We start from the raw sequence: 57,671 nt of genomic DNA, 5'->3' as shown, positions 1-57,671 counted from the left end.
TGCCGTCAAAGTCTTTAAAGGACAAGTCACCTCCGATGGTTATCCACAAGATGAATTAAATGCGTGTTTAAAAACAGGCGCGCACTCCAATTTAGTAGCATCATTAGCACAAGTGAGTGAACCCAATTATCTCGCATTAATAATGGCATTAATTCCAGCCCACTATCATAACCTTGGGTTACCGCCGACCTTGATTACTTGCACTCGTGACACATTCCCTGCTGAATTTACACTGTCAATTGCAGCAATAGCGACAATTGTTGAACAAATGACAGCGGTAATTAGCCATATGCAAACACGAGGTGTCGCTCATGGTGATATTTATGCACATAACGTATTGGTTGACGACAATGCTAATATTTTAGTGGGTGATTTTGGGGCGGCATCTATTTATGATGATTTAACCCTTGAGCAGCAACAAAAAATTACCGCTATTGAGTGGCGAGCGATCGGCTATTTTATTGAAGATTTATTGTCTATTTGTCACAGTCAAGATCAACAAACAGCGCAATATCAACAACTACACACTCAAGCTCAACATTATATTACCGCTTAATTATCATCATTATTCTCTTTAATACCCTTACTCAATTTATCAATGTCACATAAGACACATAAATTGAGTAAGTTAAACGCCCAATCCCCCATACATCAATGTAAACATAAGTTATTATAATTCAAATGGTTACTGTGTGATTATCTTCTTACAAGCCATTATAATACGCATTTACTCATATCATCTCGCTTGACTATCATGAACATAACAGCTTAAATTTAACATTATAATAACACGAACAATTATGGTCCATTATCAATCGGAGTGCTTATGACTCAACTGCAAACACCTGCTGATATGATCATTAAATGGGCCAACGAACGTCCTGACGATGTTTATCTAAAGCAAATTATCAATCGTCAATTTGTTAATTACACTTATGCAAGTGTTGCGGATAAAGCTCAACGTTTAGTTACCGCATTTCAACAACTCGGTATTCAACCCGGTGAGCGTATTGCGCTGATTTCTAAAAATTGTGCCGAATGGTTTATCTGTGATTTAGCCATGATGTTAGGCGGTTATGTTAGTGTGCCCATCTTTCCCACTGCGGGGGCTGATACCATTGCTCATTGTGTTGATCATAGTGATGCAGCATTAATCATTATCGGAAAACTAGATAGCCCAACAGCCGTCAATGATGTCATAACCAGCCATGCTACAATTCCTACGATTGCCTTGTCTTATCCCGGCACACCAACATGTCAATATCAATTCGACGACCTTATTGAGCAATACTCACCGACAACTGCATGTAGAACGCATCATGATACTGACTTAATGTCGATTGTTTATACTTCAGGTACATCAGGCATGCCTAAGGGCGCAATGTTAACTTATGGCGCTTTTGTCTGGTCATCACAAAAAATTATTGAGCATATTGGCTTAAAAAGTAATGACCGGTTATTTTCTTATTTACCATTAGCCCATATTACTGAACGCGTTTATATCTTTGGATCTTCGATTATGTCAGGGTTACAGGTCGCCTTTCCTGAATCTCTCGATACCTTTATTGATGATGTAAAAATGCATCGTCCGACTATTTTTGTTTCTGTACCCCGTTTATGGACCCTATTCCAACAACGGATCCAAGATAAACTGCCACAAGCTAAATTAAATATTCTACTTAAAATCCCATTCATCTCGACATTAATTAAACGTAAATTAGCGCAAGGATTAGGACTCGATCAAGCACGCGTCCTTGGCTGTGGATCCGCTCCTGTATCAGCGGGATTATTATCTTGGTATGAAAGTATTGGGCTTAATATTACCGAAGCATGGGGAATGACCGAATCATTTGCCTATAGCACCCTCAATCATCCTTATCGCAGTGACAAAATAGGTACTGTCGGTAATGCAGGTCCCGGTATTGAGTTAAAAATTGCGGCAGATAAAGAAATTTTAGTACGCAGTAAAGGCTTATTTAGTGGCTATTATAATAATCCACAAGCAACCCAAGAAAGCTTTGATAATGACGGCTGGTTATATACCGGTGATATTGGCAGCTTAGATAATGACGGTTATTTAACGATTCAAGGCCGTAAAAAAGATACCTTCAAAACTGCCAAAGGCAAATTTGTATCACCAGTACCTATTGAAAAACGTTTAATGGATCTGGGTCATTTTGAGATGGTCTGTTTAATTGGTTCAGGAATGACCGCACCTATATTGTTAGCCGTTGCTCATAACTATGCTCAATTCGATCAGTCTCGGTATGAAAAAAAACTTCAAACTATCATTAAAAAAATAAATACCGAACTTGAATCACATCAAAAAATCAAGGGCGTACTGATGATCAAAGAACCATGGAGCATTGAAAATGGTATTTTAACACCAACGTTAAAAATAAAACGTCATGTTTTAGAGCAGCACTATGCAACAATTGATGATACTTGGAATAATAATCATATAATAAAATGGCAATAATCATTATATTTTCAGCTCATTTCTTATTGTATAAGAATAAGATAAATTTAAAAATGAGAAAAAATTAATATAAAGCAATCGAATAATGCAATTATATATTAACTATAAGCTGATATCTCAATATATATTAAGAATAGTGCAATAAAATATTAATAGTGTCCGCTTATATTTACACTCTGATTTTATAAGCAATATTTCACCATGTTGAATTAAATATTAATAGTTCTAAGATGATTTCTTCTTCTCTATTATTTATATTTTCATTAAAAAGGATTATTTCTCATGGCTAAAGGTGATATCAAAACATGTAAAGGCAAACGTCGTATTCATTCTCACGGCAATGCTCGTTTAACAACTGAAGGTAACAGAAAACATCATAGCGCTTAATGCTATTACTATAAATGATACTAATTCAACTTATTGATTTTCTTAAATTAGTATCATTTATCACCGATTCCCATACGTTACAGCCCCCTTCATATTTTGCTATTATTAAAATATAAGAACAGTTCAATATAACCTTTCGTACAAATATTATATTTAGATATATAACAGCTAAACCAAAAAATTTATCAATAATATTTATTCAAAAAATCCTCACATTTCTGACGAGGATTCGTTATGTTGTGAAGTGGACGAAATTTTCCATTTCGAAAATTAGTCGCTCCTCTGCACAACAGACCGCAATCATAGAAAAATACTACAAATGGTTGATTGTAATTTAAATAAGCCAGATGCAAAAAATCCCCGTCATTTCTGACGAGGATTCGTTGTGTTGGCGGAGTGGACGGGATTCGAACCCGCGACCCCCGGCGTGACAGGCCGGTATTCTAACCAACTGAACTACCACTCCAATTCTGTATGAAACTCGATTACATCAAATTTCTAGAATGTGGTGGAGAGATAGGGATTTGAACCCTAGATACGCTATAAACATATGCTGGTTTTCAAGACCAGTGCTTTCAACCGCTCAGCCATCTCTCCAATGCCGCGCATAATAGCGAGGTTAGCTGATGCTGTAAAGCAAAAATTTAAGGAAAAAGATCAACAGCTTATTTTTTGTACTACTATGCTGATTTATGATTTATTTGAGTATAAAAAAGGCCGACAAACTGTCGACCCTTGAGAATTACAAATAATTTTACTTTTTTGTATTTTATTGCAACTAAATTTAATTACTTAGTTAATGAATCTTCTAAACGCGCTTTCCAGATTGCCATCGCTAAAGCAGGTTTACGTAAAACTTCTGGCGTTGGGATCCAACCGTGTTTAATTTTAGCAAATACATCAAAACGTTCAGCCGTCCCCGCCATTGCTTCCGCAACCACTTTACCCGCAATATTCGTTAGTCCGACGCCGTGTCCGGTATAACCATGAGCAACATAGATATCATTGCCTAGATGATCGATTTGCGGCATATAAGAACGAGTAACTGCAAATAATCCGCCCCAATGGTATTCCATCTTCACGTCAGCAAGTTGTGGGAACACGGTGATCATGCGCTGGCGTAGACGCTCACTTGAATCGCTGTATTCACCATTGAATGGGTGATTAACACCACCAAACAGAATACGACCATCCGGTGTTGGGCGGTAATAATCAAGGCTATTATTTAAATCTGACATTGCCATCATATTACTGATAGGTTGACGATCGCCTAATTGCTCAGTAACACCAATGTAAGATACAACAGGCAGCACAACGCTCTGTGCTTTACGATGTAATCCCTCAAGGTACGCATTACACGCTAATAGCACTTGCTTTGCTTTAACCTGACCTTTAGGCGTATGGATAATATGCGGGTTGCCTTTATCCAATTTTACCGCTGGGGTATTTTCAAAAATAGTCGCCCCTAAACCTAATGCTGCTTTTGCTAAACCTAAGGTGTAATTCAACGGGTGCATATGAGCACTGTTTGAATCATACAGACCACCTAAATAGCGTTCAGTATGCGCAACTTGTTGAACTTTATCTTTGTCCCACCAGCTAGCACTTGGGTAATCATAACGACTTTGTTTTAAGTCATACCAAGATTTTAGTTCTGTTTCTTGGCTTTTCTTCAACGCAAGTTCGATATAACCTTGTTGAAAATCACAATCAATATTAAATTGCTCGATTCGATCACGAGCAATATCAACCGCTTCACAAGAGAGATCCCACAGTTGTTTGCCCCACTCAGGTCCGTATGTTTCATCAACTTCACGTAACCCTAGGCAAAAACCCACTAAACACTGGCCACCATTACGCCCAGATCCTCCCCATGCCAAACGTTGTGATTCAAGCACCACAACAGAAAATCCTTTTTGACGTAATTCAATCGCGGCATTTAGCCCCGTCATACCACCACCAATAATACAAACATCAGCTTCAATGGCTTGATCTAGTAGCGGTTGTTCAGGTAACGCATTAACGGTTGCTTGGTAGTAACTATCGATATATTGACTGTTGATTGACATTCCAATTGCCCACAAAAAAATACAGGTTAAAAATCGCGCGGATAATGTCACGAGTCTTATGGCTTCACAAGCACTTTATTACTGTGACTCAGCTCATAATTTAGCTTAATTGTTTTTGACACCAACAAACTTCTGTCTAATATCCGCGCTCAGATCTGACTTACCTGGTCAATTAGGAATTAATAACATGAAGAAAATATTCAAAGGGGTGACCACACTAGCATTCGCACTTTCAGCATTTAATGTTTCGGCAGCAAATGATGTGCTTAACGTTTACAACTGGGCGGAATATATGCCAACAGATGTAATCAAAGCCTTTGAGAAAGAATATGATGTCACCGTCAATTACTCTACGTTTGATAATAATGAATCGATGTACACCAAGCTTAAGCTACTTGATAGTAAAGGCTATGATGTTGCATTTGCATCGACGTATTTTATTGACAAAATGGCACGTGAAGGCATGCTTGCAAAGATAGACAAAAGCAAAATGCATCACTTAAATGACGTTTATTCTGGTCTAATGAAACAACCATTTGATCCTAATAATGATTACTCTTTACCTTATGTATGGGGTGTCACGGGGATCAGCTACAATGCAGAAGTGATCACGTCTGATCAGGTAACAAGCTGGAAAGATCTATGGAACACGAATTTCAAACAACAAGTGATGTTACTTGATGATGTTCGAGATGTGTTCGGTATGGCATTGCGCGCTCAAGGTCATAGCATCAATAGCACCAATGAAGTCGAAATTAAGCAGGCTTACGAAAGCTTACTCAAGCTACGTCAAAATGTTGTCGTTTATAATTCTGATGCACCACATGTTCCTTATGTCACCGGGGAAGCGATGGTGGGCATGCAATGGAACGGTAATGCTTTTATGGCAAAAAAAGAGATGCCAGAGCTTAAGTTTGTCTATCCGAAAGAAGGTGCTATTTTATGGATGGATAATTTTATCGTCCCTAAAGGTAGCGAACATAAAGATCTCGCATTTAAATTTATCGATTTCTTTATGCGACCAGAAAACCAAGCTAAAATTATCGAAGAATTGGGTTTCCCTGCACCTAACAAACAAGCAAAACAATTTTTACCGACTGAATTACAGAATGATTCAATGATTTTCCCAACTGACGCACAAGTCGAGAATGGTGAATTTACGGATGATGTCGGTGACGCTGTGAATATTTACCAAAGATATTGGCAGATGCTAAAAAGCTAACCACAAAAAAGGCTACAGTTAATCATTAACTGTAGCCTCTCTAGTTTTATAACAAACTCAAAAAATCAGTTCATCACTAAACCAGCAGCATTCAACTGTGGTAATAAATCGGTTACTGTAAGTGGTGTATTCCAATCAATATTAATTAATATTGTGCCCATTTTACGACATGCTTGTGGTAATACCGCATCATGAAAGGCATTAATATCACTGATATAACCGAGGTCTAATCCCATCTCTTCTGCTCGTCCACGTTGACGCATACGACCATAAGCTACTTCAGGATCTGTCTTTAAATAAATACAATAGTCAATGGTTGGATATTGATTGATTTGGCCGATTAAATGCTGATAGCACGCCATATGTTTAGCTATATCTTCAGCTGTACTATTGTAATTAGCAATACAAGCGTGGGTAAAGACTAAATCACTTAACAAAGAACGCTCAATAATATAGACACCTTGAGGATCTAAATTATTCAAGAGTTCAGCGCGTTGGGCAGTAATGTAACATTGAAAATTACTACGTGCATCGACGTTAAAAGGGTCGCTAGTAAATTCACCCAATAGATGTTGAAATTCAGGATCAGAATCTACTGGCTCTAAAATAGCAGTTGCATTTAAGGCTATTGCTAATTGAGGGAGTAATGTCGATTTACCGGCACCAATATTACCTTCTACACATATAATTTTAGGCTTATCCAAGAACTTTTCCCTCTGAGGACTTATAGACAGAGAACCACACAGTGATGCTCTTAACATTTGCTGATGCAATAAACCCGACATTCTGAAACTAATCGCCACAAAAAACCATGCTTTATGTGTTGTTTGATTATTTAAAAAGCAAAATACAGCACTTTAATTATTACATTGTATTGAAAACAATTATTATTATCATATTATACCATCATAAATAACAATAAAAAACATTAAAAACAATTAGTTACATTACAAGCAACGCTTAATTTAAAATGGAAAAATCCGAAGGTAAAACATTAGCATCGTGATAACATTCCCGATCTATTTACTGATAGGAATGACATGATGTCGTTTGAAGCTGCTATCACATTCTTTATTGCTATTTTTATTTTTGCAATTACTCCCGGTCCTGGTGTATTTGCAATTCTTGCCAAAGCGATGGTTGAAGGTCCTAAAAAATGTATCATGATGGCATTAGGCATGGTGGCAAGTGATCTGCTCTATTTACAATTAGCTTGCTTTGGCTTAGCCACCATCGCTGCCAATTGGTCAGACGTATTTTTAATTATTCGTTATATGGGTGCTGGATATTTAATTTATCTGGGTTACAAGATGATCACCGCTTTTACCCACAATCAACCCATTTCTAATCAACAAAAATCACAACAAACGCCACTCACCAGTTTTAGCCATGGTTTTTTGATTTCCGCGTCTAACCCTAAAGTCATTTTATTTTATGTGTCTTTTTTACCGACATTTATTGATTTAACCCGCTTACATGGCAGTGATCTTATTCTTATTTCTGTCTTATCTTCCATCGCATTAATGACGGCAATTATGCTAGTGGCTTGTGGTGCATCACGCTTAGCTAACGTTATTAAGACGCCAATAGCACAGCAACGGTTAAATAAGACAGCAGGTGGCATTATGATTGCAGCAGGGGCGTATTTAGCAGTAAATAAGTAACTTATCATTCTCGAGGAACCAACCGCGTCATTCTCTACAACAAGGTGACGAACAACCACCCGTCATTCCCTACAGTGAGGTTACGAACGAGATAGGGAATCTACTTCCCACGTGTCGTAAAGTGACTGTTTTCGTTGAGTTTTAACGTATGTTCACTGCCGTCTTTAATGCTCAAACACGTGATGAATAGATCACGGATAGTTCGTACCTCTCTTCCGAGATGACGGATAATAACCCACAATCATTTAGCATAGAACAGATGCAAAAAATCCCCGTCATTTCTGACGAGGATTCGTTGTGTTGGCGGAGTGGACGGGATTCGAACCCGCGACCCCCGGCGTGACAGGCCGGTATTCTAACCAACTGAACTACCACTCCAATTCTGTATGAAACTCGATTACATCAAATTTCTAGAATGTGGTGGAGAGATAGGGATTTGAACCCTAGATACGCTATAAACATATGCTGGTTTTCAAGACCAGTGCTTTCAACCGCTCAGCCATCTCTCCAATACCGAGAATAATACCCATCATCATGGCATCTGTAAAGTCTTTTTTTACAAAAACAATATTATTAACAGCATTGATATCAATATTCACTCAAAACCATTAAAAAAACATCTTTATGATTATAAAACTAGCACTTTCATATCATTACTTATTTATAAAAATGATTTATGCAAAATGAACAATCGTTTGAATTAACTTGGTTGCTAATTTTGCTGTTTGATTTTCATAATCATATTCAGGATTTAGTTCAGCAATATCGACAATTTTCACTTTGCCACTCGCCATAATATGTTTAATCGCCCATTCAACCATCGATAAGCTCACTCCATGCATCCGTGTCATATTGGCACCCGGCGCTATCGATGATGAAAACACATCAAGATCAATACTCAATTGAATACAATCAACACTCTCAATAAAACTATCTAATTGCTCTTGAACATGTTTCTTATTTCGCGTGGTCATTTGATTATCAAGTAACCACTGGCAACCTAAATCTTCTGCAAGTTTAAACATTGCTTGTGAATTAGCATGATCACAAATACCGAGACCAAGAAAATCAAAACTGCGTTGTTGTTCTTTGCTATAACACCATGCAGCATGAAACGCAGAGCCTGCTCGTAACGATAATGAGGGTCTTAGCTCAAAATGAGCATCAAAATTAATCACACCCACTCGTTGTGGTATCAACTGTGGTTGCTGATCTTCAGTGATAATAACTGCCGCAGGAATGTCTTCAGTACTAAAGTCAGATAATGCTTGGTAACTAGCAATGGAGATCTCATGCCCTCCACCAAGAACAACAGGGAAATGACCCTCACGCAAACTACGCAATAGCAATTGATGTTGTCTCTGGCTAACAGCAACAAAACTATGATCATTATTTGTTTGTTCAATATCACCAGCATCATAGAAAGGTAATTTCGTTTGAGCATGTGTGTACGGTAATATGCGTCGAATACTAGCAGGACCTTCTTTAGCCCCTTGTAAACCACGTCCCCAATCAAGACTAAGATCAGAAATCACACCAACAAGCATAATTCCAGGTTGATGTTGCTGAATATAAGGGCTGATGAGCGTATGTTTACGATGACATAACATCGGTTTTTGTGGCTCATTTTTAAATAACTTTTTTAATTGATCAACTAACATACGCCTATCTTCCCTATCTATTACAAACAACATGACTAGTGCTGTGGTGGTAATGCTCTTGCGGCTTGTAATACACTCATTACAATTTTATTTTTACGGCTATTTATACGCTCAGCTGGCGCCATAACACTAACCGCTCCGACAACCTTATTACCTACAAAAACTGGCGCACTGACGCCAGAAACACCGGCATCAATTTCTGAAGTACTAATTGCAAAGCCATCTTGCTTAATTAGATCCAATTCAGCAATCCAAGTATCAATCTGTGTTTGTTCGGTAATCTCATAATGTTCTAAAATCGTTAATTGGCGCGCCAAGGGTAAATAAGCCAAGATAACTTTAGCTGAAGCACCACGAATCAATGGCTGACTTTGACCTTTTTCATAACTACAACGCAGTGCATAAGGGCTATCAATACTGTCAACACATAAGGCATTAAACCCAACCGCGACCATATAAGCTGACATCTCACCCGTTTGCTGCTGTAACCGTTTTAAGATCGGTCTTACACCATCAGGTAATGGTGAATTCATTTCAAAATTACGTTGAAGTTGCAGTGCTGCAGGACCGGCACTATAGGTATTACACCCATGATTTTCTTCAATTAAATTCCAATCTCGAAGTAAGGCCAAATAACGATATAAGCTACTTATTGGCATTCCCATTTCGGTACTGAGTTGTTGTGCTTGTAGCGGTACATTTGATGCTGCAATATGAACGAGCACTTGCAACAATTTTTCATTAGCACTGAGTGAATGAGTCACAGGTCAGTTATCTCTAATTTGTGTGATGATTATTTGTACCCAATTATAGCGCGAACAACAAGTGCTATTCTTGTATTATGAGAAAATATAGGATTTATTTGCTTTAATTTATTACCTTACGAGAAATTAATCCATCTTCGAAGTCTTTAGCTCCAAAAATAGACGTCATGGCTATTATTTTTTAGGTTGGTTTATTATTTCAACGTAAAAATAAAAAAATCAACTTTAGCCTGCATAAATACAGATCTAACTAGCCAGAATAAGGGGGTACTGGTAAAATATTTGCATAATTGACCGTTTAAAACAGTAAAAGAGAGTGATTCCTCATGGGAAGAAAGTTCGAAGTACGTAAGTTGTCTATGGCAAAAACCCAAGGCGCTAAGATCAAGGTTTACTCTAAGTACGGTAAAGAAATCTACGTTTGTGCTAAGAATGGTAGTTCCGATCCGGATAGCAACCTAGCACTTCGTCGTCTTATTGAAAAAGCAAAAAAAGATCAAGTACCAAGCCACGTTATCGAAAAAGCGATAGATAAAGCAAACGGCGGCGGCGGTGAAGATTACTCAACTGCACGTTACGAAGGTTTTGGCCCAGGCAACTGCATGGTTATCGTTGACTGTCTAACAGACAACAACAACCGTACTTTTATGGACATTCGTCAAGCATTTGTTAAAAACAATTCAAAAATCGGTAGCCCAGGCACCGTTGGTCACATATTTGAGCACCAAGCAGTATTTGAGTTCAAAGGTACCGACGAAGAAATGGTTCTTGAAAATCTAATGATGGAAGACGTTGACGTTACTGACATCACTTGTGAAAACGGCGAGATCACCGTTTACGCTCCGCACACTGAATTCTTTAAAGTGAAAAATGCTCTTGCTGCAACAATGGCTGACGTTACCATTGATTCAGAAGAAATTGCTTTCGTTCCACAGACAAAGACTGAATTGTCTGGTGACGATATTGCAATGTTTGAAAAATTCCTTGATGCACTAAACGATTGTGATGACGTACAAAACGTTTACCACAACGCTGAAATGGCTGACTAATTTTAGTCTTTCATTTTTTCACAAAAAGGTCACTTCGGTGACCTTTTTGTTTATTTCGCTATTCATCTTATTTATTTCAATACCTCGCTGCTTTTACTTCCATAATGATTCCTACCACTTTGCTATTATTTTTCATCCATATTATTTATTAATTACTTCTTAGATATAATATTGATAAAAGAACAACGATGTATGCTTGTAAGTCTCATTATTTAAGCCTATAACTAATTAAGATATTAATTTACATCCAATTAATATGACTTATTTAAATAAGGGTTTAAAGGTAAATATGAATATTTTAATCGTATTAACATCTCATCAAAGTTTAGGTACAACCACCGAAAAAACAGGCTTATGGTTAGATGAGTTTACTGTCCCTTTTTATGCATTTAAAGATAATAATGACACGGTTACCCTCGCTTCACCACTAGGCGGACAAGTACCCATTGATCCAAAAAGTGATACAGCAGAGATGCAAACAGAATCGGTTATTCGATTTAAAAATGATCAAGATGCAGTCACACAATTAGCGAATACATTACTGTTATCAACCATCAACCCAGCCGATTACGATGCCGTGTTTTATCCTGGCGGACATGGGCCACTATGGGATTTATCTCAGAATGCAGCCTCACAAAATATTATTGAATGGTGTTATCAACATAACAAACCCACTGGTCTTGTTTGTCATGGACCAGCAGCATTAAAAGCACCTAAAAACACGGATGGCAGCCCACTTATCGCAGGCAAAAATGTCACAGGTTTTAGTAATAGTGAAGAAGACGCGGTTGGATTAACTGCTGTGGTTCCTTTTTTACTGGAAGATATGTTAACTGACCAAGGTGCGCATTACACTCAAGGACCTGATTGGCAGAGCTATATTGTGGTCGATGATAATCTAATCACGGGTCAAAACCCAGCATCAGCACAAGCGGTTGCGACAGAGATAATTCGTCAATTAAAAGCACATTAATTCATGCACCTTCATTGTGATCTGTCTTTGATAAATTTATTATCAGATGGTTATTTAAAAGGTTTCCGCTGAATATATAAAAGCCTAGTTATTTAACTTAACTAGGCTTACTATTTTCTATCCATATTACAGTTATAGTATTATTCATCATCAATCCCTACGCCTTCATCTGAGCAATCATTACGCACACTTCACGTACATTACCAGCAATCAGATCCCAGTCATGATTGGTAATTGTGTTGGTTGGTGCAATCCATGTTCCGCCACAAGCTATTACTTGTGGAATCGCTAAATACTCCCCCAAATTAAGCGGCGTCACTCCTCCCGTTAGCATTAACTGAACCTGACTATAAGGCGCAACTAATGCTTTAAGCATATTGACACCACCAGAAGCTTCAGCTGGAAAAAATTTCAAGGCATTTACACCTAATTCTAATGCTTGTTCAACTAAACTAGGATTATTCACCCCAGGGATTATTTTAATATTATTAGTAAGGCAATATTTAACTATAGTAGGGTTAAATCCAGGGCTAATAACAAAATCAGCACCCGCAGCCATAGCGGCATCCACTTGCTCAATAGTTAGGACAGTCCCAGCACATAACACAATATAAGGATAAGCGGCACGAATTAAGCGAATAGACTCCACCGCAGCAGCGGTACGAAAGGTGATTTCAACAGCAGGTAAACCATTATCAACTAATATTTTAGCCAGAGGTACAGCATCTATTGCATGTTCAATTTGAATTACAGGCATGACTCGCAATGCACGCAAACGATCAATCCATTCATTTGTCATCATAATTACTACTCATTAAATCCGTTAAGTATTAGGTACATTGCAAAGGAATATAGCTGACGCCTAAACGGTACAAACGATCAGCAATAATTTCAGCGAGCATACCTAGCTCTGATAATCCTGTTTTAACATGAGTAACGCTATTCTATAATTATGGCCGATAATTAAAATCAACCGTAATTTTACAATCTGATGTTTTCAATTATTCAAGCACTTCTACGTGCTTCATTTTGCCACGTTCAGGTAAGATAGCCAAAAATATTCCTGAGAGATAGATCAAATCATCGAATAATAATGAAAGCTAACGTAAGTGTTTTTGTTTAATAACGTAGGGCTTTAAAATAAGGAGACTGTTACTGAGTATATAAAATACAACCCAGCAACAGTTATAAAAAAGGTTTATATCTATATAAATAAGCGAATAAATAGCGTTAAAACGTACCACCAGTATGCCAAAAGATACCCATCACCATTGCCATATCCATTAAAAAACCCAAACTGTTGCCGACCCAAATTGGCGGATTTTTATGAACGAAACCATATACGGCCCATAATGCCGCTAATAAGGCATAGAGCACCCAAGTAGTGAGAGACAATCCTAAAGCGTGTTCGCTATGAGAGAAAAATAGTTTATATAATTGCGGCAGCGTCGCTAATGGACCAATAACCCCCATTAATAACATAAAAGGTTCAAATGCTGTGGCTAAGTGTTTAAAACGAGTTGTCATTCATCATCCTTATGTTCTATTCGTGCTCTAATTAATAATATTAAAAATATATAAAAAAATCAATACATTACACATTTACAACAAATGGTGAACAATATATACATTTCAGTCATTGACTTACTACACAATCACACTATTCTAGATTGTAAGTAGACAACGAAATATATTGAAAAAATTAGCCACTACGGAAGGTGTTATATGGATTTACTGCGCAGTTTATATTTATTACTAGAGTCAATATTTGAATAATAAAGCAACTATTTCCCAACCACTAAGTCGTAAATAAATCATTGAGTTACGACTTTTTATTACGTGTCTCTTCTACTCTCTTAAAAATCGTCTAATCACTGCATATAATGGCTGACAGTGCTAATTTACGGCAAATAGGATCGTAAATCCTAAGGCTACCTGTAACCAAGCAGCAAGTGGATCCTCTATTTTGCGCATAAATTTTCTCGCCGCTCTCAAAGTACAACTTATTGAGTACGATGTTAATAATCTCTGGGCCACCAAAGAAACAACGATAGCTAAATTATAATCTATTGAAATAACATCATGCCATGTCAGATACAAAAAAAGATGATAAGCGGGGAAACTTATCATCTAGCTATACCAATTAAATAATTAAGCGCGGAATAAAACCATAAACAAGTGTTCCAATAACGATGGTCGTTTAGTTACTATTATTACTATTGATAATTTTCACACTCTTACGGGTTACTAATGTTGGCTCAATTTGAATAACTTGCGTATCACTTGCTTGATGATCTAAACGGGTTAATAACGTTTCAACCGCAGCTTGTCCTAAGTGATACTTTGGCTGGTGAATAGTTGTCAATGCTGGTGATATAAATTTAGCAATATGAATATCATCATAGCCAATTATCGACAAATCATCAGGAATACACATACCGCACTCATTAGCTGCATTAATAACGCCCATTGCCATCATGTCATTGGAAACAAAAATAGCACTGGGTAACACGCCATGTTGCTTCATTTCCATAAAAGCATCATAGCCACCTTCGCATTCAAAATCAGACTCAATGATCCAATCAGCATTAAAGGTTAAGCCCGCTTCATTCATCGCACGTTTATAGCCTTCATAACGCATTTGAGCTTGATGTCGAATCAGTGGTCCGGTTATGCAACCAATATCAACATGACCCGATTCAATCAAATATTGGGTTGCCATATAGCCGCCCCGCAAAGAATTATCTTGAATCTTATCACTGGTAAATAACATCGGCCCCCAATCCATGACGACAACGGGAATATCAGGATATTGTTCAAAGACATCAATACGTTCACCTTCTAATGATGAACACATTAAGATCAAACCATCAACGCGCTTGTGTAATAAGGTATTGATAGATTCGCGCATCCGCTGGTGATCACCTTCGGTATTACACAAAATAAGGCTATACCCATTTTGATAACAACTACGCTCGACACCTTTAACAACCTCACCAAAAAAAGGATTAGTCGATGTCGTCACTAACATACCAAAGGTTTTAGTACGATTAACCTTAAAACTACGTGCTAATACTGAAGGCCCGTTATAATGGAGTTCTTTAACAGCACTATTTACTCGTTCTGAAATCTCGTCACTAACAAAGCGAGTCTTATTAATAACATGGCTTACTGTTGATGTAGAAACCTTTGCTAATTTTGCGATATCTTTCATCGTTGCCATGTTATTTTTCCTTTATTGAGCCATTACGTTAGCTATTGTTGCTGAGCCAGAAAATCTTCAACTTCTTTACGGGTTGGAATCGACGTTTGAGCACCAAAGCGAGTCACTGAAATAGCCGCAGCAGCATGAGCAAATTTAATCGCTGATTCTAAAACTAAACCGTCTAACAAACCAGTCACGAATGCACCGTTAAACGTATCGCCCGCCGCCGTTGTATCAGTTGCTTCCACACGGAAACCAGCAATAATCTCACCACGTCCCTCTTGGCTTAACCATACGCCTTTGGCACCAAGGGTGATCATTACTGTTTGAATCCCTTTTGCATGCAGAATATTTGCCGCTTGTTGCGCACTCTCGGCATCAGTAACCGTTACCCCAGTCAGCACTTCAGCTTCAGTCTCATTTGGTGTGATCATATCCACACACGCTAATAATTCATCAGACAATACGCGCGCAGGAGCAGGGTTTAAGATCACAATGGTATTCGCATCTTTGCCAACTTGCGCTGCTTTTTCAATACCACACAATGGTGTTTCCAATTGCATTAATAAATAATCAGCTTGACGAATACGCTCTAAATCAGGCTCAATCGCAGCAGCAGTTAACTTGGCGTTAGCTTCTGCAGAAAGACAAATACTATTCTCACCGCTATCTGACACTTGAATCATTGCAATGCCAGTTGGACAATTAGGTTGCATTTTCACCGCAGTGATATCAATACCGTCCATTCTGAAATTTTCACGAATATTGATCCCAAATGAATCATCTCCTACACAAGCGATAAAGCCGATATCTGCATTTAAACGTGCAGCAGCCACCGCTTGGTTAGCACCTTTTCCCCCTGGAATAACTTGATAATTACGACCATGAAGCGTCTCGCCTGGACGTGGGAAAGAAGGGACTTGCAGAACATGGTCAGCGTTAACACTACCTAATACCACTAACTTATTCATAGGATTTTCCTCGGCTCTTAATGAGCCTTTCTAATAGAACATAACAAAAATGGATGATTTTAATTTTTAGCTGAATTAACCGTTAAAATAAAAAATCAAAAGCATCCATTTTACTCTCTCCTACCATCACTAAATAACATTCAGGAGAGAGTAAATACACATTATAACGCTTGGCAAATACCCGTACGTACGCTAAAGCAGCGTTCTTCATTCGGTTGAAGATAAATCAAAGAACCCTTCTCTTTAGCCGCTAAAAAGCCTTCAGGTCGACAGGTTGCAGGTAATGCAAATGCCGCAACTTGTTGATCACCACTGCATAATAACCATCGTGTCGCACAACTAAACTCATGGGTATCAAACTCGGTTTGCAGGTATTTATCAGCATCGATCTGCATCTTAAATACGGCTTTGTCGGCATACCGCGCTATGTCATCCATACAATACACCACTTCTGGATCATGCATTTCAGGTTTATCTAATATAGAAATAGGTGCTGATGTTTTCAAACTTTCATTGTATGCCAACCACTGCGGTGTCGGTTGTACGTGTGCAGGTACAGTTTCACGTAACATTAAGGCACTATCTGGAATATTCTGCGTCATCACTGCATTTTCAACATACGTCGCGTTGATGTGACACATATACTGCAACGGCATATTCACAGTGGCAAGATTTTTCACCACCATTTTAATATCAAATAAGCTAGCATCTTTATCTAACTGTACCGAAGGCATTGCTAAATAATGATCGCCAAAGCCCATTACATATTCATAAGAGCCTTTGATAACAACACGATCATCATTAATTTCTAACCATGCAGCATCCATTGTTGCACAAGGCATTTCACCATGTAATACATGATCATCTTGTGGCGATGGGCATCCCATACGGATCATGCCCGCATGAAAAGCAAAGCACCCATAGGTTTCAACTACTGTTTTGGCAAATTTGGGCTCAGAGAACATATTTTTCATGCATAAATCAGTATTTAAAAACTGTGCATCCCAAATCATCTGTCCCATAAAAGGCAATACCACTAAATGCCCTTTTGCATTCTTAATTTCAATCGCATGTACACCTGAATGATACAGGAAGCTGTGAATTTCAAAATGTTCAGACTGAGCGATTAAGGTTCTTTGTTTGGTGAAATTTTCTTTATATAACGGTAAGGTAAACATATTCAATTCCTCGCAAAAACTGACCACCCATGTTTGAGTGGTCATAATAGAACATTACGCTTTAGCAGCTACAAAGTTGAATTGTTGCTTGTATTTCTTTTCATTCATAAAGTAGACAAACACGACGGCGAAACATAACGCACTAACAATGAATGAAGATTGTAAGCCAATATTATCGGCAAGTAGACCTTGAATCACTGGAATCGCTGCGCCACCGATAATAGACATCACCACAAAACCACCTGCAGTTTCTGTGTAACGTGTATCAACAGATTGCAAAGTAGAAGCGAAAATCGTTGCCCAACATGGTGCAAATAAGGCTGACGTACCAACAGCAACCCAAACAGCGCTGAAGTTAGGAACAAAGGTTACGTACATCAAGCAGAGAAAGCCAATTGCTGAGTAACCCATTAATATATTTTCTTGTGCCGTTTTAGTGAATAAGTAGTTCGCTAATAACTTGCCCAAGAAGTACATGATAAAGGCATACAACAAATAGTTAGCCGCATCATGCTCAACCATATTAGGATCTAGCTCTAATGCTAAACGAATCGTAAATGACCATACTGCGACTTGCATACCAACATAAGCAAACTGAGTCACAATACCTTTGAAGAAGCGTTTATTGCCCATTAAATAAGACAGTGTCTCACCAAATGATGGCTGGTTATCTTTAGTGTCTGTTGCCGCTTTACAATTAGGATATTCAGTCATCGCAATCAAAATAGCGATCGTTGCGATTACACCAACTAACCATTTGTAAGGTTCTAATGTTTGTTGCAATACTTGATCTTTAAACGCTTCAAGCTCTGGACCTGTTAATGTTGCCATCATATGACCAACATCGACACCATCTTGGAAAATCAAGTGCTTACCAAGTAATAAACCAATGATATAGCCCATTGCATTAATGGTATGAGAAATGTTTAAACGTAATGTCGCCCGTTCAGGCTCACCGATCATTGCAGAATAGGTATTACATGAGGTTTCAAGGAACGACAAGCCAATAGCAATACAGAAAATAGCGGCTAAGAACATGGTGTACGTACCCGCATGAGATGCAGGAAAGAACATCAAGCAGCCAAAAATATACAGCGCTAAACCAAGTAGAATCGCTAATTTATAAGAGGTTTTTTTTACAACCATTGACGCTGGAATTGCAACTAAAAAGTAAGCGCCATAAAACGCCGACTGGACCAGCGCTGAAGCGAAATTAGACAAATCAAAAATTGATTTAAATTGCGTAATCAAAACATCATTCAGTGCAGCGGCGGCAGACCAAAGCGCAAATACTGATGATAATAATAAAAATTGAAATATAGGGGTTCTATTTAAAAAACCATCAGCATGTTGAATTGTATTATTTTTAATAAACATAATTTATCTTCCATAAATAATCACTCTGACCAAAGAGCATGATTTTTAGAGGTTGTTTGCTTGATAATCTTCAAATCTTTCAATCGTAGGATAGGATGACTGAGTCCCTTTTTCGGTGACTGAAAGCCCCGCGAAAATAGACGCCTTTTCCAGTGCTAATACCACATCCCCGGTTTGAGTAAAGAAATGTGAAAAACAACCGATAAAAGCATCACCTGCGCCTGATGTATCAACCGCATTCACTTTAATTGGCTTAGCAAGATATTCACCTGTCTTGGATATCCACAGTGAACCACGTGATCCCATCGTCACAATCAGATTCTTTAAACCATGTTCAAATAACATATTCGCAGCTTGATTGATCTCTTCAATCGTTGAAACAGGCTTACCTGTTAATATTTCAAGTTCAGTTTCATTGGGTACAAAAAAATCACATTTACAAACATATTCCAGAGATAGTTCAGGTATGGCTGGTGCAGGATTAAGTAAAACAGTGATATTGTGTTTTTGACCAAAATCAATTGCGTGATAAACCGTTTCTAAAGGCACTTCTAGCTGCAAAACAATCATATCGACATTTTTCAATTCCGCTTCCGCGCCATCAATATCTGCCGGAGTAAGATAATTGTTTGCTCCTTTTACAATTAAAATGGAATTTTGTGATGTAGTTGTATTAACAAAAATAGGCGCAACCCCCGTACTAACACCGCTCACTTTAGTCACAAACTTTGTATCTATTTGTTGGCTGCGATAATTTGCTAAACTCATCTCTGCAAATTGGTCATCACCCACTTTTGATACCATAACGACTTGTGCGCCTAATTTAGCAGCCGCGACCGCTTGGTTTGCGCCTTTACCACCATTACCAATCGCAAATGCTGTCGCTTCAAGTGTTTCTCCACTTTTAGCGATACGATCACCATAAGTAATTAAATCAACATTAGTCGAACCAATAACCGCAATTTTTTTCATATTAAATATCTTCTAGTTACGTTAAAGAAATAAACGAAGCTCACTTCCTCAATGATTTAAAAAACAACACCAGCTTGGAAAATAATATTGGCATACGGCGTATATTCTCCTGTTCTCACAACAGCACGACTTTGCGCAGTGCGTTGCTTAAATTCTTCATGAGATAAATATGAAATATGAATCGGCTTAGCCGTTACTGTACTTTCTTGATCTAAAATAGCTAACAATGCTTGATGATGAGTAGGACTGACTTCAGCAAACTCTGCAGCCATAATGACACCTTCAATTTGTGATTCTGACAAAATCACTTTCACCGTATCAAGAAAACTTGGTACACCATGGGTTAACGCAAGATCAATACGTTTTACATGTTGAGGGATCGGTAAACCTGCATCACAAATAGTGATTTCATCTGTGTGTCCTAGCGTTGCCACAAGGTATGAAAGCTCTGCATTAATTAGCGTACTTTTTTTCATTTGGTAGACCTTCTTGTTACACGTTATACCGCTCAAATTTTCTGCCTTAGTATTGATGTTTTTTAAGTGGCAGAAAAACATATCGAAACGTTTCGATGAGGATAATAAACGGACTCAAATTTTTCACCAGAGCAAAATAGAGAAGGTGTGAGAAGGATCGCTTTCAACTGCAATAAAATAACTAAAATATCTATTTAGCTCACAGTTTTACAATCGAAACGTTTCGATATTAAAAAAGTATCATATCAATCTGTATACGATTATTTATAAAAACACACTGGTATTAATAATTAAGCGCATGATTTATAAAATAAAAAGCCACATTCAATTAAGAATATGGCTTTTTTATCACGCATGATTACAAAACAGCGTGGTTATACTCGTCGATACGGCAAATAGACAGGTTCCCACATATGTTCAGCTAATGCTTGCTCAAGATCTTGATCTCGTAAGTGACAACAAGCATCTGTTGCTTGCATCTGAGCTAAAATTGAATAAGCAACATGAATAGAAACGGCTTTCAACGCACTAATGCGAGGGTAAATACACCCATTTGCAATATCTTCATCACTTACACACTCAGCAAGTGCATAAGACGCAGTGGTAAACATATCTTGAGTAATTTTTGCCGTTTGCGACACAATAGACGCTAAGCCAACACCAGGGAAAATAAAGACATTATTGCCCTGTCCAATGCGGTATTGATGCCCATTATATTCTACATCAGAGAATGGACTGCCGGTTGCGACGATAGCTTGTCCATCACTCCAATGATAAATCGCTTCAGGAATAGCCTCACAATTGGCGGTAGGATTAGAGAGTGGGAATATAATCGGTCGTGGCGTATATTCCATCATTTTCTGAATATGATCAGCAGTAAATGAACCACCAATACCACTGGCACCTAACAATACGGTGACTGGATGGTTATTAATAAGCTCGGTTAAACTAATCTTACCCAACTCAGCGGCATGCCATCCGGCGGAAATTGAACGTGATTTAGCATAGCGACGTTTATAATCGTCTAAACCATCGCGATCATCAAACACGACACCTTTAGAATCGAGAATGAAAATCTTCTCACGAGCAGAATGATGCGTACAACCTTCTTTTAGTAACCCTGCATAGATTTGATCAGCAACTCCTACGCCACCCGCGCCAGCGCCGTAGATCACATAGGTTTGATCCACTAATCGTTCTTGTTTGATCTTACATGCACCCAAAATACCGGCAAGAACAACCGAGCCAGTACCTTGAATATCATCATTAAATGATGGCAAACTATCTTCGTAATCACTTAGATTATCAAACGCATTGGCTTTACTAAAATCTTCCCATTGCAATACTGCTTTTGGAAAATGGCGTTTTACTTGTTGTACAAATGATTTAATAAAGCGTTTATAAGCATCACCACGAAGCCGTTTACGTGAAATGCCTAAGTACATTGGATCATCAAGCAGCTCTTGGTTATCAGTACCTACATCTAACACAATCGGTAAACAATGGGCAGGGTGAATGCCAGCACCTAAAGTATAGAGTGATAACTTACCAATCGGGATCCCCATTCCACCAACGCCTTGATCACCAATGCCTAAAATGCCTTGGCTATCGGTTACGACAATAATTTTAATGTCTTTACCCATAAAATGGCGCGACATCTCACCCATTGCACCGACATTATCTTCAGTAATATATAACCCACGTGCTTTTTGATAACGATGGCTAAATTCTTGACATGCTTTGCCGACAGTAGGGGTATAAATGATAGGCGTCATTTCTTCTACATGGCGAGAGAGTAACGCATAAAAAAGGGTTTCATTACGATCTTGAAGCGAACGTAAAAAGAGGTATTTTTCAATATCAGTAGACGCATTACTAAAGCCGTCATAGACACGGTTAAGTTGATCATCAAACGTTTGTACTCGCGGGGGTAATAATCCCGTTAATTGAAAAGCATCGCGCTCTTCTTGAGTAAAAGCCGTACTCTTATTTAAAGTGCGATCATTGAGTAACTCGGTGCCTGTTAATGACACAGGACGAAACACGTTCCCTTGCGAATCTTTCCATCTGAGGTACTTACCGATAGTCATATTCTATCTCCGTATATAACAACCATAGCAACACACTTTATGATCACAGATAACCATAACGACAGTTATACGTAATGATAAAGCCATAATATAAAATGGAGTGTATATCCAACCACTTTATAAAAATGTGAACAGTCGCATTTTTAATCATATTGACGATTAAAAATACCCACTTAATTAGTTTGCTATGCGGAGTTAGTTTGTTATACGAAGAAAGGGATCAATAAAACATTATTCAAGACGGCCAAACAATCAAAAGACTTAATTTTCGCTCAGACTAAAGATTTTCACGCCTAATCGCGACTTTATCACAACAAAATGGCGTAATCTTTAGATTATCACGCGCCTGTAGATCAGCATCACTATACAGCTGATATTTTAATCGCTGAAAAAAACCATTCTTATAGTTAACACCTGTAGTGCTGATAATGGCCAATATCTGCTGAAATTCAATATATCTAAAATCATAAATCAACTGCAATTTATGCGATGAGTTAATGTTTACTGACTGAATATATTGGTTGGTCTTCAATGTAGCTAACATCACATCAACACTCACACTGGAATCTATGATATAGCAACAACGATGATGGGGTTCTATAACGATTGAAGGTTTCATTAGCTAGACCTTATTGCCAATAAGAAGCAATTAATAACAACACAAAAATTACAGCAATAAACTTCAATAATAACCCTAAACTTGCCCCGCCTTTTGGGGCCTTATTACAACAACTCATCTTGACCTCTACTCTCTGCTATCAATCTATTTAGTAGCATCATAAGGATTACACTTAGGGGAAGGTCAATAAATAGATACCTAAAATTACGACTTAAAAGGCAATAACCACTGCAAACATCGCTAATATAATTAACGGCAATAACTAAAACTATCAATCAGCAAAATATAAATATAAATATAAAAAAGGCACCAGTCATTAACTGGTGCCTTTCAATAAATACGTTAATATCGGTAATTACATACTTTCGATATTTCTACCTGATGTTTCAAAACGGTATTTATGCGTTACCCATGCGCCTAATAATGACGTCACAACTAGGCATAATAAGAGCGTAAACACACCAATTCCATGTAATAGAATAGGAAATAAGAAAGCCGTTAAAATAGCACCAAATTTAGCAATTGATGCTGCAAAACCTGCTCCTTTCGCTCTGATTTTCACCGGAAAAATCTCACCTGAAATCAAATATGTTTGTGCATTTGGGCCTAAATTATTCATAAAATTAAATAACATAAAACCTAAAAACAGCATGTACATCTGATAATCACCATGCATTTTCACTGAAACAGCCGCACACAGTAAACCTACTGCACAACCAATAAAACCATAAATTTGCAGTTTCATACGGCCAACAGATTCTGAAAAAATAATCGCACAGATAACACCAACAATAAGCAAGCAGTCAATGACAGCAGTACCTTTTGCTAAGTAAACCGTATTAGCAATGATGTTATGTAGCGCGTCACCACCAGTTGCTTGATGAGGATCAAGTACAGATGCAAGAATAACAGGCGTAAAAATACCAATACCATAAGTACCAAGATCTTGAATAAACCAAGGCACTGATGCCAAAATAGTTTTTGCGCGATATTTTTCCTTAAATAATCGCTTATAACCATGTATCCAAGAAGTTAATTCAACTTCGTCACTCGGTACATCTTCAATTGGCATTGTCGACTGTTGAGATCGCTCTAATAATCGCTTAAGTGATATTTCAGCGTCAGCCTTACGATTTTTAGACAAAAGCCAATGCGCACTTTCTGGAATAAAGAAACGTGCAACCGTAATCGCCAACGATGGAATCAAAGCAATAACATACATCAACCGCCATGCATTGATGTCGTTTACGTACGTCAATACAAAAATACCGGTTAAAATACCAAGTAAAACACCAATAGACTGAAATGCAAACGCACCCAAAACCAACTTACCGCGGTTTTTGGATGGAATACTTTCAGATATCATTAAGTGCGCCGTAGGATAATCACACCCTAAAGCTAAACCAATGCCAAAGTTAAACACTAAAATACTCAAATAAGACTGGCTAGTCGCCATGCCTATCAAACATATAGAGAGTAAAGCCATCTCAATAATGAACATTCTCTTACGTCCATAAAGATCAGATAGCCCACCCAGAGCACTTGCTCCAATTAAAATACCAAACAGAATCGAGGAACTAATTATACCTTTCTGTAGCTCTGTTAAATGAAATTGTAGGGTCAATAATGGTAGCGTTAACCCCATCATAAAAACGATCATACCCTCAAAAAACTTGCCAAATGTTGCTAATAACCAAATTCGCCATTGCACACGTGTCATTGACATTGAATATTTATTAGTGACTGAATTACTGATGGATATTCCATCAATATAATTCTGGATCGTGTTTTTCGGTTGAATCTCTATTTTTTGATTCATGTTAAAATCAACAATGCTTATTGTCTTAATTTAGACGAATATCAGTATTAAAGTTGGCTGTATATAAACATATATCACAACCAAAGATGAAATTTATTTTCTAAATGCCATTAACCGTCATTATGAACCCATGATTGCCTTGTTGACTACAAGATGCTAATAAAAATTCAAAACCAACCAAAAAATAAAATATAATCAAAGAGTTATATTTAAATAAAAAACAATAAAAATAGTGTCTAGTTGTCTATTTTTAGGTTTATTTTATATTTCAAGATCAAAAATAAAATATAAAATACTATTTATTATGTCTATATAAACTAATATTTGAACAATATTAGTTATTTTTTAATACAAATTAAATCAAACGACCTTTCATTTGCTCATTTTATTAGAAAAAAAACGCGCCTCAAGTATGATTATACTTTCTCGTTGTTAATTAAAAGACACGCTTCATTTATATGATCACAACAAAATATAAATACATTATTACACTCCAGTAATTATTATTACAATATTAGCACCTGTAACATCAGCTTATTTACATGTCGTTTTAACTTCATAAAGACTACAAATTTTTAAAGTCACATTAAATCTAAGCATTAGAACTAGAAACATAATCAATCAATAAAAAACATCATCCATTTCTTTGATGATTCATCTTGTTTATTTTAATTTATTTTGATACGTTTACAGTATGATAAAGATAACAAGCAAGACCTTACCCCTTTTCTTTTGGTGGCGCTCTTCATAGAGCGGCGCTGATATAGAGTTATCTTTCTATTTCATTTTGCCGCCGGAAGGTTGCAAATGAATACGCCTAATCTTATCCGTATTTCCTCTCCTCTCCGGCCGCACTTTTTCGGAGAAACATATGAACACCCAAGCATCAATCACACCAGATCAACATCAACCGATTATTCTTACTGGCGACCGTGCAACAGGGCAGCTTCACCTTGGTCATTACGTTGGCTCATTACAACAACGAGTACAATTACAGCATCAATACCAACAGAATATTTTAGTGGCTGATATGCAAGGCCTTACTGACAACGGTCATAATCCACAGAAGGTGGCAGACAATATTCTTAATGTTGTCGCTGATTATTTAGCGGTTGGTATTGATCCAAAACTTACCACAATTTGTCTACAATCTGCGATTCCCGCTCTTGCTGAATTAACCATGTATTACTCTAACATCGTTTCTATTGCACGTTTAGAACGTAACCCTACCGTTAAAAGTGAAATTCAATCTAAAGCTTTCGGCCGTTCTATTCCTGCTGGATTTTTAACTTATCCTATTTCTCAGGCAGCGGATATTACTGCATTTCGTGCAAGTTTAATTCCTGTCGGTGATGACCAATTACCGATGCTTGAACAAACAAATGAAATTGTCAGAAAAATAAACACCATTGCAGGTAAGAATATTTTAGTTGAGTGCCAACCACTATTGAGTAAAGTCGCTCGCTTACCAAGTACTGATGGTAAAAATAAAATGTCTAAATCAATGGGTAATACCATCACATTAGGTGCTAATAGTAAGACTATTTCGCAAGCGGTAAAATCAATGTATACCGATCCTACCCATCTTCGTGTTGAAGATCCTGGCTGCGTTGAGGGCAATATTGTATTTACTTACCTTGATGCTTTCCACCCAGATGGCGCTTATATTGAAACGTTGAAACAGCAATATCGTCAAGGTGGTTTAGGTGATGGAACAACAAAAAAAATATTAGAACAATGCCTACAAGATTTAATCTCACCAATACGCGAACGTCGCGCTGATTATTTAAATAATAAAGACTATCTCATTGAGGTGCTAAAGTCTGGCACTGAACATGCTAACCAACAAACCCAGCAAGTTTTAACAGATATTAAAACGGCCTTTGGTTTGAATTTGTTTTAATCATTAGCGATATCTATAACCGTTAAATATAGGTATCGCTTTTAATTAACACACTCTATTAATATATTAAATAATAGCACTAGCAATTAATTAGCCTTTTTATTACCAGAAAATCACTGTTATTTATGCATAGATATTAGTATTAAAAATACCTTACTTTATTTTTAATTGTGATCCCTTTAAAATACTCCATTTTATTCATTATAAGATAATCATTCATGACGATAAAATCACTCACTATTACACTTATATTATGCTCAACGGTAAGTGCATGCTCCGTAATGAATGAACAAGAATGCCAAGCGGCAAATTGGTCAGCTTTAGGCTATGTCGATGGTTCACAAGGCGCATCAGCCAATCAATTTAATGAACGTAGCTCTGCGTGCTCTGAATATAAGGTTCATGCTAACTTTAACCAATATCAAGCAAGTTATCAGCAGGGATTAATAACATACTGCACTGAAAGTCATGGCTTTTTTGTTGGTTCAAATGGCAATAGCTATCTTGGTGTTTGTCCACAATCGACCTCAGCTCTATTTTTACGGGGTTATCATAAAGGACAACAATTATTCACGTTAAAAAACAAAGTAACTCAAGCCGAGCAAGCATTACAAAATGAACAATATGATAGTGAATATCAACAACAGCGATTGACTAAATTAAAAAACAGTATCATTTACGATAAGTTAACGGCTCGAGAAAGACAGCAGAAATTAGAAAAAATAGAAGAAATTAATCAACAACCTAATTTAATAAAAAAGCAAAAAGCACAATTAAACCGATTAAAAAAAGAATTAGCTAAACTAGAATTAGTGCAGCGTGATTGAAAATATCTTTTTTATTAAATAGTTACAAAAAAGCCGAGTATTAATACTCGGCTTTTTTAAATCAGGTTACACTACTAGCTAACCATTTTTAGGTGGTGTAAACGCAGTTAGTGTTGGAGCAACACCCGTGAATTTCTCAATTTTCACTACACCAGAATTACCACAGTTACCATTACCTAAACGTGATGTTGGAATATCCATCGTTAATACGTTTGCTCCACCATTTTTACACATACCCGTCTTAGGATCTAAATCAGGCCATGCACCTTCATGGATACATACGCTGCCTTTTTTAATACCATCAGAAACAAAAGCACCAACCAAAACTTGGCCGCGTTGGTTATAAGCGCGAACTAAATCGCCATCTTTAATACCACGAGCTTTTGCATCTTCTGGATGGATCGTAATCGGTTCACGGTTCTGTACCGCATATTGTTTACGAAGATCAGCATAGTTAAACTGACTGTGCAAACGGTGTGCTAAGTGTGATGTCATTAACTGCAATTCACCATCATTGTAATTAAACATCCACTCTGTTGGCTCCATCCATACTGGATGTGGAGGACAATCATCTAACTTAAAGCTTTCAATCGTTTTAGAGAAGATCTCAATTTTACCACTTGGCGTACCCAATGGGCTCATGATTGGATCTTTACGGAAATCAGCAAAACGTACAAACTCGGCGTTCTTTGCATTCCACTTCATTTCAATAAGTTTGTTTGCTTCCCAAAACTTAGAGAAATTCATCATAGGAACACGCGCGTTACGGCCGCCTTTTTGTGCTGTTTTATAGAAATCACGCAGCCATTCCATCTCCGTTTTGTTTTCCATATACACATTTCGACCACCGGGTTTTAGGTGTTCTGCCATATCAGCAAACACCTCTAAATCACTACGCGCTTCGTTTTGTGGTTCAACCACTTGCTTCATTGGCACAAGGTGTTGATTAGAGTAATCCCCTGTCATCGTCATATCATTACGCTCAAATGAGGTCGTAATAGGTAGCACGATATCCGCATGTTTAGCCGCAGCCGTCCAGTATGGTTCTGAAATAACGATCAATTCAGGTTTTTGCCATGCTTTGATCAAACGGTTAGTATCTTGGTGATGGGTAAAGTTAGCACCGCCCGCCCACCAGATCATTTTTAGCTCAGGGAAGGTTAGCATATGGCCATTATGTTGATACTCTGTTCCCGGTTTTTCTAAACATTCAACAATACGCGCAACAGGGAAAGCCGTCACAGAACCTTGAACAGCCCAGTCATTACCACCGGCTGAGCTTGCACCTAAAGATGGTGACATTGCAGGTAGAACACCAGCGTCACGCGTCGGATTACCACCATTAGAGTAATGGTATGAATAGCCGAAACCACCACCAGGTAAGCCAACTTGACCAAGCATTGAAGCAAGCACCGTTAGCATCCAGTGACGTTGCTCACCATGTTGCTGACGTTGCATTCCCCAACCAGCCATAAGCATAGTGCGGTTTTCTTTAAAGATCTTAGCCAGTAATTCCATTTGTCTTGCTGGCACACCACAGATAGCTTCTGCCCATTGAGGGCTTTTCTCGATGCCGTCTTCTTTACCCATTAGGTAGGCTTCAAATTGCTCAAAGCCTACAGTGTATTTAGCGAGGAATTCAGTATCGTGCTGTTGTGTTTTAATCAACTGATAAGCAATACCCATCATCATCGCCACATCAGATTGCGGGTTAGGTGCAATCCATTGTGCTTTATCACCAAAGAATTCAGCGGTTTCTGAACGCATTGGGTCAATGATAATAACAGTTTTGCCTGATTTCTTTAGTTGATGGAAAAACTCAAGACCTTGACCATCGCTTGAAGACCATGCGATTTTTAACGTATTAATGGGGTTCAAGCCCCACAACACAACCACATCGCTATTTTCTAAAATTACAGGGTAAGTAGTTTGTTGTTCATAGACTTCAATCGAGCCAACAACATGCGGCATAATAACTTGAGCCGCACCCGTAGAATAGTCGCCTAAGTGACCCGCATAACCACCCGACATACTCATGTAACGCTGAAGTAATGTTTGTGCTTTGTGCAATACACCACTTGAACGCCAGCCATAAGAGCCCGCAAAGATAGACTCAGGGCCATAAGCTTTACGAATACGCATATGTTGTTCATGGATCAGCTTATATGCCTCATCCCATGATACTCGCACAAATTCATCACTACCACGTACACCTTGAGGATCACTTGGATTTTCTAAGTAACCTTTACGTACCATTGGATACTTAACACGCGCTTTGGTGTAAACCTGTGAAGGACCTGTTTGTTGTAAGCTGTTGGGTACAGTTTGCGCTAAGCCGCTTTTGGTTGAGATAAGTTGGCCATCTTTAACTTCACAAAGCAAAGGTCCCATACGGCCAGCTGTTAGCACCAAAGAATCAGTACGACCAAGCGTAGCAGCATTAACCGATAACGGAGCGATAGAGGTGATTGCTAATGCACCAGCAGATGCACTTGCGCCTTTTAAAAAGCCGCGACGAGTAATAGTTGTCATAGTCACCACTCCCTTATTGATGAGTTGCCACGTCTTTCGCGTGGTTTTGGAAGAATTTAGTTAAGATCTCAAGGTTTAACTCAGAGATATCAGTACGAGCGCCCATGCTTTTTGCAACAGGTCCCCAAGAGTTAACAGTGAAGTGATTGGCAGGAATTTTAGCGTGACAAGTTGCACAGTAAACATTATCTAATTCTTCTGCGTAGTCCCATAGAGGTTGATTAGAAGCAAGAACAGGCGCATCAATAATGCCTGTTAGCTCAGCACTACGCCATTGATTACCATAAGCATCAGTCTTAGCATCGCCCAGTTTTAATGCTTTAATACCCGCATCAGTCAAAGTCGCGATAATTGAACGTTGACCTTCACCCATATAGATAACAGATTCTGCGCCTTTCATTTGGTAGCCAGAAACAGTAACAGTGCGTTGGTTATCTTTATACGCAACCGTGGTTAATTCAACCGTCGGATTAATCGTCGCAAGATCAGCCATTTTGATAGTTTTAATTGGGTAAACGTTTACTGCATCTGCTTTAGTATTTTTAGCCATGTCAAAAAGGTGATCAAAAGCGGAGGTATCTAGCGTAGCTTGTGGTGCAAAGTGGGCAACACCTTTATGACAATCAATACAAGTTTGGTTATTTTCTCTTCCGTATGCATGCATTTTTTGTGCACTAGCAGATTGGTCGTAAGTTTCCATTGCATCAAAGCTGTGGCAAGAACGACAAGTAGCAGAATCGTTTTCACGCATTTGCTCCCATACGGTTTCAGCCATTGCTAAACGGTGATCTTCATACTTAGCATCAGTATCAATTTTACCCGTAACAAATTCATGGTAGATATCTTTAGAAGCTCGAACCTTAGTAATTAAATAATCAATAGGATCTTTAGGGATATGGCAATCAGCACATTCTGCACGAATGCCTTTTTGATTACTAAAGTGAACTGAACCTTGATATTCAGCGAGTGGTTTTTGCATCGTATGGCACGATACACAAAATTCAGTACTAGAGGTTGCATGAAGTACAGCTTGTGTACCCCCTAAAGTTATCCAACCAATAATAATGCCGATAACAGCAATTAAAGCAATATAGCGTTTTTTCATAAGTATGATCCTTTAGTTAGCCTTGTTATATGTGTGGCTATTTAAAGGATTTTACATTTTTATATTACATATTTATTCATAATTGGTCTTTTTTCATTTCAATCTGTGTCTTAATTCTCATAAATGACATTTTTTCAATAAAAATTCACTTTTAATGATTTATTATTATACATATTTCAAATTAAAAATAGATAGAGTGCAATGAGTCACATCTATCTATCCTTCTTTGATAAATTTCACTCTCAGGGTAACTATAAATACAATCAGCAGCCAGATGTGACTAATTTATATTGCGGTATATTCCATGGCCCATCATGAGGATTAAGGAAACCATAAGATAAATAACAGTTCGATTTTTCAATATCTGCAGGACTTGTTGCATTAAAAGCAGTCGCTGTTTTTGGCGTTAAATATATAGGAGAGAAAAAGCCCGCATAACCTAAAATATTCCAATCAGTACGACTAACATTAAGAATTCGTTCTATATTTTCTTTACCTGCGGTTATATACCCAAAATGCAAAGCAATTGGTTGCCCATCAATGATGATTTGATTTTTTCCAGCATTACCATCGCCGCCGCCATCTTCTCTTTGAGATTGCTCTAACCCTTTCATTGCAGCTTTTGCATAAACCATTTCATTAGCGGCTTTTAAACTACCTTCAAGCCCTTTCAAATCAGCAATGCGTGCTTCCTGCTGTAATCCCATGAACTTAGGCGCAGCGACAACGGCTAAGATTCCTAGAATAACAATCACAACCACCAATTCAATTAATGTAAAACCTTTATTTCTCATTTTATCTCAATAATCGCGACTATTAACAATTATCAACATACACCAGAATGTGACATCAATCACACAAAAAAAAACACAAAAAAAGCCCCTGCTCTCGGTACAGCGCAGGGGCTTTAGATAGTGATGGTAAACTGAACGTCCACCTATAATAAATAACATCCTGTATATTTATTATATTGTCCCTTGGTATTAGGCTGGAGACCTATAGAGACGGGGACCAATAAGAATAAGACAATAACCACACATTAAAACAAGGGTGATTGAGTTACAACGCACGGTTAACGTTTTATTCCAACTGGTTTAACGGCGCATTTGTTTCTGCGTTAATTCAACTGCACGTAATTGTGCCATTGCTTTCGCCAGATCCATTTCCGCCATTGCGAAGTTAACATCATCAGCATGCCTGTTGATGTTTTCTTCGGCGGCGCGACGAGCTTCATCAGCGCGGGCTTGATCGATGTCCTTCCCATGCATTGCCGTATCGGCAAGTACAGTTACTACGTTGGGCTGAACTTCAACTATACCGCCAGAAATATAAAGGATTTCTTCGGGATCCTTCAGATTTATGACAAAACTCGCTACACCTGGTTTTAATCGGCTTAATAACGGAGAGTGACCAGGGCGAATACCCAACTCACCATCGGAGCCTGAAACTGCCAGCGCGTGGGCTGGACCAGAGAACAAAGATCCCTCAGCACTTACGATATTGAGTTGGAACGTGTTCTCAGTAACGCCAATAGCCATAATGACTCCTTAAGCCTTATAAGGTTTTCGCTTTTTCGAGTACATTTTCAATGCCACCACAGTACAAGAATGCTTGTTCTGGAATGTCATCATACTCACCGCTTAATAAGCCTTTAAAGCCTATGATTGTCTCTTTAAGAGAAACAAAAATACCTTTTTGACCTGTAAATACTTCCGCTACGTGGTAAGGCTGCGTTAAGAAACGTTCAATCTTACGTGCACGAGATACAGTTTGCTTATCTTCTTCAGATAGCTCATCCATACCAAGAATAGCGATAATATCTTTTAATTCTTTATAACGCTGAAGCACAGTTTGTACGCCACGAGCAACATCATAATGCTCTTGACCAACAACCAAAGGATCAAGTTGACGTGAAGTCGAATCCAGTGGGTCAATCGCAGGGTATAGACCTAATGCTGCAATATTACGTGACAATACAACCGTCGCGTCAAGGTGAGCAAACGTAGTTGCTGGTGATGGGTCAGTTAAGTCATCGGCAGGTACATATACCGCTTGAATAGAAGTAATAGAACCTGTTTTAGTCGATGTAATACGCTCTTGCAATACACCCATTTCTTCAGCAAGTGTTGGTTGATAACCTACCGCTGATGGCATACGGCCTAGCAATGCTGATACTTCTGTTCCTGCCAAAGTGTAACGATAAATGTTATCGATAAATAACAATACATCACGGCCTTCATCACGGAAACTTTCTGCAACAGTTAAACCCGTTAATGCAACACGTAGACGGTTACCTGGGGGCTCGTTCATCTGACCATAAACCATGGCTACTTTATCCAGTACCCCAGCGTCTTTCATCTCGTAATAGAAGTCATTACCTTCACGAGTACGCTCACCAACACCTGTAAATACTGATAAACCTGAGTGCGCTTTAGCAATGTTGTTGATAAGTTCCATCATGTTAACGGTCTTACCTACACCCGCACCACCAAACAAACCAACTTTACCACCTTTAGCAAACGGACAAATAAGGTCGATAACCTTAACGCCAGTCTCTAGTAATTCAGAGCTGCTTGATTGTTCTTCATAAGAAGGTGCAGCACGGTGAATGGCATATTTTTTCTTTTCACCAATTTCACCACACTCATCGATTGGAGTACCCAATACGTTCATGATACGGCCAAGAGTTTCTTCACCTACAGGTACAGAAATTGGCGCTTTAGTATTAACCACTTCTAAACCACGACGAAGACCGTCTGATGAACCCATTGCGATACAACGTACAACACCGCTACCAATTTGCTGCTGCACTTCTAGAACAAGCGCTGCATGCTCACTGTCACTCAGGGTAAGCGCATCATATACTCGTGGCACGCTATCTTGATTAAATTCAACGTCAACGACAGCGCCGATGACTTTGACAATCTTACCAGTACTCATTTGATGTCCTTAAAATTCTGTTTAAACGGCTTGTGCCCCAGAGACGATTTCACTTAGCTCTTGGGTAATTGCTGCTTGACGGGCTTTGTTATATACAAGCTGAAGATCATTAATCAGCTCACCCGCGTTATCTGTTGCAGCTTTCATTGCAACCATTCGTGCGGCTTGTTCACAAGCGATACTCTCAACGGTACCTTGATAGACTTGTGATTCGATATAACGAAGCATCAATTCATTGAGGATCGGTTTAGGATCAGGCTCATAGATATAATCCCAACGGCTTGCTTTATTCACATCATCTGATGCTTCTTGTTCAAGCTTAGGGTTAGGTAACAACTGGGTTACTTTTGGCATTTGCACCATGGTGTTTACAAATTGGTTGTAAACGAGGAACAAACGGTCAATTTTGCCTTGGTCGAAAAACTCCAACATGGCATTAACCGGGCCTAAAATATCTTCCAGTTTTGGTGAATCACCAATACCTGATGTTTGTGCAATCACGTTGCCGAAGCGATGGAAAAACGAAATTGCTTTTGAGCCGATCAAGGTGGTATCTACATCAACCCCTTGATCTTGCCACTGGCGCATATCGACCAACGCTTTCTTGAACAAGTTAATGTTCAAACCACCACATAATCCTCGATCTGAGGAAATAATGATGTAAGCGACTCGTTTTACTTCACGCTCTTCAAGATAGGGATGCTTATATTCCAACGAACCAGAAGTTAAGTGTCCGATCACCTTACGCATATTCTCTGCGTAAGGGCGGGTTGCTTCCATGTTATGTTGAACTTTACGCATCTTACTTGCGGCAACCATTTGCATTGCACTAGTGATCTTTTGCGTATTTTGTACGCTAGCGATTTTAGTGCGGATCTCTTTTGCATTTGCCATGGTTAGCTCCTATCTACATTCATACTGCGTCGTCTAGACGGAAAATATTCGCGTTACTTAGTACGACTGCGTATCAACGAATGTTTTTAGAAGCTGATGTAGACTTGCTTCGATATCATCGTTGTAATCACCTGATTCATTAATAGAAGCAAGCAACTCTGCATGTTGACTCTTAGCAAATGCCATTAATGCTTCTTCAAACGCACCAATTTGAGATAACTCAACACTGTTTAAATAACCTTTCTCAGCAGAGAAGATAGCAAGTGCTTGTTCCGCTACAGACATTGGCGCGTACTGCTTTTGCTTCATCAGTTCTGTTACTTTCTCACCGTGATCAAGCTGCTTACGGGTCGCATCATCAAGGTCAGATGAGAACTGAGCAAATGCTGCAAGTTCACGATACTGTGCCAATGCTGTACGAATACCACCAGACAGTTTCTTAATGATCTTAGTTTGCGCAGCACCACCAACACGAGACACTGAAATACCTGGATCTACCGCTGGACGTAAACCTGCATTAAACAAGTTAGTCTGAAGGAAGATCTGACCATCAGTAATCGAGATTACGTTTGTTGGTACGAAAGCAGATACGTCACCCGCTTGGGTTTCGATAATCGGCAATGCGGTTAATGAACCGGTTTTACCTTTTACTTCACCATTAGTAAATTGCTCAACATAGTGTGCATTTACACGTGAAGCACGTTCTAGCAAACGGGAGTGAAGGTAGAAAACATCACCAGGATAAGCTTCACGGCCTGGTGGACGCTTAAGCAATAGTGAAATTTGACGGTAAGCAACGGCTTGTTTTGATAAATCATCATAAACAATCAATGCATCTTCACCGCGGTCACGGAAATATTCGCCCATAGTACAACCAGCATAAGGTGCTAGGTACTGTAATGCTGCGGCTTCTGAAGCAGAGGCAACCACGATAATAGTATTTTGTAGTGCGCCGTTTTCATCTAACTTACGTACTACGTTAGCAATAGTTGATGCTTTTTGACCGATAGCGACATAAACAGAGTAAATACCAGAATCTTTCTGATTAATGATGGCATCAATCGCCATCGCTGTTTTACCTGTTTGACGGTCACCGATGATAAGCTCACGCTGACCACGGCCGATTGGCACCATTGCATCAACGGCTTTGTAACCGGTTTGAATAGGCTGATCAACCGATTTACGTTCAATAACACCTGGAGCAATAATTTCTACTGGCGCAAAACCGTCATTCTCAATAGCGCCTTTACCATCAATAGGTTGACCTAGGGTATTAACAACACGCCCTAATAAACCTTTACCAACAGGTACTTCAAGAATACGACCTGTACCGGTCACTTTCATGCCTTCAGCAAGATCAGCATAAGGACCCATAACTACCGCACCAACAGAGTGACGCTCTAAGTTAAGTGCCAATGCATAACGATTGCCAGGTAGCTCAATCATCTCACCTTGCATAACATCAGCAAGGCCATTGATATTAATAATACCGTCGCTTACAGAGACGATAGTCCCTTCGTTACGTGCTTGACTTGTCACGTTGAAGGTTGCGATTCGTTGTCTAATTAAATCGCTAATTTCGTTAGAGTTTAGTTGCATATCTATTACCTATTACGCCTGAAGGCTCGTTGCGAGTCGGTTGATAGAGCTTTTAAGCGTACCGTCAATCACCAGTTCACCAGCGTTGATCAGTATGCCGCCTATTAGCGTTTCATCGATGTGGCAATCAAGCTCAACACTACGATTTAATTTTTTCTGCAGCGCCTGTACTAAATTGGCTTGTTGTTGAATGCTTAATGGCTCAGTAGTAGTGACATGCGCAGTAACCATGCGTTCATAATCATCTTTAAGCTCATGAAACAATTCGACAACCTGAACGATCACATTTAGACGTCCATTTTCAGCCATTACTTTGATCAGGTTCTGGCCATGTTCGTCCAGTAGACCTTCACAAACGCCCAAGAACATGTCAGTAAACGCTGCTGAATCATTAGCACCAAACTGTTCGCTGTCTTCAATCTGCTGAGCAATGATTGGTTGACTAGCAACCGTTGCTGCGATGGTCAACATTTGCTCCCATTGTTCCAATGCCTGATTAGCAACCGCATAATCAAATGCAGCTTTGGCATAGGGCTGAGCAATGGTTAGTGGATCTGACATAATGCGCTCTCCGCTTACATATCCGTGATAAGTTTATTAACGAGATCGCGGTTAGCATCAGTATCCAAATTGCGATTAATCAGTTTCTCTGCAGTTGCAATGACCATATCGGACATTTCAGCACGTAGTTCCTGACGAATGCGATTACGTTCGCTTTCTAACTCAGCTTGACCTTGCGCTACAAGACGGGCTTTTTCTTTCACGCCTTCAGCTTGGGCATCTTCGATAATCTGTGCTCGACGCTTATTACCTTGCTCAACTAACTCACTCGCACTTTTCTTCGCATCTTCAAGAACTTTGGCACCATTTGCTTTCGCGATGTCGAGTTCTTTTGCTGCGTTTTCAGTATGAATAAGTCCATCGGCAATATCACGCTGGCGTTGTTCTATTAACGCAGTAAGCGGCGGCCAGACATATTTCATACATAACCAAACAAAAATCACAAAGGAAATTGCTTGACCAAGCATGGTTGCATTTAAATTCATACCATCCTCACTATTTAAATAACGTTATGATAAATAACGGTAGTTTAGCTATTAAGCTACAGCAAAGATGATGTAAAGGCCGATACCAACACCAATCATAGGAACCGCATCGACAAGACCCATCATGATAAAGAACTGCGTACGTAACATCGGCATAAGATCTGGTTGACGAGCAACACCTTCAAGATATTTACCCGCTAAATTACCAATACCAGCAGCCGCACCTGCAGCGCCCAAACCAATCAGTAGTGCACCAGCAACATAAAGAACTGCACTTACAATATCCATGAATGACTCCAAAATTATTAAATAGTTAAAATGTAAATCGAACTTAGTTTATTAATGCTCTTCTGTTGCCATCGCAAGGTACACAACGGTTAGTACCATAAAAATGAAGGCTTGAAGGAACACAATAAGAATGTGGAATAGTGCCCATGGAACGCTGAGCGCCCATTGCATCCACCACGGCATCAACGCTATTAAGATGAAAATCATTTCACCTGCGTACATGTTGCCGAACAACCGAAGACCGAGAGAAATTGGTTTTGATATTAATGTCACTAACTCCAAAACTAAATTCACCGGGTAAAGCCATGGACTTTCAAAAGGTTGTGTCGTGAGTTCTTTAATAAAACCACTTAATCCTTTTGCTTTTAATGTGTAAATTATGATTAACATAAACACACCAAGCGCCATTGACATCGGCACATTGACATCGGCAGAAGGTAATTCACGGAAATGCTCAAAACCAAGTAAGCGAGCAAGTGCAGGAATAAAATCAACTGGCAATAAGTCAATTGCATTCATTAAGAAAACCCAAACGAAAATAGTTAATGCTAATGGACCAATTAACTTATCTTTTGTTTGAAATATTTCCTTAACAAGGTTGTTTACAAATTCATAGGTTATTTCAATAAAACATTGCAATTTACCAGGAACGCCACTGGTTCCTCGTGAAGCAACATATCTAAAGACACCGATAAACAGTAAACCTAACAACCAAACCATGAACATGGAGTCAATGTTAATGCTCCAAAAACCCTTACCCACAGTGAAGAATGTTAGATGATGCTCAATATAATCGTGAGCGGTAGTTACTGATTCCACCTTACGTCATCCTAAATTGAGGTTTGTTAAGTATCGGAGTTAAAAAACATCCTAAAAATGTAACGCTATAGGCCAATAACATAATTTTGTTATCAACCGGTATAAAACGAGCCACAGCTAATATCATTAAAGCGGTATAAACCCATTTAACCAACGTGTTAAGCTTGGCTAAATATCTAATATTAACGTCTTTATTTATCTTCAATTTATATGCCGCACTACCAAGTCCGAGCAATGAAGGAATAATGGCAATCGCAACACCTATAATTGCAGATTTCATACCAAACGTGTCATTTGTAATACAAATGGATATTATAAACAAAAATCCAAGTATTGACTGCCCGAGTAATATGATTTTTGCTGCAGAAAGAATATCGTTACAACCAGAGTCTGCTTTCATATTTAAATCCTCTACACCCTGTATCTTAACTATTACAACTCCTTTCTTACTTGTGTTTATTACAGAAAATATAAAACCGTTAATTAATCCTTATCAACACCATGTACAGGTTGAAGCAACATGAATACTGAATCATTTTTAATTTATCGTTCTTCTTAATGAAATTTCAAACGTCGATCTTATTTAAAAATATTAGAATAAGTTACATTTATTAACACACTTCGCTAATGATCTTATTTTTCAATACGTTTAAGCTAACTCTCTGCCGTATGAAATCTACCTGATCAGTTTTACGATATCCATTAAAATAAATGCAAACAATGTTTACTATTTTTGGTGCTTGATGTTGCAAGCTAATATTTCCATTATAATGTACATATTACGCATAACTAATCATTAATATATCTTAACTTATGTTTACATTAAAGAGATCTCTCCGTTTGTATTAACCCTATATAAAAAAACGTTATTTTCTCAACAAGTGGATCATCTTCATTTCAACATAAGTAATTAACCGATACATTAAGAATCACATTGTTAACAAAAAAGCACCATTATAAACTCTTTTTAGAAACCAAAATATAATGACGAAAAAAAAAGACACCTTTGTCGGGAAAGCAGAAAATCGCCATCAACAACAGTACAGCTATGCGTTTTTTGATTATATAAACGCCAAAACAAAAGGTACGATCACTTGTCCTATACATGGGAATTTTGATCAACGACCCGATATTCACCTTGCCGGGCATGGCTGTCCTACCTGTTCGGGTAAGCTAAAAAAGAATATTGGTGATTTTATAGCTCAAGCAACAACCATTCATGGCGGTAAATATTCTTATATGGGATTTATCTATAAAGGGGCATTACAGAAAGGGGTTATATATTGTCAGATTCATGGTGATTTTGAACAATGTCCTAACGCACATCTTGCAGGAAAAGGCTGTCCAAAATGTGCATCGTCTTATCATCACTCACAAACAGTATATATAACAAAGGCTAATAAAATTCACCATAATCGCTATCAATACTCTAATGTGAACTACACGAGTGCGCTCCAAAAAATAGACATAACGTGTCTTATTCATGGTGATTTTTCTCAACGTGCTGATGCTCATTTACGTGGTAGTGGCTGTCCAAAATGTGTGAACAACAATCAAAAAAAAACCACAAAACAATTTATCATTGATGCAAGAAAAATTCATGGCAATCGGTATAACTATTCATTATTTGAATATCAAAATATGCGAACAAAAGGTATTATTATTTGCACTATTCATGATCAATTCACCCAATTACCGACCAACCATCTTGCAGGTAGTGGCTGTCCAAAATGTGCATTACAAAGAAGAAAAAAAATCAGTCAGATAAATAACCAACCGCCAATTAAATTATTACAATCTTATTGATAATAAAAATAAAATACCGCTTATTCTTCTTAAGAAGAAAGCGTAAAGCATATAGTTTTTATCGTATTATTATTAATCATCGATCGCAGTCGATTGTCTTAAATATATAAAGCATTTATTTTTAACGTTACCATTAATAAAATAGCTCAATCATGTCGATTATATTTCAGGTAATTTAAAGCCTCTCAATACATCGATCCCTACACGCCGCAGTTTAGCTATAATGCATACCACTAAAAACGACAGTGGGTTATCTGACCATTGTCAGTTACACTACGACGACTCACTCAACATCTTAAATTAGTCACTCAGACGGCATATACCATGACACAGAAAAATAACCCGCTACACGGCATTACCTTAGAGAAAGTATTGGTTGAACTTGTAGAGCATTATGGTTGGAATGAACTAGGTGCACGTATTAACATTCGTTGCTTTAATGATGATCCAAGCATCAAATCAAGTCTTAAGTTCTTACGTAAGACTGAATGGGCACGTACTAAAGTTGAAAGTTTATACCTTGATATGCATCGCTAATAACCAGATATAAAAAAGCCGCTACATTCTTCGCTCATTGAACGAAAAATGTAGCGGCTTAGTAAACTTAATAGGGTATTAGTATTAACACATAAGGCTTCGACAACCACTAACTGACGCTATAATTGATATTAAATTGACTTATTGCAGTTGTAAAAACGTGATCGCTTGTGGCTTTTCAGCAAAAGTAAAGTATTCAATATCTATGTTACGAAATAATGCATCTTCAATTTTAACTACTTTTTCGATCCAGCTAGCATCTGCAACAACCGCGACTTGAGTAATATGCTTTAAGCCTGCATAAACAAGATACTTTAATTCTTCTATAATTGCGGCTAATTCAATACCCGAAAAATTGTTAATTTCTTCATAGATAACAATTCCACCATGATCGACAGTTTTCGCTTCCGCATCCATCAAAACGCGCTTCATGTCATCTTCTGTTACTTTTCCTGATAACGTAAAAGCCACCGCATTATCAATGCCAATATCAATCATAGTTAACATATAACATTCCTTCTTCAATATTACGTCAATAATTAACCTTTATCTTTAGTTACTATGCTCTTTTATCCGCACAGCTTCAGCCACTAAACGCCAATGTTTACTCAAAATCATATTACAACAATAATAATTATAACCTATCAACTCGCTAGAATAGTTACCCACTTTTTTTGTGGATAACAGTGATTTATATTTAGATATCAATACTATATTATTTTCAATAGCAAATATTTAAAAATAAAAAAGCCGCACTGTGTAAGTGCGGCTAGGATGTTGCACTTAATGTACTTATACATAGCACATCAAGTTTATTACGCTTCGTCACTCATTACGTTGAGCTGGCGTGTCCGATAACTATGTATGGACCCATATTTTGACGAAGAAGCAAGAATTTTGCGGTATTACTATCCAAATTGTTAACAACTAAGAGTGTTACCTTAGAAGCTTTTACGTATTTCACTTACTGTTACGCGTTGCAACTTGATTGCTATTAATAACGGGTTAAATAGGTCTACCAATAACAACCGGAACCTGAATCTCTAAGTTAGATGAAAACAGCTTATTTCCTCCGTAAGCTTGATGATATATCTCAGGTCAGGTTAATTAAACTATGGTAGATAAATCGATAATAGGCAAATTTAAAAATGTAATCTTTAACAAAAATCATAATCAATAATGATATCTACCTGTGAATTATATTAATAATCAATATATTACAAAATTATAATATGATAAAAAACAGTTAAATACCTAATAAAATTTTGTTACTAATAATCATTGTCAATAATACTATTTATAATTCATTCTTATAATTTGATTGCTTTCTGTGAAAACGTACTCATAATATTAAAATATTTACGCCCTAAACTCATCAAAAATGAAACCAAAGATTTCATAGCAAATATCAAAAAACGTGATCTAACTTTGAGATTTAAAATTCCACAAAAAAACTAGGAAAAATTCTTAATCCATTTATCAATAGTATCGGTATCGTCTCGCTATAGTGATTTGTCTTATTAATACAAATCTTATTTAAGCCCTAAGAGATCCAGCCGATGGAATTATCAATACTTAAACGAGTCCGCAAGCCCACGCTTGACCTATCGCCAAAAGAACGTCGTAAACTATGGTTTTCTCCTTTTTTAAAGTCCTATTTAGTAGTTTTCGTTAGTTATATGGCCATGTATTTGGTCCGTAAAAACTTCAACATTGCCCAGAATGACATGATTTCTGATTACGGCATGAGTTTAACCCAGCTTGGTACTATCGGTCTTGGATTCTCAATTACTTACGGTGTTGGTAAGACTGTTCTAAATTACTGGTCTGGCGGTAAGAATGCGAAAAACATTCTTCCTTTAGGTCTCTTATTATCAGGTTTTTGTATTCTTGGTATGGGCTTAGTCATGGGACCAAGTTCTAGCCAATTTATTATGATGACCATCCTTTATGCCGCATCTGGTTTCTTCCAATCAGGTGGTGGTTCAAACTCAGTAGTAACCATTACTAACTGGACACCACGTAATCGTCGTGGCCTTGGCGTTGGTTTCTGGAACATATCACATAATGCCGGTGGTGCATTAGCCGCTGCTGTTGCTATGTTTGGTGCTGATTACTTCTTTGGTGGTGATGTAAAAGGGATGTTCATTTTCCCAGCAATTATCGCTATCATTATTGCAATCATCGGCTTCTTTATGGGTAACGATAGCCCTGAAGCTTATGGTCTTGGTACTGTAGAAGAACTTTTTGAAGAACCCATTTCAGAAGAAGATAATGCAGTTAAAGAAAACAAACTGACTAAAATGGAAATTTTTAAGAAATATGTTCTCTTTAACAAAGTGATCTGGTTACTTTGTTTTGCTAACGTCTTTCTTTATATCGTACGTAGCGGTATTGACCAATGGTCAACAGTTTATGCACACCAAATTTTAGGTTTCTCTAAAGATGTTGCAAACTCTGGCTTTACCATGTTTGAAGTGGGTGCTTTAGTTGGTACATGTTTATGGGGTCTATTATCAGACTTATTTAATGGTCGTCGTGGCGCGGTATCTTGCATTGCTTTAATTGGTATTGTATTTACCCTAGGTTACTACCAACACGCTGATTCTATCTTTGCTTATAAAGCATCATTATTTGCACTTGGCTTCTTAGTATTTGCACCGCAATTACTTATTGGTGTGGCAGCTATCGGTTTTGTACCAAAACAAGGTCTAGCCGCAGCTGACGGTGTTAAAGGTACATTTGCTTACCTAATTGGTGATTCATTTGCAAAAATTGGTCTTGGCTATATTGCAGAAGGTAACCCATTCTTTGGTCTTGATGGCTGGACTGGTACTTTTGCCGCAATTAAAGCTGCTGCGATCGCTTGTTTTGTATTAATGGCTGTTGTTGCTTTATTTGAAGAAATTAAAATCCGCAAATTAGCACAACAACCCGCTGTAAATTAATACTACTTTAAATAATAAAAACGCCTATCATTAAATTAATGGTTGGCGTTTTTTATTATCAATAACAATATATATACTAACAATCATGCTATAGAATAAGTTATCAAAGCATATATTCTATCAATAAATGTGCCATTCCAAGCCCCATTGATACCGTCCCTGTTTCAGCAATAATCTGATCTCTTTCTTTAAAAAACAACTCTAAGTGAGGGTGTGAATAAGTGGCATCAATCGCAGCACCTTGTACTGGGCGACATCCCATGTAACAAAAAAACATTATGGCATAGTTTTACTCATGCTGTAATTGCCGCTAATAATGGTGAAGTCGTTCTATTTCCACATCATATGGTGATAACGACAATTAATAAAAAAGGGGTTATTGATCATCTTTTAGCTCAACGAGATAAATACTTATCGTTTACCTATTTATAAAACAACAGTATTAACTTTACATCCTCTATTAATTAACTTATTGCGTATGAAACAATTTAATAGCTTTTAGTAAAAGTCTTTTACTTATTTATACTTTGTAATAACCAATTAATTAACCTATTATTCGCACCTACTCACAGGGATCGTAACTAATTGATTTAATCAAATAATATTCAAAGGATAATTATAAAAAATAAATTGTGAGATTATGACTGAACATTTTAAATATATTCTTATGAAATTCATTAATTTCATTTTTATTCTAATTCTTGTTACGCTACCTATTCTTACTGTTCGTTACGATGTCTTAACGTTACATAATAATATAACAGAACAATCACTAACAGAATGGAGTGAAGAAATATTATTAACTATTACAGCGGGATCTTTTTTGTTTATTAGCTTCACAGATAGAAAATATCATCATGGATTTATATTAATTTCAGCTTTCTTTTATTGTATATTAATTAGAGAACTCGATTCATTTTTTGATAATTTAGTCTTTCATGGATTTTGGGGTTATCCAGCGATAATCACTGCAATTACAGCACTTTATTACTCGATACAAAAACGAGAAAATACACTTAACACATTATATTTATTTGTAAAAAACAAAAACTTTCCAATATTATGCATTGGATTAGCCATTATTTTTGTATTCTCTCGATTATTTGGTATGGAAGTTTTTTGGCATCAAGTAATGAATTCTGATTTTCAGCGTATTGTAAAAAATATTGCGGAAGAAACTACTGAACTATTAGGTTATACAATAATAACGTATGCTGCAGTTAATTATATTTTTTCATTCAATAACAAATTAATAATTTAACATTATCGTCAGCCATAAATAATTATGGCTGATTTTCTGATAAAACAATTAAACATTAGATGATTCAATACTCATCTGTAATACATCTTCACCCGCCACAGCAAAATGTAACTCAATACTACCTTTCGAGGTGATATTTTTTATTAATTTTATATCATGTTGACTATATTGTTTTAAAACAAGCTCATGAATTTCAGAAATTAATTTATCTTTATCCACTGTAGCTGTATTTTTTTTGCTCTCAAACCACATAAAACATTTCACACACTGATTATAAACACAGTGATAATAAACTAAAACAATCGTTTTCAAAAACACATAACTGTTAACAAATATTAACCGCATCGCAAATGTAACCATAAAAAATAACAATTGGGTCAAATTAGGTACTATTCAGATTAAAGCATGATTTTTGAATGTATTAAAACTTACCGCTTATAACATCTCACCGTTGCGTCATGGACTAAAGTTAACATTCCCCTTTAATTAACGGCATGATACCGACAATAGGTATCATTTAACAAAAATAAATAGACAACTAAATGTAAGCCATTTTTATTAACTATTCTTCATTTCAGTAATAACAATAAAAGTTCACTACGTTAATCGTATCCTTAATATATAAAAGATTTCATTCTTAGTGTGTAATAATTATGCCTAAAAAATCAGTATCCATAATAAATAACTCATATTTTTCAAATAATATTTGACGGTTGCTATCAACCCCGATATAAATGTAATTGATAGCTATTTACATTTATATTAAATAATCAAACTAATAACGTTAATATACTTTTAATCTCAATTTTATTAGCTACTTTTCCTATTATCAGACTATGTTCGGAGAAATAATAATGGCAAATAGTATTGCCTTATTGGGAAACCCAAACTGTGGCAAAACCACATTATTTAACATTTTAACGGGTTCAAGACAACGCACCGGTAACTGGGCTGGTGTAACCGTTGATAAAAAAGAAGGACTTTATCACTACCATAACCAAACTGTTACGGTGGTAGATTTACCTGGTATTTATTCAATGAGCTCCTTTGATGAGCAAGGATCTCTTGATGAACAAATTGGATGTGAATATATTTTAAGTGGTGAAGCGGATCTTGTGGTTAATATTGTTGATGCCGCCAATATTGAACGTAATCTCTACTTAACATTACAACTACTTGAAATGAATGTTCCCTGTCTAGTTGTGCTCAATATGCTAGATATTGCTCGCCAAAAAAATATTATCATCGATAGTGAAAAATTATCTGCTCAACTTGGTTGCCCAGTCGTCAGTTTAATTGCAAATAAAAACAAAGGTGTCGAGCCATTAAAAGCAGCAATAGAAAAACAACTTATTACGCCTCAATTATCTCAATTTAAAACAGAATTTCCAGCACCGTTACATCAAGCAATCACACAATTAGCAGCAGAAATCCCTGCCACATTAATTGCAAATAATAATAAAGAATGGTTAGCATTACGACTACTTGAATCTGACATTTCAGCACAACATCATGTTATAAATACGAATATTCCTACTCACGTAACACATTATCAACATTCACTTTATCAAACATACCATGAACAGCCTGATTTATTAATTGCAGATGCTCGCTATCAAACCGTCGCCAACCTCATCCATCAATGTACCTCTCATGAACAGGCAACACAGCACAAATTAACCCAATGGATCGATTCTATCGTCCTTAATCGCTATCTAGGATTACCCATATTTTTGTTCGTCATGTATTTAATGTTTTGGTTTGCAATTAACATTGGTGGCGGGCTCCAACCTATTTTTGATCAAGGCTCAGCCGCAATCTTCATTCATGGTACTGCGTGGCTATGCCAATATCTCGGTTTTCCTGTTTGGCTAACGGCTATTTTGGCACAAGGCCTTGGCGGTGGTATCAATACAGTAATGCCATTTATTCCTCAAATAGGATTAATGTTCGTATATCTTTCGGTATTAGAAGACAGTGGCTACATGGCACGAGCAGCCTTTGTGATAGACCGTTTGATGCAGTCGATAGGATTACCGGGTAAGTCATTTGTACCCTTAATTGTTGGATTCGGCTGTAATATTCCATCAATCATGGCCTCACGTACGCTTGAAACACCAAGAGATCGCATTCTAACCTCAATGATGGCACCGTTTATGTCTTGTGGTGCTCGATTAGCAATATTTGGGGTTTTTTCTGCGGCATTCTTTCAAGGCATGGGCAGCTTGATTGTTTTCTCTCTTTATCTATTAGGTATTTTGGTTGCAGTACTGACGGGTTTTATACTAAAGAAAACATTATTAACCGGAGAACCATCGCCCTTCATAATGGAATTACCGACCTATCATGTACCCAGTGTTAAAACGACATTAATTCATAGTTGGAGTCGTTTACGGGGCTTTTTAGTAAAAGCTTGCCGACTTATCATTCCTATTTGTATGATTGTGATGGCGCTAAATAGTGTTACGTTTTCTGGACGAGTTATTGAACCGGGTCAGCAACAACAGTCAGCATTATCTGATATTGGCCGTTGGGTAACACCTGTCTTATCCCCTCTGGGAGTGAGTCAACAAAATTGGCCTGCAAGCGTTGGTTTATTAACGGGTTTCTTAGCTAAAGAAGTTGTCGTTGGTACACTTAATACCCTTTATAGTGCTGAATTAGCCAATAAGCAGATCATTGATGGATCACACTCGTTCCATCTATTCGCTGAATTAAAAACAGCATGGCAAGATACGATTAATGGTGTAGTGAATAGCTTTTCATTAACTACGCTTAAAAATCCAATCAAAGCCAGCGAAGCTGATGGCACCATGAATACCACCTCAATGGGGCAAATGCAGAATCAATTTGGATCAATGGCGGGCGCATATGCATATTTAATTTTTGTTTTATTGTATGTGCCATGTGTATCGACAATCGGAGTTATTGCGAAAGAAATTGGTCGTAACTGGGCTTGGTTTTCTACTTTCTGGGGAATCGCTGTTGCTTATGCATTAGCGATAGGTTTCTACCAAACTGCAACCTTTATGGCACATCCAATAGCCACCATCAGTTGGGTGATTTTTGCAGTATTACTACTCACCAGTTTCATTGTTGGAATTCGTTATTTAAGTAAAAAAGTTGATTGGCAAATGTCAATTCCAACCACAGCACCACAACATAAAAGTGGAGGATGTCATTAATGACTAGCTTAATTGCCGTGAGAAATGCGATACGAACAGCGAAAATCATTTCACTAATTCAGCTCACCAAAAAATTTAACAGTGAACCACAATGGCTATTGATATTACTTGATGATTTAATCAAAAGAGGAAAAATAGAACGTTGTGAGCCAATAAAAACATGCAGTCAAGAGTGCCAAGGGTGTCAAACAAACCCACAAGATATAACTTATCGCTGGCGTGATGAGGAAATAATCATCATAAATATTTAAAAATACCAACATTCTCCGCCTAAAAAAATGCTGTAATGCTGTATACCTAATAATTAATAAGCATTAATACGCAAAAAAGCAAAACGGCTTTAGACATATGTCCAAAGCCATTTTCCTGTTCACTATATTCTGCGTTCCACTTCAGAATATCATCTTAGCGTTCCATCTAAGATGCTTACAACTACTTATGCTTCAGCATTCAGTAACGCTAGTGATTGCTGTGCAATCACAAATTCTTCATTGGTTGGAATAACCATCGCTAATGGCGTATTTGGCTGGCTAATAATACCTTCAGCGCCAAAACGAGCCGCTTCATTACCCGCAACATCTTCACAGTAACCAAAAATCTTCAATAAACGCATAATTTCACGACGTACAGGTAATGAATTCTCACCAATACCGCCAGTAAAGATAATACCGTCTAGTTCATCTAATGCGACCATATAAGACGCGATATATTTCGCAGCACGGTAACTAAAGACTTCAAATGCAAGTTTAGCGTCATGATTCCCCGCGTCCATTGCTTCAATAATGCCACGACAATCGCTAGTTAAGCCTGAAATACCTAAGAAACCAGAGTTGCTAACAAGTTCGTTATGTAAACGTTCTGGCGTCCAACCTTTCTTTAATAAATATTCAAGAATACTTGGATCAATATCACCGCAACGTGTGCCCATCATCAGACCAGCAAGCGGGGTGAAACCCATTGAAGTATCAATACTCTCACCATTTTTAACAACACATACAGATGCGCCATTACCAAGGTGAACCGAAATAAAGCTTGATGCTTCAACAGGTTTATTAATTCGTTTCGCAGCTTCACGAGTAACATAATAGTGGCTTGTGCCATGAGCGCCATAGCGACGAATATTATATTGCTGACAAACTTCTTTAGAAATTGCATAAGTATATGCTTTTTCTGGCATGGTTTGGTGGAAAGCCGTATCAAACACAGCAAACTGTGACAATGTAGGGAAAGCTTTTGCTGCGGCGCGCATACCCAAAACATGGGCAGGATTATGTAACGGAGCTAAATCGCTCAACGCTTCAATATCAACCATTACTTGCTCATCAACATGAACAGTAGAATTAAACTTAGTTCCACCATGCACAACTCGATGACCAATTGTCACGATATTGTCTTTCATACCAAGCTCATCAACTAAAGCAACAATACGATCAATTGCTTGCTGATGATGACCATCAAGGCCATTGAGTTTGAACTCTTGTTTTACACCGTTAACTTTCCAGCTAACAACGGCTTCAGGAAGATTAAAACACTCACCAAGACCACTTAACGTAGCTTCACCGGTTACTGTATCAATCAATGCGAATTTAAGTGAAGAACTACCAGAATTGATTACAAGAACTAAAGAATTGCTCATGGTTATCTCATCAGAATATTTAAGGGCGAATTTCGGATTTATTAACAACATCCAGTTTTTTTTTACTCAGTTCAATGCGTAATATTCATTTAACTCAGTAAGTATATTCTACCCCATACTACTCAATTTTTTTTTAATGTCTCAACTTTTGTTTCAAAAACCACTTAAAAATTTAAATTTTACTGGCTTAGATCAATTTAAAGACTAAAAATCGATTTAATTCGCATAAATCTGCACCATTTAATCAAATTAAGTTGAATTTAATATGTAAATTTTTTCATATTTTAAGCTGTCATTAATAACAATACGTGAAATTTCAATCAAAAAGTTCAAATAAACGTCATTTTAGCGCTATTATTTCAATCGAGTGATGGCATAGACTTAATAAAAATAATATTACCAGCTATGCATTCTTACAGCGAATACTAAATAGTAAGAAAACATTACCGATCACAAATAATTCGCTTTTTTTAGAGTCAATAACAAATTATTAATCTGCTGATGGATTATCCATTGTTATATAATAATCATAAAGACGATCAATATTGGCACTACACATAATTGCCATTGCTGCTTTTAACTGTGATTGTGACCAATTCCACCATTGCATTTCAAGTAATAAACTAATTTGCGGCACTGTAAATCGTTTTTTAATACACCGTCCTGGATTACCCACAACGATCGAATAAGGGTCAACATTTTTAGTAATTACTGCACGAGTTCCAATAACAGCACCATCACCAATAATAACACCCGGCATAATCACACATTCAGCGCCTAGACAAACATCATTACCAATAACAGTATTTCCTGCTCGTTCGAAGCCACTTTTTACTCCATCACCAAATTCAGCAAAATCAAACGGAAAAGATGAAATCCAATCATGTCTATGACCTTGATTACCGGCCATCATAATTACAACGCCACTGGCAATTGAACAAAAGCGACCAATAATGAGTCTATCAACATCACCAAAAACACCCGATTGCCACACTTCATTACTTGATTGATCACCTAATAAATAATGAACACATTGATCTTCAAAGTGATCCTGATGGTAATAGCCTGAATAATAGCTATAATCACCCACCTCTATATTTGGGTTAGTAATATGTTGCTTAATTTCATAACCGCCAATCCAAGATGGAAAAATATTCAACGCCATAACTCGCTCCTTGATACTCAACATTTACCACAAAACAGCATATCATAACTGAAATACTCATTATGATGGATCAACTATGACACTCAATCATTTACACAATGCTTACTTAGGTGAGCTTTATGGTATTAGCTTTTTTACTACATTTATTGAACAGTATAGTGACAATAACTGTAACAACAAATTGCAAGCCTTATTAAAGATTGAAATAATTACCGCAAAAAAGTTAAAAATAGCATTAATTCCATTAGGTATAACATGCCCAAATTATGATCAAAAAATGGCACAAAAAGGGGTTGAAGATGCAAGTAAATGGCTACATCTACCATGGACTGCATTAATTGATACGATGGTTGCTTGGGTTGCTCCTTATCAACAACGTTATCAACAGCAGGCTAAAAATGCACAACAACACCAAAAAATATTTAATTTAGTTGCTGACCATGAAAATGCTATTTATTACTTTTTAGTTGCGGAACAAGCTAATTCACCTGATAGTCTGCAAATATTACAGCGCTTCATCGATAATCATACGCTATAGCGGGAGTATGGTTAGCTATAAAGCAAAGAACCGGTGGCTCTATTATTTAATCATCACTTGATAACTTACTCGTGTCGTAACACCAGCCTCAAGTTCGCCAAATAATTGCCAAATAATGCCACCCTGATACCCAGAATCGTTAAGACCATCAGGCGTCAAAATTTGGCAACGCAATGACGACGGTAAATAACTATTGCTACAATCAATGATCGCTGTCGACACCATAAATAGAGGAATAGCCGCAGAAATATTAATGTTTGAAATAGCACTATTGGTGCTATTAACAACATAAATATTGTATTCAATCACATCGCCAGGCTTAGCATCGATCAAGGTTGATGCTTCACTACGTTGCGTAATATTTGTCACTGTTTTAGTTAGAACCACATTCTGAAAGGTTGAAGCGTACACAGTATAACTAGTTAAATTTAATGAAAAAAAAACAAAAAAAACACCAATATACTTCAACATAATTCCGCCTTTATAGACATTCATCATAAATAATAAATTTATTACTTATGATTTTATTGTCTCATTACTTATTCATTGTCTTATTTCTAAGAAAAAAACGACAAAAGCAGTAACAGAACGATGATCAAGATACGATTTTTTACGGGGAATGTAACTTCAACTAAAATCTACTGGCCAATATATGGTTAACTAAGGCAAAAACAAGCTTACATTGATGGCACTAAACCAACTATAATAATAAAAACATTTATAAACAATGTGTTAAAAAAAACGATATCTTAAATTTTCAATGATTTTATCGATCCCTTGATCATCGTTCCATGACCTAATAATTTTACTTATCACACTCCTACCTTCATAATATCTACCATTAATTATGTATAATTATTCATTTTTATTAGGCTATAAAAATAAAAACAATCACCTTTTGTGTATAATTTAATAAATAGCTCGAGGTATATAATGGATAATATCAAACATATATGTAACTTTATAAAATGTAATCACCTGTTAACACTATGTGTAAATAATTCTTCTGATCTATGGTGTGCTAATTGTTATTATGTTTTTAATTCAAATGAAATGTCACTATTTATAATGACAAGTGAAAATAGTAAACATAGTCAATTAATGATACTCAATAATAATATTGTTGGTACCATAGCTCCTCAACCAAAGAATATAATTGATATAAAAGGTATTCAATTTCAAGGTCATATTGAAAAGCTAATAAATAAAGATTCAGAAAAAGCAAAAAATCTTTATTACACTATTTTTCCATCCGCAAAGTTTATTTCCGCACCAATTTGGAAAATAAAACTAACGATGATAAAAATGACAGACAATAGCTTAAGTTTTGGTAAAAAGCTTATCTGGCACAATAATGTCTAAAAAGACATACAGACGAGCATGACTAGCAATACTAAATCGTAATGTCAACGGGTGATTTCCCCCCTATTTTGTTGCCTAAGGCTTATATATAGTTACCATATTAATATTTTAACCACACTGGTAAATATTAATACTTATCCGTAAGGATAAAATCAATAAGGGTTGTAATATGTACTATCAAATAACAACGCTTATTGATTATCTCTTCTACACGTCGTACAGGATTATACTCTCAGGAGTCTAGGTTCTTTTTTTGCCGATCGCTATGATCGGCTTTTTTTATTCAATACATTTTCGCTTATAAAATGAGCATTATATGGTATATATATTTACCCAATGTAATAAACTCATTACAATTAACGAAAGTTATAATTAATAATAGACATAAAGCTCATAATAAATGGACACTCATAGTACTCACCCCTCATTAGATATATTGAACCAATTACCTGGTTGTTGGGGTTGTAAAGATATAAATTCAGTTTTTGTTTATGTTAATGAGGAATACTCTAAAATCATAGGTTTTAATAATCCACTAGATTGCATTGGTTTCACTGATTTTGATATTCCTCATTTAAGCGATAAATATGCATATATATTTCAACAACAAGATTTGCAAGTAATGACAACCGAAAAACGGTTACGTATACTTGACATTCATCCGTACGCAGATGGATCTTGGCGAGTACATTTATTTACAAAAACAGCATGGCGAGATAACAATAGTAAAATTATTGGGACTATTTTTTCAGGTATAGAACTAAAAGACACTTCTTTACTTGAAATTGGACATTGGCTTTGCCGTTCTAGCGAGATCAAGTACCAACAAGAAAAAAGTAATCATTTTAATAATCAACAATTAAACATTTTTCTTAATACACGCGAATCAGAAGTATTATTTTTACTACTGTACGGTAAAAAACCGCAATATATCTCCAAAACATTACAATTAGCAGTCAAAACTGTTGAAAACTATGTTGTTCGATTACGAGACAAATTCAATGCTAATTCAAAAGGTGAATTGATTGAATTAGCACTTGATGCTGGCTTTGGTTCTCATATACCAGAAAGTATGTTGAAAACACAGCAATCGATTATATTACGAGAATATTAATAACATTAGCGGAGTACAAATTACTCTGCTAATTCATTAGCTTATGGTGCTAAACGTTCGACATCCCAGTTATTATTGTTACCACGTAAATAAATAAAACGATCATGTAATCGATGTTCACCACCTTGCCAAAACTCAATCGACTCAAACTTAACTCTATACCCTCCCCAGAAACTAGGAAGAGGTACTTCACCTGCTGCAAATTTCTGTTTTAATTCGAAAAATTTCCCTTCTAAAGCCTGACGAGCAGAAAGCCGAGAACTTTGTTTACTTGCCCAAGCGGCTATTTGACTTTCTTTAGGCCTACTTGAAAAATACTTCATTACTTCAAGAGTTGATAATTGTTCAACATAACCAGTAACATGTACTTGGCGCTCAAGCATATGCCATGGAAAATGTAAGCTTATTTTATTATTTATACGTAATTGTTCAGCCTTACGACTACTCAAATTAGTATAAAAAATAAAACCTTCATTATCGATATCTTTTAATAACACAATCCGTTGAAAGGGTTGACCGTCAGCATTAACGGTCGCAATAGTCATAGCGGTAGGATCAGGCAAATTAGCATCAACGGCTTGTTGAAGCCACTGATTAAATAAAACAAGTGGTTCACTTGGCAAATCATCACGACGTAAACCGCCTTTAGTATATTCTCGACGAATATCAGTCAAATCCATTTTCTCTCTCCTCGTTAAAAACACTTAATAATTAATACCTACATCATCATGAATAACTGAATAAAAGCTCTTCTAAATTGTAAACTCTCGTTTGTTGCAAAAAGAAATAGACGCATTTAGCGAAAAACAACTTTTGTTAAGAAACAATCAACTGTATATCGCTGAGTTTTGATAAATTATATCAATCAGATATCTTCATCTTCAGCATCTCTCTATCAACCATTTACTCATTGAGTGCTGCACTTAACTTTTTTGGTGCTCAAATTATGACACTTTTCAAACGACAAGTTATTAGTCTAACCGTATTAGTTTGCTCTGTTGTTAGTGCAATTACTGCTCAACAACTTTATTCAAGCTATTCAACATTAAAATATCAACATATCATAACGTCACAAGCAGATATTAATCGAGCTTTAGTTATACTACCCCAAGCATTTACAAAACTAAATGCGCCTATCGTGTCAGAAAACCAAGAAAAAAAATTATCCATCATCATTAATCAATTATTTCCAAAGACTAATTATAGTCAGATCAGCCTTACATCAACTGACGCTTATCAGCTTGTTCGTCAAGATAATATTATACCCACTACTCACTCGCCAAATTGGTTTCAACACTTATTTAAAATTCCATCTCATACTGAACAACGAATAATCGAGCATAACGATCAATCATTAGGTTTATTAACAATAACCGCACAACCAATACTTAATTATCAACAACTATGGCAAATAAGTACACATACTGTATTGGCAAATATCATCATTGCAATTATCTCTAGTTTACTTGTTTATTTTATTTGTTCTAAAAACCACGCAACGTTAGCCCGATTAACACTAAGAGCTAAAACAATAGAGAATTTAAATCAAGCACCACTATCCATACCCAACGAATCAGATTTAGCCATTATTGTGCGTGCATTTAATAAAATCTGTTACCAATTAGATGCTAATTTTAAAAATCAAGCAGATGAAGCAATGAAATTAAGGCAACAAGCTTATCTCGATAATATATCAGGCTTAGGTAATCGTAGTTTTTTTATTCACCAACTCAGTTCATGGCTCAATGAATCCTATAAAGGAGGATTAGGACTAATTCAAACTGATTTAATCAATGAATGCTATCAAAATGAAGGATTCAAAAAAGGCGATGAGTTAGTAAAAACTATAGCAACACGATTAAATGAAGTATTAACCTTTAATGATGTAACCCTTGCTCGCCTATCTAAAGATGAATTTGCTATTCTCATTCCTAATATATCGATTGAAAAACTGAAAATTTGTAGTAAATCATTAATAAATGTTTTTAATGATTTAAGTACCAATACTATTAATGACAATGTCGCAATTGGCTTAGTCTTTAATGAAAATAAAAGTACACCAAGTCAGATATTAACCCAACTGGATAATGCACTAACGCAAGCAAAAATAATGCCTAATGAATCAATGGCAATCATTAAAGATATAAATAACCAAATAACGCTGGGAAAACAACAATGGAAAGCATTACTTGAAGAAGCCATTAGTGAAGACTTGTTTATTTATAAATATCAACCCGCCACTTTATCAAATGGTATAAATTATCATTATGAGGTTTTTACCGCGATTAAGAAAAACAATAACTACTATTCAGCAGGTATGTTTTTAGGGGCGATAGAAGACTTAAAAATAGGAAGTTGGTTTGACCGACATGTTATTGTTGCAATCATCAATAAATTAAATGCCGATAGAACAATAGGCCCCTTCGCAATAAATATCACCAATAGTTGTATTAATGATCCAAGCTTTATTCGTTGGTTAGATAATTTATTACAAAAGAATACATTACTCAGCTCTCGACTATTTTTTGAAATTCAAGAAATCAGTTGTATCAAACATCCAGATGCGACAGGTATTTTATGTTCTATTATTCGTAAATACGATTTTGGTTTTGGTATCGATAACTATGGGCGTAATTTTCAATCTTTAACCTATCTAAAAGAGTTGCAACCTAATTACGTAAAGATTGATTACGTATACACTCACCAATTGAATGATCAAACAAAATCAGCGGTATTATCTTCAATTTGTAGAACTGCACACAGCCTTAATATTAAAGTGATCGCAACTCGAGTAGAAACCGAAACGCAATTAGAACGGCTATCTGAATTATTCGTTGGCGGCTATCAAGGATTCATCACAGAGAAGCAATCACAACCCGCATAACTTATTTACAGTGTAAATTTAAAACCATAGATAAAGTCTATTTACAGTGTAAATAGACTTTCCCTTTTATTGCTTTACAGTGTAAATCTCAAACGCTCCCTTTAGTACTTCCTATCCGTATTACGTATTTACAGTGTAAATAATTATCCTCCCTACGTACAAATAAGCATCTACATGCATATAGTACTACTCAACATATTTTACTACATACACTTTATTTTCTATCCCTGATATAACAAACTGAATCAATGGTTGTTAGCTATGGTTGTTAGCTATGGTTGTTAGCTATGGTTGTTAGCTATGGTTG

The 57,671-nt window shown here is 36.9% G+C and carries 53 protein-coding genes and 4 tRNA genes (1 of these 57 running past the window's edge); 20 read left to right on the top strand and 37 right to left on the bottom strand.

From position 1 onward, the window contains the following. From GLP24_RS11140 to GLP24_RS11130, 3 genes are all read left to right on the top strand, one after another. Positions 1 to 556, top strand: partial view of a leucine-rich repeat-containing protein kinase family protein gene (locus GLP24_RS11140; RefSeq protein WP_232616019.1) — the final stretch only. 698 nt of this gene lie to the left of the window's left edge; only the last 556 of its 1,254 coding nucleotides appear in the window; the start codon falls outside the window, past its left edge; the stop codon is at positions 554 to 556. Between the two features lie 297 nt (positions 557 to 853). After that, positions 854 to 2,479 carry an AMP-binding protein gene (locus GLP24_RS11135; protein ID WP_232616040.1) on the top strand — a complete coding sequence of 542 codons (1,626 nt, stop codon included), beginning with the start codon at positions 854 to 856 and terminating at the stop codon, positions 2,477 to 2,479. 282 nt (positions 2,480 to 2,761) lie between these two features. Beyond that, positions 2,762 to 2,866: a 30S ribosomal protein THX gene (locus GLP24_RS11130; RefSeq protein ID WP_101769396.1), complete on the top strand. Its 105-nt coding sequence runs from the start codon at positions 2,762 to 2,764 to the stop codon at positions 2,864 to 2,866. A 389-nt stretch (positions 2,867 to 3,255) separates the two neighbouring features. Here GLP24_RS11130 and GLP24_RS11125 read toward each other — a convergent pair. The 3 genes from GLP24_RS11125 to GLP24_RS11115 all read right to left on the bottom strand — a co-directional run bounded on the left by GLP24_RS11125 (position 3,256) and on the right by GLP24_RS11115 (position 4,935). After that, a tRNA-Asp gene (locus tag GLP24_RS11125) sits at positions 3,256 to 3,332 on the bottom strand. 40 nt (positions 3,333 to 3,372) lie between these two features. Beyond that, positions 3,373 to 3,463: transfer RNA gene (locus GLP24_RS11120), tRNA-Ser, on the bottom strand. 191 nt (positions 3,464 to 3,654) lie between these two features. Beyond that, on the bottom strand, positions 3,655 to 4,935 hold the full coding sequence (locus tag GLP24_RS11115; protein ID WP_101769395.1) for an NAD(P)/FAD-dependent oxidoreductase: 1,281 nt from the start codon (positions 4,933 to 4,935) through the stop codon (positions 3,655 to 3,657). A 187-nt stretch (positions 4,936 to 5,122) separates the two neighbouring features. Between GLP24_RS11115 and GLP24_RS11110 the strand changes: the two genes are divergently transcribed. Then, entirely contained in the window at positions 5,123 to 6,157 is a 1,035-nt protein-coding gene (locus GLP24_RS11110; protein WP_101769394.1) for an ABC transporter substrate-binding protein, read from the top strand. A gap of 65 nt (positions 6,158 to 6,222) precedes the next feature. Here the strand turns inward: GLP24_RS11110 and GLP24_RS11105 are convergent, their stop codons facing one another. Beyond that, complete coding sequence (locus GLP24_RS11105; RefSeq protein WP_167388562.1) at positions 6,223 to 6,861, bottom strand: deoxynucleoside kinase; 639 nt, start codon at positions 6,859 to 6,861, stop codon at positions 6,223 to 6,225. A 339-nt stretch (positions 6,862 to 7,200) separates the two neighbouring features. Here GLP24_RS11105 and GLP24_RS11100 point away from each other — a divergent pair, with 339 nt between their 5' ends. Next, positions 7,201 to 7,821: a LysE family translocator gene (locus GLP24_RS11100; RefSeq protein ID WP_232616039.1), complete on the top strand. Its 621-nt coding sequence runs from the start codon at positions 7,201 to 7,203 to the stop codon at positions 7,819 to 7,821. 301 nt (positions 7,822 to 8,122) lie between these two features. Here the strand turns inward: GLP24_RS11100 and GLP24_RS11095 are convergent. From GLP24_RS11095 to GLP24_RS11080, 4 genes are all read right to left on the bottom strand, one after another. Then, positions 8,123 to 8,199, bottom strand: a tRNA-Asp gene (locus tag GLP24_RS11095). Positions 8,200 to 8,239: 40 nt separating this feature from the next. After that, positions 8,240 to 8,330: transfer RNA gene (locus tag GLP24_RS11090), tRNA-Ser, on the bottom strand. Between the two features lie 165 nt (positions 8,331 to 8,495). Next, positions 8,496 to 9,482: a formimidoylglutamase gene (locus GLP24_RS11085; RefSeq protein ID WP_232598994.1), complete on the bottom strand. Its 987-nt coding sequence runs from the start codon at positions 9,480 to 9,482 to the stop codon at positions 8,496 to 8,498. 35 nt (positions 9,483 to 9,517) lie between these two features. Continuing rightward, complete coding sequence (locus GLP24_RS11080) at positions 9,518 to 10,246, bottom strand: IclR family transcriptional regulator (RefSeq protein WP_101769391.1); 729 nt, start codon at positions 10,244 to 10,246, stop codon at positions 9,518 to 9,520. Positions 10,247 to 10,572: 326 nt separating this feature from the next. Between GLP24_RS11080 and GLP24_RS11075 the strand changes: the two genes are divergently transcribed. Continuing rightward, positions 10,573 to 11,295, top strand: coding sequence for a YebC/PmpR family DNA-binding transcriptional regulator (locus GLP24_RS11075; protein ID WP_101769390.1), 723 nt, complete (start codon positions 10,573 to 10,575; stop codon positions 11,293 to 11,295). A 289-nt stretch (positions 11,296 to 11,584) separates the two neighbouring features. Then, positions 11,585 to 12,268 carry a type 1 glutamine amidotransferase domain-containing protein gene (locus GLP24_RS11070; RefSeq protein ID WP_232616018.1) on the top strand — a complete coding sequence of 228 codons (684 nt, stop codon included), beginning with the start codon at positions 11,585 to 11,587 and terminating at the stop codon, positions 12,266 to 12,268. Positions 12,269 to 12,425: 157 nt separating this feature from the next. Here the strand turns inward: GLP24_RS11070 and GLP24_RS11065 are convergent, their stop codons facing one another. The 11 genes from GLP24_RS11065 to GLP24_RS11015 form a co-directional block, all read right to left on the bottom strand. Further along, entirely contained in the window at positions 12,426 to 13,070 is a 645-nt protein-coding gene (locus GLP24_RS11065) for a bifunctional 4-hydroxy-2-oxoglutarate aldolase/2-dehydro-3-deoxy-phosphogluconate aldolase (RefSeq protein WP_407951501.1), read from the bottom strand. Between the two features lie 428 nt (positions 13,071 to 13,498). Further along, positions 13,499 to 13,795 (bottom strand): SemiSWEET transporter, encoded by a 297-nt coding sequence (locus GLP24_RS11060; RefSeq protein WP_101769387.1) that lies wholly within the window; start codon positions 13,793 to 13,795, stop codon positions 13,499 to 13,501. Positions 13,796 to 14,468: 673 nt separating this feature from the next. Further along, positions 14,469 to 15,491: a substrate-binding domain-containing protein gene (locus tag GLP24_RS11055; RefSeq protein WP_101769386.1), complete on the bottom strand. Its 1,023-nt coding sequence runs from the start codon at positions 15,489 to 15,491 to the stop codon at positions 14,469 to 14,471. 32 nt (positions 15,492 to 15,523) lie between these two features. Then, a complete protein-coding gene (gene rbsK / locus GLP24_RS11050) occupies positions 15,524 to 16,444 on the bottom strand; it encodes a ribokinase (protein ID WP_152653330.1) in 921 nt (306 codons plus the stop codon). 161 nt (positions 16,445 to 16,605) lie between these two features. Further along, on the bottom strand, positions 16,606 to 17,622 hold the full coding sequence (locus GLP24_RS11045; RefSeq protein WP_232575376.1) for an aldose 1-epimerase family protein: 1,017 nt from the start codon (positions 17,620 to 17,622) through the stop codon (positions 16,606 to 16,608). Between the two features lie 54 nt (positions 17,623 to 17,676). Further along, on the bottom strand, positions 17,677 to 18,999 hold the full coding sequence (fucP, locus tag GLP24_RS11040) for an L-fucose:H+ symporter permease (RefSeq protein ID WP_101769383.1): 1,323 nt from the start codon (positions 18,997 to 18,999) through the stop codon (positions 17,677 to 17,679). Between the two features lie 45 nt (positions 19,000 to 19,044). Then, complete coding sequence (rbsK, locus tag GLP24_RS11035) at positions 19,045 to 19,971, bottom strand: ribokinase (protein ID WP_232576682.1); 927 nt, start codon at positions 19,969 to 19,971, stop codon at positions 19,045 to 19,047. Positions 19,972 to 20,027: 56 nt separating this feature from the next. Next, positions 20,028 to 20,447: a D-ribose pyranase gene (rbsD, locus tag GLP24_RS11030; protein ID WP_232616017.1), complete on the bottom strand. Its 420-nt coding sequence runs from the start codon at positions 20,445 to 20,447 to the stop codon at positions 20,028 to 20,030. A gap of 374 nt (positions 20,448 to 20,821) precedes the next feature. Continuing rightward, a complete protein-coding gene (locus tag GLP24_RS11025; RefSeq protein ID WP_232616016.1) occupies positions 20,822 to 22,537 on the bottom strand; it encodes an NAD-dependent malic enzyme in 1,716 nt (571 codons plus the stop codon). Positions 22,538 to 22,814: 277 nt separating this feature from the next. Further along, positions 22,815 to 23,156 (bottom strand): hypothetical protein, encoded by a 342-nt coding sequence (locus GLP24_RS11020; protein ID WP_232616015.1) that lies wholly within the window; start codon positions 23,154 to 23,156, stop codon positions 22,815 to 22,817. 355 nt (positions 23,157 to 23,511) lie between these two features. Continuing rightward, positions 23,512 to 24,975: an MFS transporter gene (locus GLP24_RS11015; protein WP_152653325.1), complete on the bottom strand. Its 1,464-nt coding sequence runs from the start codon at positions 24,973 to 24,975 to the stop codon at positions 23,512 to 23,514. Positions 24,976 to 25,846: 871 nt separating this feature from the next. On the opposite strand from GLP24_RS11015, the gene trpS reads away from it, so the two are divergent. Next, positions 25,847 to 26,878, top strand: a complete 1,032-nt coding sequence (gene trpS / locus GLP24_RS11010) for a tryptophan--tRNA ligase (protein ID WP_232613921.1) — start codon at positions 25,847 to 25,849, stop codon at positions 26,876 to 26,878. Between the two features lie 281 nt (positions 26,879 to 27,159). Continuing rightward, on the top strand, positions 27,160 to 27,705 hold the full coding sequence (locus tag GLP24_RS11005) for a DUF2799 domain-containing protein (RefSeq protein WP_232599482.1): 546 nt from the start codon (positions 27,160 to 27,162) through the stop codon (positions 27,703 to 27,705). Between the two features lie 78 nt (positions 27,706 to 27,783). Here the strand turns inward: GLP24_RS11005 and GLP24_RS11000 are convergent, their stop codons facing one another. The 12 genes from GLP24_RS11000 to GLP24_RS10945 form a co-directional block, all read right to left on the bottom strand. After that, positions 27,784 to 30,237 carry a molybdopterin guanine dinucleotide-containing S/N-oxide reductase gene (locus GLP24_RS11000; RefSeq protein ID WP_232616014.1) on the bottom strand — a complete coding sequence of 818 codons (2,454 nt, stop codon included), beginning with the start codon at positions 30,235 to 30,237 and terminating at the stop codon, positions 27,784 to 27,786. A 13-nt stretch (positions 30,238 to 30,250) separates the two neighbouring features. Further along, positions 30,251 to 31,342, bottom strand: coding sequence for a NapC/NirT family cytochrome c (locus tag GLP24_RS10995; RefSeq protein WP_232575382.1), 1,092 nt, complete (start codon positions 31,340 to 31,342; stop codon positions 30,251 to 30,253). Positions 31,343 to 31,605: 263 nt separating this feature from the next. Further along, on the bottom strand, positions 31,606 to 32,136 hold the full coding sequence (locus GLP24_RS19845; RefSeq protein WP_269154988.1) for a type II secretion system protein: 531 nt from the start codon (positions 32,134 to 32,136) through the stop codon (positions 31,606 to 31,608). 300 nt (positions 32,137 to 32,436) lie between these two features. Continuing rightward, a complete protein-coding gene (locus GLP24_RS10985; RefSeq protein WP_101769372.1) occupies positions 32,437 to 32,880 on the bottom strand; it encodes a F0F1 ATP synthase subunit epsilon in 444 nt (147 codons plus the stop codon). Positions 32,881 to 32,896: 16 nt separating this feature from the next. After that, positions 32,897 to 34,282 (bottom strand): F0F1 ATP synthase subunit beta, encoded by a 1,386-nt coding sequence (gene atpD, locus GLP24_RS10980; protein ID WP_101769371.1) that lies wholly within the window; start codon positions 34,280 to 34,282, stop codon positions 32,897 to 32,899. A 21-nt stretch (positions 34,283 to 34,303) separates the two neighbouring features. Beyond that, positions 34,304 to 35,176, bottom strand: a complete 873-nt coding sequence (atpG, locus tag GLP24_RS10975) for a F0F1 ATP synthase subunit gamma (protein WP_101769370.1) — start codon at positions 35,174 to 35,176, stop codon at positions 34,304 to 34,306. 57 nt (positions 35,177 to 35,233) lie between these two features. Continuing rightward, complete coding sequence (gene atpA, locus GLP24_RS10970) at positions 35,234 to 36,775, bottom strand: F0F1 ATP synthase subunit alpha (RefSeq protein ID WP_101769369.1); 1,542 nt, start codon at positions 36,773 to 36,775, stop codon at positions 35,234 to 35,236. 12 nt (positions 36,776 to 36,787) lie between these two features. Continuing rightward, entirely contained in the window at positions 36,788 to 37,336 is a 549-nt protein-coding gene (locus tag GLP24_RS10965) for a F0F1 ATP synthase subunit delta (protein ID WP_045037085.1), read from the bottom strand. A 14-nt stretch (positions 37,337 to 37,350) separates the two neighbouring features. Further along, positions 37,351 to 37,821, bottom strand: coding sequence for a F0F1 ATP synthase subunit B (gene atpF / locus GLP24_RS10960; RefSeq protein WP_101769368.1), 471 nt, complete (start codon positions 37,819 to 37,821; stop codon positions 37,351 to 37,353). Positions 37,822 to 37,872: 51 nt separating this feature from the next. Then, positions 37,873 to 38,109, bottom strand: coding sequence for a F0F1 ATP synthase subunit C (gene atpE, locus GLP24_RS10955; RefSeq protein WP_036791577.1), 237 nt, complete (start codon positions 38,107 to 38,109; stop codon positions 37,873 to 37,875). 51 nt (positions 38,110 to 38,160) lie between these two features. Continuing rightward, complete coding sequence (gene atpB / locus GLP24_RS10950) at positions 38,161 to 38,928, bottom strand: F0F1 ATP synthase subunit A (RefSeq protein ID WP_101769367.1); 768 nt, start codon at positions 38,926 to 38,928, stop codon at positions 38,161 to 38,163. Between the two features lies 1 nt (position 38,929). After that, positions 38,930 to 39,328 (bottom strand): hypothetical protein, encoded by a 399-nt coding sequence (locus GLP24_RS10945; RefSeq protein ID WP_101769366.1) that lies wholly within the window; start codon positions 39,326 to 39,328, stop codon positions 38,930 to 38,932. Positions 39,329 to 39,912: 584 nt separating this feature from the next. Here GLP24_RS10945 and GLP24_RS10940 point away from each other — a divergent pair. Then, positions 39,913 to 40,734: a hypothetical protein gene (locus GLP24_RS10940; protein WP_232616013.1), complete on the top strand. Its 822-nt coding sequence runs from the start codon at positions 39,913 to 39,915 to the stop codon at positions 40,732 to 40,734. Positions 40,735 to 41,058: 324 nt separating this feature from the next. Next, positions 41,059 to 41,271 carry a VF530 family protein gene (locus GLP24_RS10935; protein WP_101769364.1) on the top strand — a complete coding sequence of 71 codons (213 nt, stop codon included), beginning with the start codon at positions 41,059 to 41,061 and terminating at the stop codon, positions 41,269 to 41,271. A gap of 141 nt (positions 41,272 to 41,412) precedes the next feature. Here GLP24_RS10935 and GLP24_RS10930 read toward each other — a convergent pair whose 3' ends face one another. Then, positions 41,413 to 41,778, bottom strand: a complete 366-nt coding sequence (locus GLP24_RS10930; RefSeq protein ID WP_232616012.1) for a SpoIIAA family protein — start codon at positions 41,776 to 41,778, stop codon at positions 41,413 to 41,415. A gap of 1,052 nt (positions 41,779 to 42,830) precedes the next feature. On the opposite strand from GLP24_RS10930, the gene uhpT reads away from it, so the two are divergent. From uhpT to GLP24_RS10915, 3 genes are all read left to right on the top strand, one after another. Further along, positions 42,831 to 44,219 carry a hexose-6-phosphate:phosphate antiporter gene (gene uhpT / locus GLP24_RS10925; protein ID WP_152653317.1) on the top strand — a complete coding sequence of 463 codons (1,389 nt, stop codon included), beginning with the start codon at positions 42,831 to 42,833 and terminating at the stop codon, positions 44,217 to 44,219. A 213-nt stretch (positions 44,220 to 44,432) separates the two neighbouring features. Next, positions 44,433 to 44,651: a hypothetical protein gene (locus GLP24_RS10920; protein ID WP_232575386.1), complete on the top strand. Its 219-nt coding sequence runs from the start codon at positions 44,433 to 44,435 to the stop codon at positions 44,649 to 44,651. Between the two features lie 208 nt (positions 44,652 to 44,859). Next, positions 44,860 to 45,480 (top strand): hypothetical protein, encoded by a 621-nt coding sequence (locus tag GLP24_RS10915; RefSeq protein WP_232616011.1) that lies wholly within the window; start codon positions 44,860 to 44,862, stop codon positions 45,478 to 45,480. 48 nt (positions 45,481 to 45,528) lie between these two features. Here the strand turns inward: GLP24_RS10915 and GLP24_RS10910 are convergent, their stop codons facing one another. Next, complete coding sequence (locus GLP24_RS10910) at positions 45,529 to 45,732, bottom strand: hypothetical protein (protein WP_232599478.1); 204 nt, start codon at positions 45,730 to 45,732, stop codon at positions 45,529 to 45,531. Positions 45,733 to 46,334: 602 nt separating this feature from the next. Here GLP24_RS10910 and feoB point away from each other — a divergent pair. Both feoB and GLP24_RS10900 read left to right on the top strand, forming a co-directional pair. Then, complete coding sequence (feoB, locus tag GLP24_RS10905) at positions 46,335 to 48,665, top strand: Fe(2+) transporter permease subunit FeoB (RefSeq protein ID WP_232616010.1); 2,331 nt, start codon at positions 46,335 to 46,337, stop codon at positions 48,663 to 48,665. Beyond that, a complete protein-coding gene (locus GLP24_RS10900; RefSeq protein WP_232616009.1) occupies positions 48,665 to 48,916 on the top strand; it encodes a FeoC-like transcriptional regulator in 252 nt (83 codons plus the stop codon). Before feoB ends, GLP24_RS10900 begins: the two co-directional genes overlap by 1 nt. 185 nt (positions 48,917 to 49,101) lie before the next feature. On the opposite strand, the gene GLP24_RS10895 is transcribed toward GLP24_RS10900, so the two are convergent. Next, positions 49,102 to 50,301 (bottom strand): acetate/propionate family kinase, encoded by a 1,200-nt coding sequence (locus GLP24_RS10895; protein WP_232616008.1) that lies wholly within the window; start codon positions 50,299 to 50,301, stop codon positions 49,102 to 49,104. Positions 50,302 to 50,791: 490 nt separating this feature from the next. Next, positions 50,792 to 51,466, bottom strand: a complete 675-nt coding sequence (locus GLP24_RS10890) for a CatB-related O-acetyltransferase (RefSeq protein ID WP_269154987.1) — start codon at positions 51,464 to 51,466, stop codon at positions 50,792 to 50,794. A 76-nt stretch (positions 51,467 to 51,542) separates the two neighbouring features. Between GLP24_RS10890 and GLP24_RS10885 the strand changes: the two genes are divergently transcribed. After that, a complete protein-coding gene (locus GLP24_RS10885) occupies positions 51,543 to 52,004 on the top strand; it encodes a hypothetical protein (RefSeq protein WP_232616007.1) in 462 nt (153 codons plus the stop codon). Positions 52,005 to 52,046: 42 nt separating this feature from the next. Here GLP24_RS10885 and GLP24_RS10880 read toward each other — a convergent pair whose 3' ends face one another. Continuing rightward, positions 52,047 to 52,475, bottom strand: coding sequence for a hypothetical protein (locus tag GLP24_RS10880; protein ID WP_101769354.1), 429 nt, complete (start codon positions 52,473 to 52,475; stop codon positions 52,047 to 52,049). A gap of 462 nt (positions 52,476 to 52,937) precedes the next feature. Here GLP24_RS10880 and GLP24_RS10875 point away from each other — a divergent pair, with 462 nt between their 5' ends. Then, on the top strand, positions 52,938 to 53,366 hold the full coding sequence (locus GLP24_RS10875) for a YhbP family protein (RefSeq protein ID WP_101770250.1): 429 nt from the start codon (positions 52,938 to 52,940) through the stop codon (positions 53,364 to 53,366). 400 nt (positions 53,367 to 53,766) lie between these two features. Next, positions 53,767 to 54,480: a helix-turn-helix transcriptional regulator gene (locus GLP24_RS10870; protein ID WP_221943000.1), complete on the top strand. Its 714-nt coding sequence runs from the start codon at positions 53,767 to 53,769 to the stop codon at positions 54,478 to 54,480. A gap of 41 nt (positions 54,481 to 54,521) precedes the next feature. On the opposite strand, the gene pdxH is transcribed toward GLP24_RS10870, so the two are convergent. Continuing rightward, entirely contained in the window at positions 54,522 to 55,160 is a 639-nt protein-coding gene (pdxH, locus tag GLP24_RS10865; protein ID WP_152653310.1) for a pyridoxamine 5'-phosphate oxidase, read from the bottom strand. Positions 55,161 to 55,426: 266 nt separating this feature from the next. Here pdxH and GLP24_RS10860 point away from each other — a divergent pair, with 266 nt between their 5' ends. Further along, on the top strand, positions 55,427 to 57,364 hold the full coding sequence (locus GLP24_RS10860; RefSeq protein WP_221943001.1) for a bifunctional diguanylate cyclase/phosphodiesterase: 1,938 nt from the start codon (positions 55,427 to 55,429) through the stop codon (positions 57,362 to 57,364). Positions 57,365 to 57,671 lie beyond the last annotated feature (307 nt).

It is taken from the genome of Photobacterium carnosum, from assembly GCF_021236965.1.
GTDB lineage: Bacteria > Pseudomonadota > Gammaproteobacteria > Enterobacterales > Vibrionaceae > Photobacterium > Photobacterium carnosum.
Note: the sequence above shows the minus strand (reverse complement) of the source record. Positions and strands in the feature narration are given on the sequence as shown.

Coding starts and splice junctions, on each gene's coding strand:
- GLP24_RS11135 (WP_232616040.1), top strand. CDS start 854: ATGATCATTAAATGGGCCAACGAACGTCCTGACGATGTTTATCTAAAG.
- GLP24_RS11130 (WP_101769396.1), top strand. CDS start 2,762: ATGGCTAAAGGTGATATCAAAACATGTAAAGGCAAACGTCGTATTCAT.
- GLP24_RS11115 (WP_101769395.1), bottom strand. CDS start 4,935: ATGTCAATCAACAGTCAATATATCGATAGTTACTACCAAGCAACCGTT.
- GLP24_RS11110 (WP_101769394.1), top strand. CDS start 5,123: ATGAAGAAAATATTCAAAGGGGTGACCACACTAGCATTCGCACTTTCA.
- GLP24_RS11100 (WP_232616039.1), top strand. CDS start 7,201: ATGTCGTTTGAAGCTGCTATCACATTCTTTATTGCTATTTTTATTTTT.
- GLP24_RS11085 (WP_232598994.1), bottom strand. CDS start 9,482: ATGTTAGTTGATCAATTAAAAAAGTTATTTAAAAATGAGCCACAAAAA.
- GLP24_RS11075 (WP_101769390.1), top strand. CDS start 10,573: ATGGGAAGAAAGTTCGAAGTACGTAAGTTGTCTATGGCAAAAACCCAA.
- GLP24_RS11070 (WP_232616018.1), top strand. CDS start 11,585: ATGAATATTTTAATCGTATTAACATCTCATCAAAGTTTAGGTACAACC.
- GLP24_RS11065 (WP_407951501.1), bottom strand. CDS start 13,070: ATGATGACAAATGAATGGATTGATCGTTTGCGTGCATTGCGAGTCATG.
- GLP24_RS11060 (WP_101769387.1), bottom strand. CDS start 13,795: ATGACAACTCGTTTTAAACACTTAGCCACAGCATTTGAACCTTTTATG.
- GLP24_RS11055 (WP_101769386.1), bottom strand. CDS start 15,491: ATGGCAACGATGAAAGATATCGCAAAATTAGCAAAGGTTTCTACATCA.
- rbsK (WP_152653330.1), bottom strand. CDS start 16,444: ATGAATAAGTTAGTGGTATTAGGTAGTGTTAACGCTGACCATGTTCTG.
- GLP24_RS11045 (WP_232575376.1), bottom strand. CDS start 17,622: ATGTTTACCTTACCGTTATATAAAGAAAATTTCACCAAACAAAGAACC.
- fucP (WP_101769383.1), bottom strand. CDS start 18,999: ATGTTTATTAAAAATAATACAATTCAACATGCTGATGGTTTTTTAAAT.
- rbsK (WP_232576682.1), bottom strand. CDS start 19,971: ATGAAAAAAATTGCGGTTATTGGTTCGACTAATGTTGATTTAATTACT.
- rbsD (WP_232616017.1), bottom strand. CDS start 20,447: ATGAAAAAAAGTACGCTAATTAATGCAGAGCTTTCATACCTTGTGGCA.
- GLP24_RS11025 (WP_232616016.1), bottom strand. CDS start 22,537: ATGACTATCGGTAAGTACCTCAGATGGAAAGATTCGCAAGGGAACGTG.
- GLP24_RS11020 (WP_232616015.1), bottom strand. CDS start 23,156: ATGAAACCTTCAATCGTTATAGAACCCCATCATCGTTGTTGCTATATC.
- GLP24_RS11015 (WP_152653325.1), bottom strand. CDS start 24,975: ATGAATCAAAAAATAGAGATTCAACCGAAAAACACGATCCAGAATTAT.
- trpS (WP_232613921.1), top strand. CDS start 25,847: ATGAACACCCAAGCATCAATCACACCAGATCAACATCAACCGATTATT.
- GLP24_RS11005 (WP_232599482.1), top strand. CDS start 27,160: ATGAATGAACAAGAATGCCAAGCGGCAAATTGGTCAGCTTTAGGCTAT.
- GLP24_RS11000 (WP_232616014.1), bottom strand. CDS start 30,237: ATGACAACTATTACTCGTCGCGGCTTTTTAAAAGGCGCAAGTGCATCT.
- GLP24_RS10995 (WP_232575382.1), bottom strand. CDS start 31,342: ATGAAAAAACGCTATATTGCTTTAATTGCTGTTATCGGCATTATTATT.
- GLP24_RS19845 (WP_269154988.1), bottom strand. CDS start 32,136: ATGAGAAATAAAGGTTTTACATTAATTGAATTGGTGGTTGTGATTGTT.
- GLP24_RS10985 (WP_101769372.1), bottom strand. CDS start 32,880: ATGGCTATTGGCGTTACTGAGAACACGTTCCAACTCAATATCGTAAGT.
- atpD (WP_101769371.1), bottom strand. CDS start 34,282: ATGAGTACTGGTAAGATTGTCAAAGTCATCGGCGCTGTCGTTGACGTT.
- atpG (WP_101769370.1), bottom strand. CDS start 35,176: ATGGCAAATGCAAAAGAGATCCGCACTAAAATCGCTAGCGTACAAAAT.
- atpA (WP_101769369.1), bottom strand. CDS start 36,775: ATGCAACTAAACTCTAACGAAATTAGCGATTTAATTAGACAACGAATC.
- GLP24_RS10965 (WP_045037085.1), bottom strand. CDS start 37,336: ATGTCAGATCCACTAACCATTGCTCAGCCCTATGCCAAAGCTGCATTT.
- atpF (WP_101769368.1), bottom strand. CDS start 37,821: ATGAATTTAAATGCAACCATGCTTGGTCAAGCAATTTCCTTTGTGATT.
- atpE (WP_036791577.1), bottom strand. CDS start 38,109: ATGGATATTGTAAGTGCAGTTCTTTATGTTGCTGGTGCACTACTGATT.
- GLP24_RS10945 (WP_101769366.1), bottom strand. CDS start 39,328: ATGAAAGCAGACTCTGGTTGTAACGATATTCTTTCTGCAGCAAAAATC.
- GLP24_RS10940 (WP_232616013.1), top strand. CDS start 39,913: ATGACGAAAAAAAAAGACACCTTTGTCGGGAAAGCAGAAAATCGCCAT.
- GLP24_RS10935 (WP_101769364.1), top strand. CDS start 41,059: ATGACACAGAAAAATAACCCGCTACACGGCATTACCTTAGAGAAAGTA.
- GLP24_RS10930 (WP_232616012.1), bottom strand. CDS start 41,778: ATGTTAACTATGATTGATATTGGCATTGATAATGCGGTGGCTTTTACG.
- uhpT (WP_152653317.1), top strand. CDS start 42,831: ATGGAATTATCAATACTTAAACGAGTCCGCAAGCCCACGCTTGACCTA.
- GLP24_RS10915 (WP_232616011.1), top strand. CDS start 44,860: ATGACTGAACATTTTAAATATATTCTTATGAAATTCATTAATTTCATT.
- GLP24_RS10910 (WP_232599478.1), bottom strand. CDS start 45,732: ATGTGGTTTGAGAGCAAAAAAAATACAGCTACAGTGGATAAAGATAAA.
- feoB (WP_232616010.1), top strand. CDS start 46,335: ATGGCAAATAGTATTGCCTTATTGGGAAACCCAAACTGTGGCAAAACC.
- GLP24_RS10900 (WP_232616009.1), top strand. CDS start 48,665: ATGACTAGCTTAATTGCCGTGAGAAATGCGATACGAACAGCGAAAATC.
- GLP24_RS10895 (WP_232616008.1), bottom strand. CDS start 50,301: ATGAGCAATTCTTTAGTTCTTGTAATCAATTCTGGTAGTTCTTCACTT.
- GLP24_RS10890 (WP_269154987.1), bottom strand. CDS start 51,466: ATGGCGTTGAATATTTTTCCATCTTGGATTGGCGGTTATGAAATTAAG.
- GLP24_RS10885 (WP_232616007.1), top strand. CDS start 51,543: ATGACACTCAATCATTTACACAATGCTTACTTAGGTGAGCTTTATGGT.
- GLP24_RS10880 (WP_101769354.1), bottom strand. CDS start 52,475: ATGTTGAAGTATATTGGTGTTTTTTTTGTTTTTTTTTCATTAAATTTA.
- GLP24_RS10875 (WP_101770250.1), top strand. CDS start 52,938: ATGGATAATATCAAACATATATGTAACTTTATAAAATGTAATCACCTG.
- GLP24_RS10870 (WP_221943000.1), top strand. CDS start 53,767: ATGGACACTCATAGTACTCACCCCTCATTAGATATATTGAACCAATTA.
- pdxH (WP_152653310.1), bottom strand. CDS start 55,160: ATGGATTTGACTGATATTCGTCGAGAATATACTAAAGGCGGTTTACGT.
- GLP24_RS10860 (WP_221943001.1), top strand. CDS start 55,427: ATGACACTTTTCAAACGACAAGTTATTAGTCTAACCGTATTAGTTTGC.